Source organism: Pedobacter borealis DSM 19626, from assembly GCF_000708285.2.
In the GTDB taxonomy this organism is placed as follows: Bacteria; Bacteroidota; Bacteroidia; order Sphingobacteriales; family Sphingobacteriaceae; genus Pedobacter; species Pedobacter borealis.
This window is the reverse complement of the sequence record NZ_JAUG01000012.1, coordinates 1-57,671: the sequence shown is the minus strand read 5'-3', so window position 1 is coordinate 57,671 and position 57,671 is coordinate 1. Positions and strand designations below refer to the sequence as shown.

General features: G+C 36.2%; 49 protein-coding genes and 1 tRNA gene (1 of these 50 running past the window's edge). 12 read left to right on the top strand and 38 right to left on the bottom strand.

Annotation, left to right across the window (positions count from 1 at the left end; all coding sequences use genetic code 11):
• The 4 genes from AW17_RS05480 to AW17_RS05450 all read right to left on the bottom strand — a co-directional run.
• On the bottom strand, positions 1-486 hold the 5' portion of the coding sequence (locus AW17_RS05480; RefSeq protein ID WP_029275118.1) for a 6-bladed beta-propeller. It extends 708 nt beyond the left edge of the window; the window shows 486 of its 1,194 coding nt (coding positions 1-486); it begins with the start codon at positions 484-486; its stop codon lies beyond the left edge, outside the window.
• Positions 487-945: 459 nt separating this feature from the next.
• Positions 946-1,482, bottom strand: coding sequence for a hypothetical protein (locus AW17_RS05470; protein ID WP_029275116.1), 537 nt, complete (start codon positions 1,480-1,482; stop codon positions 946-948).
• Positions 1,483-2,730: 1,248 nt separating this feature from the next.
• Positions 2,731-3,414 (bottom strand): SMI1/KNR4 family protein, encoded by a 684-nt coding sequence (locus AW17_RS05455; RefSeq protein ID WP_029275113.1) that lies wholly within the window; start codon positions 3,412-3,414, stop codon positions 2,731-2,733.
• A 28-nt stretch (positions 3,415-3,442) separates the two neighbouring features.
• Positions 3,443-5,491 (bottom strand): hypothetical protein, encoded by a 2,049-nt coding sequence (locus AW17_RS05450; RefSeq protein WP_029275112.1) that lies wholly within the window; start codon positions 5,489-5,491, stop codon positions 3,443-3,445.
• 418 nt (positions 5,492-5,909) lie between these two features.
• Here AW17_RS05450 and AW17_RS05445 point away from each other — a divergent pair, with 418 nt between their 5' ends.
• Positions 5,910-6,146 carry an EVE domain-containing protein gene (locus AW17_RS05445; RefSeq protein WP_425339086.1) on the top strand — a complete coding sequence of 79 codons (237 nt, stop codon included), beginning with the start codon at positions 5,910-5,912 and terminating at the stop codon, positions 6,144-6,146.
• Positions 6,147-6,477: 331 nt separating this feature from the next.
• On the opposite strand, the gene AW17_RS05440 is transcribed toward AW17_RS05445, so the two are convergent.
• From AW17_RS05440 to AW17_RS05410, 7 genes are all read right to left on the bottom strand, one after another.
• Positions 6,478-6,879 carry a hypothetical protein gene (locus AW17_RS05440; RefSeq protein ID WP_029275110.1) on the bottom strand — a complete coding sequence of 134 codons (402 nt, stop codon included), beginning with the start codon at positions 6,877-6,879 and terminating at the stop codon, positions 6,478-6,480.
• A 336-nt stretch (positions 6,880-7,215) separates the two neighbouring features.
• The gene (locus AW17_RS05435; RefSeq protein ID WP_029275109.1) at positions 7,216-7,782 is read right to left on the bottom strand and encodes a hypothetical protein; all 567 of its coding nucleotides are present in this window, start codon (positions 7,780-7,782) and stop codon (positions 7,216-7,218) included.
• Between the two features lie 546 nt (positions 7,783-8,328).
• Positions 8,329-9,708 (bottom strand): toll/interleukin-1 receptor domain-containing protein, encoded by a 1,380-nt coding sequence (locus AW17_RS05430; protein WP_209444202.1) that lies wholly within the window; start codon positions 9,706-9,708, stop codon positions 8,329-8,331.
• Between the two features lie 11 nt (positions 9,709-9,719).
• The gene (locus AW17_RS05425; protein WP_029275107.1) at positions 9,720-10,391 is read right to left on the bottom strand and encodes a hypothetical protein; all 672 of its coding nucleotides are present in this window, start codon (positions 10,389-10,391) and stop codon (positions 9,720-9,722) included.
• Between the two features lie 219 nt (positions 10,392-10,610).
• Positions 10,611-11,618: a DUF4365 domain-containing protein gene (locus AW17_RS05420; protein ID WP_051691650.1), complete on the bottom strand. Its 1,008-nt coding sequence runs from the start codon at positions 11,616-11,618 to the stop codon at positions 10,611-10,613.
• 144 nt (positions 11,619-11,762) lie between these two features.
• Positions 11,763-12,587 (bottom strand): hypothetical protein, encoded by an 825-nt coding sequence (locus tag AW17_RS05415; protein WP_029275105.1) that lies wholly within the window; start codon positions 12,585-12,587, stop codon positions 11,763-11,765.
• 400 nt (positions 12,588-12,987) lie between these two features.
• On the bottom strand, positions 12,988-13,449 hold the full coding sequence (locus AW17_RS05410; RefSeq protein ID WP_029275104.1) for a JAB domain-containing protein: 462 nt from the start codon (positions 13,447-13,449) through the stop codon (positions 12,988-12,990).
• A 729-nt stretch (positions 13,450-14,178) separates the two neighbouring features.
• On the opposite strand from AW17_RS05410, the gene AW17_RS05405 reads away from it, so the two are divergent.
• Positions 14,179-14,490: a helix-turn-helix domain-containing protein gene (locus AW17_RS05405; protein WP_051691649.1), complete on the top strand. Its 312-nt coding sequence runs from the start codon at positions 14,179-14,181 to the stop codon at positions 14,488-14,490.
• A 709-nt stretch (positions 14,491-15,199) separates the two neighbouring features.
• Here AW17_RS05405 and AW17_RS05400 read toward each other — a convergent pair.
• From AW17_RS05400 to AW17_RS05340, 13 genes are all read right to left on the bottom strand, one after another.
• On the bottom strand, positions 15,200-16,636 hold the full coding sequence (locus AW17_RS05400; protein ID WP_029275102.1) for a caspase family protein: 1,437 nt from the start codon (positions 16,634-16,636) through the stop codon (positions 15,200-15,202).
• 80 nt (positions 16,637-16,716) lie between these two features.
• Positions 16,717-17,166: a hypothetical protein gene (locus tag AW17_RS05395; RefSeq protein WP_051691648.1), complete on the bottom strand. Its 450-nt coding sequence runs from the start codon at positions 17,164-17,166 to the stop codon at positions 16,717-16,719.
• 201 nt (positions 17,167-17,367) lie between these two features.
• Positions 17,368-17,883, bottom strand: coding sequence for a hypothetical protein (locus AW17_RS05390; RefSeq protein WP_029275100.1), 516 nt, complete (start codon positions 17,881-17,883; stop codon positions 17,368-17,370).
• 243 nt (positions 17,884-18,126) lie between these two features.
• Positions 18,127-19,926, bottom strand: a complete 1,800-nt coding sequence (locus AW17_RS05385) for an ATP-dependent nuclease (protein ID WP_036669115.1) — start codon at positions 19,924-19,926, stop codon at positions 18,127-18,129.
• A 1,002-nt stretch (positions 19,927-20,928) separates the two neighbouring features.
• Positions 20,929-21,372 carry a hypothetical protein gene (locus AW17_RS05380; RefSeq protein ID WP_029275098.1) on the bottom strand — a complete coding sequence of 148 codons (444 nt, stop codon included), beginning with the start codon at positions 21,370-21,372 and terminating at the stop codon, positions 20,929-20,931.
• 1 nt (position 21,373) lies between these two features.
• Positions 21,374-21,781, bottom strand: a complete 408-nt coding sequence (locus tag AW17_RS05375; protein WP_029275097.1) for a hypothetical protein — start codon at positions 21,779-21,781, stop codon at positions 21,374-21,376.
• 54 nt (positions 21,782-21,835) lie between these two features.
• Positions 21,836-22,054: a hypothetical protein gene (locus AW17_RS05370; RefSeq protein ID WP_029275096.1), complete on the bottom strand. Its 219-nt coding sequence runs from the start codon at positions 22,052-22,054 to the stop codon at positions 21,836-21,838.
• Positions 22,055-22,057: 3 nt separating this feature from the next.
• Entirely contained in the window at positions 22,058-22,540 is a 483-nt protein-coding gene (locus tag AW17_RS05365; protein ID WP_029275095.1) for a hypothetical protein, read from the bottom strand.
• Positions 22,541-22,849: 309 nt separating this feature from the next.
• Positions 22,850-23,350: a hypothetical protein gene (locus AW17_RS05360; RefSeq protein WP_029275094.1), complete on the bottom strand. Its 501-nt coding sequence runs from the start codon at positions 23,348-23,350 to the stop codon at positions 22,850-22,852.
• Positions 23,351-23,858: 508 nt separating this feature from the next.
• Entirely contained in the window at positions 23,859-25,688 is a 1,830-nt protein-coding gene (locus AW17_RS05355) for a DEAD/DEAH box helicase family protein (RefSeq protein WP_029275093.1), read from the bottom strand.
• Positions 25,689-25,803: 115 nt separating this feature from the next.
• Positions 25,804-26,394 (bottom strand): hypothetical protein, encoded by a 591-nt coding sequence (locus AW17_RS05350; protein ID WP_029275092.1) that lies wholly within the window; start codon positions 26,392-26,394, stop codon positions 25,804-25,806.
• A gap of 114 nt (positions 26,395-26,508) precedes the next feature.
• Entirely contained in the window at positions 26,509-27,414 is a 906-nt protein-coding gene (locus AW17_RS05345; protein ID WP_029275091.1) for a hypothetical protein, read from the bottom strand.
• 55 nt (positions 27,415-27,469) lie between these two features.
• A complete protein-coding gene (locus AW17_RS05340) occupies positions 27,470-28,669 on the bottom strand; it encodes a tyrosine-type recombinase/integrase (RefSeq protein ID WP_167343643.1) in 1,200 nt (399 codons plus the stop codon).
• Positions 28,670-28,757: 88 nt separating this feature from the next.
• Here AW17_RS05340 and AW17_RS05335 point away from each other — a divergent pair, with 88 nt between their 5' ends.
• Positions 28,758-29,162 (top strand): EVE domain-containing protein, encoded by a 405-nt coding sequence (locus AW17_RS05335; RefSeq protein ID WP_029275089.1) that lies wholly within the window; start codon positions 28,758-28,760, stop codon positions 29,160-29,162.
• Positions 29,163-29,896: 734 nt separating this feature from the next.
• A complete protein-coding gene (locus tag AW17_RS05330; RefSeq protein ID WP_029275088.1) occupies positions 29,897-30,460 on the top strand; it encodes a hypothetical protein in 564 nt (187 codons plus the stop codon).
• Positions 30,461-30,628: 168 nt separating this feature from the next.
• Here the strand turns inward: AW17_RS05330 and AW17_RS05325 are convergent, their stop codons facing one another.
• Both AW17_RS05325 and AW17_RS05320 read right to left on the bottom strand, forming a co-directional pair.
• Positions 30,629-31,810: a cation:proton antiporter gene (locus tag AW17_RS05325; RefSeq protein WP_029275087.1), complete on the bottom strand. Its 1,182-nt coding sequence runs from the start codon at positions 31,808-31,810 to the stop codon at positions 30,629-30,631.
• 70 nt (positions 31,811-31,880) lie between these two features.
• Positions 31,881-32,402: an acyl-CoA thioesterase gene (locus tag AW17_RS05320; RefSeq protein WP_029275086.1), complete on the bottom strand. Its 522-nt coding sequence runs from the start codon at positions 32,400-32,402 to the stop codon at positions 31,881-31,883.
• 843 nt (positions 32,403-33,245) lie between these two features.
• On the opposite strand from AW17_RS05320, the gene AW17_RS05310 reads away from it, so the two are divergent.
• The gene (locus AW17_RS05310; RefSeq protein WP_029275084.1) at positions 33,246-34,733 is read left to right on the top strand and encodes an alpha-amylase; all 1,488 of its coding nucleotides are present in this window, start codon (positions 33,246-33,248) and stop codon (positions 34,731-34,733) included.
• A 538-nt stretch (positions 34,734-35,271) separates the two neighbouring features.
• Positions 35,272-35,565 (top strand): GIY-YIG nuclease family protein, encoded by a 294-nt coding sequence (locus AW17_RS05305; protein WP_029275083.1) that lies wholly within the window; start codon positions 35,272-35,274, stop codon positions 35,563-35,565.
• Positions 35,566-36,091: 526 nt separating this feature from the next.
• Here AW17_RS05305 and AW17_RS05300 read toward each other — a convergent pair.
• The 7 genes from AW17_RS05300 to AW17_RS05270 all read right to left on the bottom strand — a co-directional run bounded on the left by AW17_RS05300 (position 36,092) and on the right by AW17_RS05270 (position 47,856).
• Positions 36,092-37,018 carry a hydroxypyruvate isomerase family protein gene (locus AW17_RS05300; protein ID WP_029275082.1) on the bottom strand — a complete coding sequence of 309 codons (927 nt, stop codon included), beginning with the start codon at positions 37,016-37,018 and terminating at the stop codon, positions 36,092-36,094.
• Between the two features lie 24 nt (positions 37,019-37,042).
• The gene (locus AW17_RS05295) at positions 37,043-38,038 is read right to left on the bottom strand and encodes an FAD:protein FMN transferase (protein WP_029275081.1); all 996 of its coding nucleotides are present in this window, start codon (positions 38,036-38,038) and stop codon (positions 37,043-37,045) included.
• Positions 38,039-38,048: 10 nt separating this feature from the next.
• Entirely contained in the window at positions 38,049-39,368 is a 1,320-nt protein-coding gene (locus AW17_RS05290; protein ID WP_029275080.1) for a Gfo/Idh/MocA family oxidoreductase, read from the bottom strand.
• Between the two features lie 34 nt (positions 39,369-39,402).
• The gene (locus AW17_RS05285; RefSeq protein ID WP_029275079.1) at positions 39,403-40,368 is read right to left on the bottom strand and encodes a formylglycine-generating enzyme family protein; all 966 of its coding nucleotides are present in this window, start codon (positions 40,366-40,368) and stop codon (positions 39,403-39,405) included.
• A gap of 527 nt (positions 40,369-40,895) precedes the next feature.
• The gene (locus AW17_RS05280) at positions 40,896-42,173 is read right to left on the bottom strand and encodes a type IX secretion system plug protein (RefSeq protein ID WP_029275078.1); all 1,278 of its coding nucleotides are present in this window, start codon (positions 42,171-42,173) and stop codon (positions 40,896-40,898) included.
• A gap of 560 nt (positions 42,174-42,733) precedes the next feature.
• The gene (locus AW17_RS05275; RefSeq protein ID WP_029275077.1) at positions 42,734-44,638 is read right to left on the bottom strand and encodes an ABC-F family ATP-binding cassette domain-containing protein; all 1,905 of its coding nucleotides are present in this window, start codon (positions 44,636-44,638) and stop codon (positions 42,734-42,736) included.
• Between the two features lie 134 nt (positions 44,639-44,772).
• Entirely contained in the window at positions 44,773-47,856 is a 3,084-nt protein-coding gene (locus tag AW17_RS05270) for an AsmA family protein (protein WP_051691647.1), read from the bottom strand.
• 125 nt (positions 47,857-47,981) lie between these two features.
• Here AW17_RS05270 and AW17_RS05265 point away from each other — a divergent pair, with 125 nt between their 5' ends.
• From AW17_RS05265 to AW17_RS05255, 3 genes are all read left to right on the top strand, one after another.
• Entirely contained in the window at positions 47,982-48,392 is a 411-nt protein-coding gene (locus tag AW17_RS05265) for an Rrf2 family transcriptional regulator (RefSeq protein ID WP_029275076.1), read from the top strand.
• 74 nt (positions 48,393-48,466) lie between these two features.
• Entirely contained in the window at positions 48,467-49,117 is a 651-nt protein-coding gene (locus AW17_RS05260) for an NAD(P)-dependent oxidoreductase (protein WP_029275075.1), read from the top strand.
• A 242-nt stretch (positions 49,118-49,359) separates the two neighbouring features.
• Entirely contained in the window at positions 49,360-50,388 is a 1,029-nt protein-coding gene (locus tag AW17_RS05255; protein ID WP_029275074.1) for a quinone-dependent dihydroorotate dehydrogenase, read from the top strand.
• 312 nt (positions 50,389-50,700) lie between these two features.
• Here AW17_RS05255 and AW17_RS05250 read toward each other — a convergent pair whose 3' ends face one another.
• A complete protein-coding gene (locus AW17_RS05250; RefSeq protein WP_029275073.1) occupies positions 50,701-51,366 on the bottom strand; it encodes a DNA alkylation repair protein in 666 nt (221 codons plus the stop codon).
• Between the two features lie 259 nt (positions 51,367-51,625).
• On the opposite strand from AW17_RS05250, the gene AW17_RS05245 reads away from it, so the two are divergent.
• Together AW17_RS05245 and AW17_RS05240 are read left to right on the top strand one after the other, a co-directional pair.
• Positions 51,626-51,907, top strand: coding sequence for a hypothetical protein (locus AW17_RS05245; RefSeq protein WP_029275072.1), 282 nt, complete (start codon positions 51,626-51,628; stop codon positions 51,905-51,907).
• Positions 51,908-51,917: 10 nt separating this feature from the next.
• Positions 51,918-52,910, top strand: coding sequence for a hypothetical protein (locus AW17_RS05240; RefSeq protein WP_029275071.1), 993 nt, complete (start codon positions 51,918-51,920; stop codon positions 52,908-52,910).
• A gap of 132 nt (positions 52,911-53,042) precedes the next feature.
• Here AW17_RS05240 and AW17_RS05235 read toward each other — a convergent pair whose 3' ends face one another.
• The 3 genes from AW17_RS05235 to AW17_RS05225 all read right to left on the bottom strand — a co-directional run bounded on the left by AW17_RS05235 (position 53,043) and on the right by AW17_RS05225 (position 54,127).
• Complete coding sequence (locus AW17_RS05235) at positions 53,043-53,213, bottom strand: hypothetical protein (RefSeq protein ID WP_029275070.1); 171 nt, start codon at positions 53,211-53,213, stop codon at positions 53,043-53,045.
• 34 nt (positions 53,214-53,247) lie between these two features.
• Positions 53,248-53,321 (bottom strand) — tRNA-Cys (locus tag AW17_RS05230).
• Between the two features lie 59 nt (positions 53,322-53,380).
• Positions 53,381-54,127 (bottom strand): TrmH family RNA methyltransferase, encoded by a 747-nt coding sequence (locus AW17_RS05225; protein ID WP_029275069.1) that lies wholly within the window; start codon positions 54,125-54,127, stop codon positions 53,381-53,383.
• Here AW17_RS05225 and tamL point away from each other — a divergent pair.
• The gene (tamL, locus tag AW17_RS05220) at positions 54,118-56,544 is read left to right on the top strand and encodes a translocation and assembly module lipoprotein TamL (RefSeq protein ID WP_029275068.1); all 2,427 of its coding nucleotides are present in this window, start codon (positions 54,118-54,120) and stop codon (positions 56,542-56,544) included. The genes AW17_RS05225 and tamL overlap by 10 nt on opposite strands.
• A gap of 1 nt (position 56,545) precedes the next feature.
• Here the strand turns inward: tamL and AW17_RS05215 are convergent, their stop codons facing one another.
• On the bottom strand, positions 56,546-57,115 hold the full coding sequence (locus tag AW17_RS05215; RefSeq protein ID WP_029275067.1) for a 2'-5' RNA ligase family protein: 570 nt from the start codon (positions 57,113-57,115) through the stop codon (positions 56,546-56,548).
• Positions 57,116-57,671: the final 556 nt, after the last annotated feature.

Genomic DNA, 57,671 nt, shown 5'->3' with positions numbered 1-57,671 from the left:
AAAAAGTGAAGCATTCTTATCAATTTGATGTGCATTTTTATAGCTCAGTTTTATCTTTTCTGGAGCTACTTTACTAGTAGAAATGGAATATCTATTGATAACTGTATGCGAACTTAGATCTCGAAAACTTATCACGTCATCATATACCCAAAATTCTGATGCATTCACGCTATCAATTTTTTTAAAAAACTTTCCATTTTTCAAGTAGATTGAAATAGATTTTGAATCGTGGTCTAATATGATAAAATATTTATCGGTTACTTCCAGCTGGTCAATCTTGGCAATTAAATTATGCTGGGTAGTTTGTAAGGGGACATACACTACGGAGTCATACAAATTTTTAGAATCGACGAAGGTGGTGCCGTTTACTACCGTATTTGTTTTGATTTCGTTTATGTTCTTTTTTAAAGAAGATTTGGGCTTTTGTTTACACGAGGCTATAACGAGAATTAGCAATAGCCCAGAAGTAATTCTGGTTAATTTCATAAGTGCGTTCAAGTAGATATTAGATTATCGAATATATATATTCTATTTTAATAATAAAATAGTTCGAATAACTATAATGCCAGCACGAAAGAGCTTTTTTATAGCAGATATTATTGCAGTGACATCTACAGGGACGAAGCCAGTGGACTGCAATTGGCCTATAAGATTATCTTTCCATATGCAAACAGTTTGCCGACAGATTTTATTTCCAGCCCCATCTACAAAAACAAACGGTTCGAATATTTCCAGAACCATAACACACCGGTTTATGGTGTAGGCAATGTTTAAACTCTAATTAATCTCTGCTAAGCACAAGTCATCCAGCTCGCTAGCGTAGAACCTAAGACTTGCGCTAGTAATGGATTAACCACCCCGCCCTTTGGCCCCCCCCTCCTAAATTAGGAGGGGAGTTTTCCCTCATAGCTGTATAAGTTAAATGGCCAATTAAAATTTGAATGTTTATAGTGTAGCTGCTAAACCAATAGTTTCATTATACTCATAACACTCAACAACATTACACCAGGCATCGCAGTCTGACAGCCAATCATAAATCATTTTATATTTAGCAGTAATTTCGGCAGAAAATTTTAAGGTTGCGCCTTCAAAATCATCCTCCTGAAAGATGTAGGCATTTAATCCAACGTATAATAGTTCGGAAAGATGCTCCACATCAAATTGGCCAACAGCTTGTAGGTTATAATCCAGGTTTATGGCATAACGCTGAAAGGTTTCTTCATTGGATAAAAGTTTTGTTTTGGTAAGCAGGCTGATGATATTGTTTACATCATAAAGGGCGTTGGCAATGGTAATGGGTTTGTGTTTGCCCGAGCGAGGATCAGGCCCGATAGCTGCGCTAAGCATTTCAGTAAGGAATTGATTAACTTCTGACAAACCAATCATATCGAAATAGGCTTCCATCAGTTTCCGGAATTCTGTTACAGCTGCTACCTGATTTGGGAGCTGTGTGTTTGGGTTTTTACAATTGTTAGTCTGCATAACATTGAAAATTAAAGTTCCTGGACGCTGCAGACTAACAAATAACTCTTTTCAGAGAAATTAGAAAATGCGTTTCTAAAACGCTCGTCCAGGAATATTTTTAAAATTTAATTTTGAAAATTGATCTCTCTTAGCTAGGTGAAAAAATATGTTATTTATTAATCTGCACCACTAAGATAAATACAATAAAATCATTCACGAAATCTTTTTGAAGAATAACGCGTAAATGAAGGTAATTCAGAACTTGCAGTTGATAGTTCTTTCAGCGCAGTTAACAACATTATACTTGCAGTTGGTAGGTTTATGCTTGCAGTTGATAGTTCTATACTTGCAGTTAATAGTTCTATCAGCGCAGTTAACAACATTATACTTTCAGTTGGTAGTTCTATACTTGCAGTTGATAGTTCTATACTTGCAGTTAACAACATTATACTTGCAGTTCGTAGGTTTATACTTGCAGTTGATAGTTCTATCAGCGCAGTTAACAACATTATACTTGCAGTTTGCAGGTTTATGCTTGCAGTTAGTAGTTCTATACTTTCAATTCATGGTTGTGAACTTGTAGTATGTTATTCAAAGTTTTAGTAAGTAACTCAAACTAAGTAGAAGGCTGTATAAATATTGCAATAAGTAATATCAGTTTCGGAATAGGTTACCCAGTATTATGAAAATCAATAATGAAAGCACAAGTCATCCAGCCCGTTAGCCTAGGCACAAAGACTTGCGCTAGTAGGGGGCAATTAAATCTCTGCTAAGCGCAAGTCATCCAACCCACTAGCGTAGATGCTAAGACTTGCGCTGGTAGTGCTGACCTAATAAAAATAAGTGATTTGATTACAAATAATTTATTTCGATAAGATGCCTCCAGATTGGCCCAGTAATTAAAGAAAATATTAACGAGGCAACAAAAAAGCTGATCCCGATAATATATTTAGTCTTTCTATCTAACTTATAGAATAGAAGGGATGAACATGTTCCGAGCAAAGATAAAAAATAACCTATCGTATTAACTTTATTCAGCATCTTAAGAATCTTAATATAATTATTGTCGGCATTATAATGAGCACTAATAGAAAATACAGGAGGATTTTTTACTGGCATAAACATGGCATCTTTTATGTAATGAAAGATGCCATGGGAGCCAAACAGAAATTGCAATAACTCAATTGTACAGATTGATAAGGCTATGATATAAAAAACTTTTAAACTTTTCATACCGTGCTGATTAATCTGTGGACAATATTTTTATCAATCACCAAAAAGTTCATCATTTTCCTTTTCCATAGCTACCCAGCTCAACCAATAACCTTTACCAGTTTTTCCTGCGCCAGTTGGGTCAATCTGAAAAAAATCAGGGATAATTTCAAAGTTCTTCCTGGTTTCTACCTCTTGGATATAATGCGTAAAACACTCTAAAAGCTTAGGAAAGGAAGAAAAAACAATTTCACTTAACCCATCCATATCCCCGCCATACTCATGATCATAAACTCTAATTGAATATTCATTATCTTTTACTTCATACCTACCATCAAATACTAATGGACCAGCGTCATTGCCCTCATCACCAAAAGGATATAGTTTAGCCTCAATAAGATCCTTTGCCAACGAATAATCCAAGTTGTCAATAATCTGTTGTAAGGGTTCAGTTGGCGATGAAACAGGAAGACCCATGAGCTGACATGAACAATCCAGAAAAAAATATTGCTTGTGCCACTCAACAAAACTTTTAGGGAATTTTACACCAAATTTCTCCTCAACTTGGCGATAATTACTATTGGTTAATGTTCCCTCAATGGGTTTCCAGGTGTACCACCCTTCTTCATCAACAGGTGTAGCCATCATGTTTTTTGGAGTTTTTTCCTCCCCATATACACTACGTAATCTGCTAAAATTAAAATAAGAAGTAAAAAAAGTATTTATTATTTCATCCATGGCTTATTCTGATAAGTAAAATTCAAGCCTAAAATATCTGTTTTTTTGTTAAGCTATTGGTGCGATGGTTTATGACATCAATATCCTCTACATATGTGGCTATTTTAAAAACACCCATATACCGCCTTTCATCTTCATCCCAAATATAATCTTCAAATGCATCATAAGTAACAATTGCTCTAGTTATAGTACCACTTGAATTTTTGAATATACTTTGCTCTGTAATTTCAAAATAGAAATTTTGTATTGGTTCTTTATACAATTTACCAATTTCATCATGAGATCCAAAACCATTTACAAATGCATCAGGGTTACCTGTTCTTATGTCAGTTACAATTGAAAATAATTCCAAGAACGGCCCTAGAGAATTCAACCTCCCCCCTAAATTTGCTAACCTACCATTTATCCTAGCCCTGTGTAAAATGCTAGTCCATTTTTGATGTACTTTTTGAGGAATAGCAAAAGCCATATTACGTTGTTTATGATGGTGATGAACTAATTGATTGTACAAATATGACTTGTGGGTAGGATTATATTTGATCCATTGATAATCGACTTTAATTGATTTAAAGTCATTATTTTTAATGAATGCTCTATTATCTGCACTAAACATTTCGGGTCTTTTTTTAATCAGTTGATCCCAAAAATATTTTGCATTTCTTGGATTGCCATGGACAGTAGTGCCATTTCTGGGCGTGGCTGGGGTCATATCAATACCCATGTTTTTTATATAATACGCTTCGGGTATAGGGTCATTAGGCACCCCTTGTTGCACCATTTCTATATCAATAATACCCAACTCATTTTCATCATCATACCATTCTTGGCCGTAGATTACATCAAAATTGTCTGGTATATATATCGGTGAGTTTTCATTATAAACCCCATTGAGTAAATCTATAAATGCTTGATTAAAACTAATAGGGTTTCCTATCAAATAACTAATACCCCAAATAGCAAAATTCCTATTCTCTGTAGTTGGCCCATTTGTTGTCAAGTAAGTCACAAATGCATTAGTAGCCTCATTATGGCTTATAATATATTGTTTTCTACTATCATCAGAAATTGATAGAATATTAAATAGATATTGAGCGTTTGATGATATTGATGGGTCTGATCCCTCAGGCATTATAGGATCGCAAGGAGTAGGCGGTAGCACGGCTAACCTTGTGCCTCTTTCAAAGTAAACCGAAACAGGAGGCGTTCCACCATCACAAGGATTATACGTTGGTGGGGGAGTTGGTACGGTACCTCCTCCTCCTCCGCCTCCACCCTCGATTGTTGGTCCCGCCGGAGCACAATCTACACCGGTAGTCCGCTCTAACGAATAGTAAGGAAGGAAACCTCCCGCTTCTGGTATACCACCTACTTCCCATGGACAGCTGCCTGGCCAATCACCTGTAGAACATTGATGGGGAACCACAGTATAAATATCATAAATTTCGCACTCCCCAGGTGCTAAGCTTATAATATTTGGTGCACCAAAAGGACTACTAATACTAGCTATAATTTTTCCCTTTAACCCATTCTCTTGTTTAAAATTTGTTGTATTTATGGTTTTTGTGTCAAGAAGAACATCATTAAGGTTTATTTTATTAAATACAGTGTTATCTTTAAATGCAATTGCATGTCCGGCTCTCCATCTATCTATCCATTCCTTAGATGGATAATAGGTGCTCAAAAATGCAGTAGTTTTTTCCTTTACAACTTGTATAGTTAAGTTTTGAAAGACCGTTGCTCTAGGTGTTTGAGGCCTTATGCTAATCACATAACTCAGCGTATCTCCTAAATGAAGTAATTTTACACTGTCCATTACCAAGCTTAGGTTGCCTGCTAAAGTCTCTGTACTCATAACTTTTTCTTTAGCTCCTGTGAGTACGGTGCTTAAGCTGCCTGTGGCTTTTAGGTTAATTGAATTAATAAATTCCCGATAAGTGATATTCCTTACCTTAGATGAAATTATAGAATTATTATTTTTTTGTAGAAGGATTTCCTTTTTACAACCTTGTACCAGGAATAGGCACATTAGAATCAGACAAGCCATCGCTTTGCCTCTGTAGAGCATTAATTTATTCATCGTTAACTTAAATTTAAAAATTGAGAGGATGCTAGGACAAATGTATAGCAACAGGATTGTTACTTAAAGCAGGGGTGCCTAATTTTACACCAAATCAAACAGGAGGGCCATTTGTGTTTTATAGAAACATATTTCCGCTTGAAAAATTACATAAACACCGATATCGCTAAATAATACTCACCTCCTACGAACTGAGAAAATGTGTGAGAACTAGTAGCTGTGAAACAGCGAGATTCGATCCATGTTTTAACACAAGCGCAGCATTTTCGATTACGCAGGTGAGCTAAAAAGCGGAGACTGACTAGATTTATCAAGGATGAAGTACAGCGCTTAATCTCCTTATATTTCCTCCATTTTTTTCAACCTATTTCCTATTCCATTCCGTTTTGTTAGTTTTGAGCTTTAAATAAAAAATAAGATGAATCATTGGTTAGTAAAATCAGAACCTTTTAAATACAGTTGGGAGAAATTTAATCAGGATGGCCGTACCTTTTGGGATGGTGTGCGTAATTATCAGGCCCGGAATAACCTAAAAGCCATGCAAGAAGGAGATTTGGTGCTTTTTTATCATAGTAATGAGGGTAAAAACGTGGTGGGTATTGCAAAAGTAGTAAGGGAGTTTTATCAAGCAATTACTCAAATATTGCCCTTTTAAAACTAAAAGTAGCATTTTTTACCCTTCATTTGTCGGCTCTTTTGTCGGCTCTTTCCTCGCCAATAACCAAGTAATAATCATTGTAAATTCGCTATTTAAAGAACTTTAAAGCCTGTCGACTTAGGTAACGTAATTAATAATTATGTTTATGCAATAGTACGACAAAACTCAATTAAAATTCAAAATCATTCCTAACAATTTGATTGTCCAATCTCAAAGGAATATCCAAAACTAGATTGTATTTCTTTATTTAAGAGGCAGGTTTAAGTTTTGGATATTTCCTATCCGATGAATATTTATTAAGCAAAGTGAATATACCTTAGGCACTTTCTTATTTCTTGAAATCTACCTTAAAAACATTATATTCTCTGTCTGGATAATAATAAACTGCAACTTGTCTATTAGGATTAATGTATATATAACCAAGTTTTCTTTCGCGAGCACCTTGAGGAGACGTCCATGTTTTATCGTCTTTTAATTTCCACCCAAAATCTTGCCATAACATCACATGATAATATCTTGCGTCTTCATCAATTTTTTTATCGAAAAACACCGAGAAAATAGAGCCATCAGATAGTTTTCCTTCAAAAAAAATTTCGCCGTTTTTGACTATTCTAGAAGGAGGTAATTCGTATTCTAACCATTTATTGGTATTCATCGTTGTATATGTTGCACAACTAGTTAGACTGATTGTTAAAAAAGCAATCAAAATAATGCGAAGAAATTTTTTCATTCTCAAATCGTTTTACGTCCTTTCGGAGGGTGGTGGTTTTTTTCTCAAAGCACCGTTAACTGCTTGCCATTATCTTTTTTATATAATTTCTCTAATATAATATTCTTAACTGAATTAAATATTTAAACTTAAACCAGCAACATTAACAGAATAACTTATGTTCATTTAGATGTTAACTATCTTTTTTATAGCTTATCAATAAATCTAATATCCAAAACTTAATCTTATTTCTTTATTTAAGGGGCAAGTTTGAGTTTTGGATATGTTTGTAAAAATGATTTATTAAAAGTCTACCCTTATAAACTCAGAGTAGTAACTTTCACAAGCTTAAATTAGTTATACGTTATCATTATTCGCTTTTCTCTCTTGAAAATTCAAATAAACTGTCTCTATTATATTCACTGGTATTTGTTGTTTTTGAAAATAATCCTCGTATATATCTTTACACTTAATAGAAATATCATTCCAATCTTTATATTGATCAAGTGATTTTAAGAAAAATAGAATATAAGTAAAGTATAGATTCTCAGGTAAAGAAAGTTGCGATGGCCTATCTCCATTTAAGTAAAAAGTCCTAGATATTCCTTTAGGGTCTTCAATACTAACCTTACAATAACTGCCAAAATAATCGCGTCCTGTTTCTTCCAAATCATTACATTTCCATGAATTCAAGCTGTAATAAATATAGGTTTCCTCTAATTTTTGGTTAAAAAAAAGAAAATTTCTCATGAAATAGGTGTTGCCAGTACTATTGGCAGTGTGAACTAGTAAATTGTTAGTCCGTTTTATCCAAAAAAGGACATCGTCTGAATAAACATAGTCTTTGAAGGTCTTTGATGTAAAGTCATTTTTAAAAACCGCAACCCAAGTTGTGTTTGGAGATTTTGGTGATCTAATGTTCATTTAGTGTAATAGCGTTTAGTAAAGTAGGCTACCAAATAAACGCTTTTAAATATATAAAAGCAAGATTTTGATAAAGAGCATTTTATTTGAATATCCAAAAACCGACTCAATTCCTTTATTTAAGAGGAAGTATTATTTTTTGGATATTGAAAATTGTTAATTATGAATTGGAAGATAGCCCTTATAAAGGCGAAGGATGAAGATATTCAGGTTTTCAGCAAACGGTCACGGTAACCCTCCCTTTAATTAAAGGACAATTAAAAGTTGCATAAAAATTGGTGGAAATTTTGGAGAAATTCGGAGCAAAAATTGAATAAATTTTGAGAAAAATTTTTGGGAGTTGTTCCCTTACCTTTAGGAGGGGAAACATCCAAGTAAAGGATAAGAAGAAGTTTGAAACAAGCAAAAAGACGAGGGATACAGCATGGTTATTGACTCGGAATGCTTCACATGAAGGTACGAAAAATCATTGAGATTTAGTCTTTTTTACTTGCTTTTTGTCGTCATTAATTTGTCTGTTTTCATCTGAAGTTCAAAATCTGGTACTTATAACGAAAAATCTGGTGAGCCATTTGTCTGGATAAAATATTCGAAAGTTATTTCATCATTTTCGCCGTTTTGCGTATCATCTTTAATATCAATAATTTTAATTGCCGAATAAAAACCAGTAGTATTTTGCAAAATTGCCACTTCATTAATTGAAGGTATTCTTATCCTAGACGAACCATCATAAATTCTTGCATCCCTAATTTCATTTATATTTTTTATACCTTTTGCAATTGCAACTATTTTTAAACTAGAGGGATCATTTAGAAGATGGATATTTATACGGCTCGATTTTGAAAATTTTATTTCAAACAGTAATTCCTTTTGTCCTATAAAATAACAGCCATTGTTATTCGAATAATCAAAAGTGACAGTACCACTTGATGCAGGAGATGTATATTTTTCACTATTAGGAATGAATTTTTGTTGTGCAAATTCCTTAATTGTTTGGAATGGATTTTTTCCGATAGGTGGAATTGGTAAAACAGGTTCGTCGAGAAGATCTCTGAGTAACTCCTCATACTTACTTTCATATAAGTGTGCCTCTTCAAAACTTATATACATTCTGCCGCCTAAAAATGTTGGCGTTTTTCTAGGATTTGGATTGCTCTTAATTAAGGGAATTACCCAATTTGTATTTTGATCATTAATAAATTCAGCAGTCATAATTTGCTTTTCATAACCTGCACCACCTTTCCCATCATTGGCTTTTTTAACGTAAACATCAGAGCAAACACTGATGATTCTTTGGGATTTTGAAAGTCCTCGTTCCATGAATGATGCTAGGTCGCTGCCTAATTTTAAGTTCCATCTGTCTAAAATTACATTAACACCATTTGATCGAAGTCTTGTTGCTAATTGTAACACCCAATTTTTATGCTCTTCACTGTCATGAGAGTAAGAAATGAAAACGGCTGGCTCTATTGTGGTTGTCATGAGATATTCTCCATTAAAGTGTTTACTTAGAAGCTCCTGGATTTGGTTTAACGATGTTATGGTTTTTTCGTATTCTGAAATTATTTCAGCATGTTCTTTCTGATTACCTGCTAAAACTATGCGGTTAGCAAGTGATTCAATAGTTTCGGCTCCAAAATTCTCGATGTAAGGCATTAATTCAGATAGTAAGAATTTTTTTTCTTCTGCGCTGAATAAATTATCCTCAAAATATTGTTGAATGGATTGAATGATTTTATTTGAAACTGGTATAGATTCAATTTCATTTCTATAGCCAGCGTATAAATAAGGTAATGAATATGTGTCTTTATCGGAGTTATAGATAAGTTTAAAGATATTTTGGGAAGTTACTTTACTTTTCAAAAGCATGAAAGGTTGATAATACCTTGAGGAAAACCCAATCTTACCTTTTATAATATTCTTCATTTTATGGGTATTTATAAGACAGCTTGTGATTTTTTAATCCTCCTTTTTAACTCCAATTTAGCTCTTTCTACATCCAAATTTAACTCACCTTCGATACTTTTGATCAATTCTCTTCCATAAGTCCAAAGAAATTTATCAATTTTATAATTAGAATATCCTTCCAGGCCAAAAATAGTTTTGAATCTGCAAAAAGTGGCATAAAAATCTTGGTAATCTTTGGGGTTTGTAAACAATATTTTTACTTGATTTTTTTGACCAAGATAAGCTTGAATGATAATCCAAATGTAGCTGTCATAAATTGGAATTTCCCTATTACTTAAAAAGTGAACATATTTTGAGGCGAAAGAAAGATTGTTACGTTTAAAATTGTCATTCTTATTATTTGTCCATTCAACGAGCGAAATTTTATCGACAAGATTGATATAAGAGTCAATCGATCCTAGGTTAGCATTAAGATTTGCTATGTTATTTATTTTATCGACGACAGGTGTGATATTAGTTATTGCTGTTGAATAAATTTTATTTAAAGCCGCTACTTTTATAAGAACATCATATTTGTTCTTATCGTCACTAAACTCGTTAAATAATTTTTGAAGTTTAATATTAAGCTCATCCCCTTCAATGCTTTCATAATTTCTTAGCGTAGCTTGTATAAATGAGTCGGTCGGCTCTTGTAAATTCATGATTTTAAGCTCTGATGTTATTGATTAAAATTCATAGTCAAATATTAGTGGTAGAGTAGTTTAGATCATATCCAGAATTCAATCTTATTTGTTTATTTAACAGGATAGGTTTGAGTTTTGGATATTTTTTTATAAATGCTGTATGTTTTTTGCACTTGTACTAATAGTTGAATAATTCGTAACCCTATTGAATAGCAAAGTCGTGAATTGCACAGATGTTCAATCGCAACTGTTCAGCCCCGCTTTTGGCAATACCTTATTAGCCGTTTGTTTTATTATTATTTCTCTTAATTTTTTTCCTAGATCTAATCTCAAGTAATCGTCGTGAGTTCGAAATTGCATTTCAATAGACCTCTCTCTTACCAAAGTTGTCGATGGCAAGTCTGCTTTAAACTCGTTTTCAATAATTTTAATAAATTCTAGAAGCTCACGTCCTCTTACTGTTAAAGGTGCAATAAATGTTGGTTGCAATTGTCTTTCTTTCCAGTCAATAAGATAGTCTGAATAGTCAATTAATGCAAGATTTTGGCTCATCAAAAACTTTGCATACTCATGTAAAAACTCATGCTCGCTGTAACCCATTCCTAATCCGAATTCTGTTTCGTTGTAATAATCCGCAATAGACAACGCTAAATCCATACTGAAATAAATATGTCTGCACAAGTTAGTCAGTCCCTGTGCAAATAAGTCTAGATAGCTAATATGAAATGTTGGATTTTGGCATATAGTCTTAGCCATTATTGAAAATACTTGGTCAATTGAATAATAGGGGACACTTATATCTCCAGTAGTTTCAAATATATTTTTCGCTGTCACTTTGTTTAAAAAAGAACTCTTGCCTAATGTTATATATGGATGATTTTGCTTTGGATTGTTTAGTTGATATCTAACATCTGTAAAATATATTTTGCCGTCATTCGGATAGAACACAAATAAGATTACAGGCAACGGAAAAACTGACCAATAATTTTTATGTTTCTCGTGAGGGTAAAATGCAAAATGGTTTCCCTTGTCAACTAGATAAGAATTTCCTGATTTTATTTGTGCGCCAACAATTTTACCAGTTGCTTCTCCTCCATCATTTACATGTTCTATTTGTCCGTCAATTCCAATATCACCATTTGAAGTTTCACGAAATACGTAACCATTAGAGTTTAACTCTAATGCTACCTTTAGAACGCCTTCCCGTTCTTTATAATAATTTTCTGATACTTTCGGAGTGTTCATAAAATGACGACTAACGGTTTCGGGCTTTGCGTTCGGGCGGGTTTCGGAACACAAAGTTTCAATTTATTACTAATGTTTACTAGAAGCACAAAAATCCAAGTTTGCATGTCAGCCCGCCTGACACAAAACCCGTGTTAGGCACAGTTACTTCCACTCAAATACGTCATCTAATGTCTTTTTGTTATCTATTTCGGCAATTAACCCTTTACTTTTCGCCTTATCAATAATTAAGTTGGCAAGGTTTTCTATTGTTTCTTGATCAATGCCAGAACGACCAATCAATAAGAATGCAAGAGGTGAGTGATGTCTAACCCCGTAAAGCTCGTCAATAAATTCAATTAGTTCAGATTTTGCAAATTCTTTAGTATCATGTTTGTCTTTAAAATTAGCTAACAATTTGTTTTGAATCCTCTCTGTTTTCAACCTCTTCGCAACTGATTTGTCTTTTTGTTCTTTACGGGAAATTAAAACCCAAAATAGGACAGTGTAAATTAACAAAGCAAACCAGATCACAGTTGATGTTGGATTTTCAAAAGTTATGTACTTCTTTAGTACTGGATGATCTTCAACTGTTTTTGGAAATAACCATAAAAATGTAAGTATTGCAGTAACGACAGAAAGTGAAATTTTAGGAAATAATAAAGCTTCTTTTTTTTCTTTATAAAAGTTGTCAATCACATCATTGAATTGATTCTGTGTGGAATTAATTTGGTTTGTAGTGGTTAGTTCTTTTACAATTTCTATTAAGCTTGTTACTTGTTCATTTACAACTAAATCGGTTGAATGCGAATCAATAAAGCTAAGAGCATCTTGAATTTTCGTAAAATCATCACTATTGAACTTTTCTGTTCCAACTTTGTCGGGATGAGAATTAGCTAATATTATTCTTAATTGACTTCGTAGCTCGTTCTTTTCGATGCCATCAAGTTTAAATTCTTCCTTTATCTGCTTTAGGGATGTGAAATTCATATAGTGTTGTTTAATTGTGCCTAACTCTTAAATATACGCAATCAATTCTTAGCAAATTGTTTGATTGCAGTTCCTCAAGGACTTTTTACTCAGTTTAACAATTGCGTATTTGGAGTAGTTTCTACCCGAATTTAAACGTTTATAAGCATTTAAATTGGGAAGATTGAAGATGAGCATATTTATTAATTTAGTTCAGCAAGATATTGATTTTCTTGGAATTTGAATATCCGAAAAATTAACCAATCTGTATATTTAAGGGGAGGTTTCTGATTTTGGATATTGTTAAATGTTAGCAAGTTAGCCCTCATAAATATGAAACACACAATCCCCTTTACTTTTACGAGGGCCATCTTTCAATAGATTTTTAAAAATTAGCCTGGGTGATTAACCCAAGCTAATTTTACATCATTCCATCATCTGCAAAGCTGTAATAACTATCATTCGAGATTATCAGGTGATCCCAGACTACAATCTCTAATAGTTTACCACCTTCTTTTAACTGATTGGTCAATCTAATATCTGCATGACTAGGTTTTAAATTGCCACTAGGATGGTTATGTGATATTATTAGAGATGAAGTATTCGCTTTTAAAGCTATTGAAAATATAATTTTAGGATCAAGGATTGTCCCACTTACTCCACCTGTAGATATGTCTACAATTCCTAGAACCCTGTTTTCTCTATTCAATAGAATCATTTTGCTTTGTTCTAAGAGCTCTATTTTGCCTAAGTCCCATTGCTGTGTCAACAACTCATAAGCCTGCTTAGATGAGGTGATTTTAGGTCTATCAGATGGTTTATAATCTGGTTTGTAGCTTACTTGTACTTCCGCTACTTTGTAAATCTGTGTTTCTTGTACCATAGTTGTATCTATTTAAATATGGCACATGTACCAAGCTTTCAAACCAATTAAGTAAAGGAGGAACGGAATAAATGGATAGTGTGAAGGCTACATGAGCGTTTATGCCGTAGTTCCTTAATCCGTATTGGGAGGACAAGCTTAAATTTGTGTGTTATTGTATAGATACTACCACCCTTACTTCTCAATATCCAATTTTTAATCTATTTCCTTCTTTTAAGAGGAAGGTTTTATTTTTGGATATTATGATGTTAGCTTATTATCCTTTAACTAAAAAATGAGCTATAGATAGTTCTAAACTTAAATCCTTGTTTCATATATACTTTACATAGAATAAACCTTTTTAAATGCAGTTACAGGCAATAGAAGTGTAAAATCCAAAAATATTAGAAGGGGGTATATATAGAGTAAAAAAAGTTTACCCTAAAATAGCATGTTTGGAAGTGTTTTAATGAACTGAAGTGTATATATGTGGGAATTAGTTGGTGATGGCAGCTTAATACTTCTGTATTTATAAGGCAGATAGTTTCCTTTGATATTTTGCTTACATTTCATAAAAGCTAACGTCAATAAGAAAACAATATCAACTCACTATATTTTTAACGGGATGGATAATGCTTATCTTATATTTTCGTTATAACTTTTTATCCTATTATCCTGAAAATAGGAATTAATATAGTATTCAAAATACTATTTTTTTCACTACAGATATTAAAATTAAAATGTAATAGCATGCCTAAAACAATTATAACAACTAGCTTTGATGAAGATGAGTTTAGGGCTTTAATTCAGTCTTATGTTCAAGAAGCGGTAAAAAATGAAGTAAGCAAATTATTGAATGATGCTCAGGAAAAGCTTCAACCAAATAAGGCATATTTAAACCGTAAGGAATTAGCGGAATTATTAGACATTTCATTAGTAACCCTCGGTAATAGAACAAAAGAAGGTCTGTTTCCTGCCCGACGTATTGGCAGAAAAATACTTTATAAATGGGAAGACATTCAAAACGACTCAAAACGTTTGATGAAAAGTCCCCTAAGCTAAAGACAAGGCTTATATGACGTTTTTATCGTTCCTCTTTCGTCATCTTTATGGTGTCTGTCAAATTTCTGAAACCAATTAAATTATCATTGTCAATTCGCATTGTCGTAGAGTCCATTCGTAAAAGCCATTTGCCATTTTTGTTCTCACATTGTCCGTCTAAAAAGCCCCAGGAGAACTGGGGTTTAAGCTGTAGCTCATGCTAAATTCATTTGTTTCTTTCCACCTTATCAACGAAAATATTGTGTCGGTTTTCTTAAATGTCCAACTTTCTAATCTTTTGTTTTGATCTCGATTAATTCCTTTCACAAATAGGTAAAACATTATAATTGATGCTGTAAAGAGTTCACAAGAAATACTCTCGAGTACTCTTTCTTTTTTTTACAAAGAATAACATGCCCGCTATTATTAGATTAGAAATAAAAACTAAAGGGACTAAATGAATAATTCCAATTGAAACACTTGGGTCTGGGTCCATTTCATAAACCCATAGCTAAATCAATCCAAAGTCAATAATCGCAAGTCCTAATATTTTGTATAGTGTCTTCATTTGGAGTGTCGTCTGTATAATGCCACTAACGTTTTACAGCTACCCGAAGGGCGGGACATTCACCATAAAACTTGATTTGAAAAACTAAAGTTTGATTAACCACAAATCTCTTTTTGGAACACAAAACCCCACCTTTTGGGTAGCTGCTGTTAGCAGTAGTAATTATTCTTTCGATCCTTCTTTATTAGCAAATTTTTCTTCTATTTCTTTTTTTACCTTGTCTGTGAGTTGCGCAAATATTTTATTTAATCCTTCAATGATTTTTTCTTCATCTTTTAAAGGATACTCGGAGGTCAACCACTCTATTTTCGTATTTAGTTTCCTTTCATCCCAATTCTTGGTTTCAAAATTTGTTATAAAATAAAAGAACCGAATCTGCTTTTTAGATAGTAGATAAACTACTCTAGCGGTGTAGCTCTCGATGTTTGGAAATTTTGAGTTCAAGGTAAATATTATTGTTTTAAATGGCACTTCAACCTCGAGTTCAAAACCGTTTCGTACCCATTCATATTCTGTGTCGTCACCTATTCGACTCAAGAAAGATGCTGCCTGTAGACCGCCCAAAATATTTGTGTATCTATCCTTTCTCTCTCTTGTATGACTTGATTTTGCAAAATACTCGTGTAGATTGTCATCAAGCCATTTTCCTATCGCATTCTTGTTTACAATGCCATCATAATTTTCCTGAAATGTTATTGCTATGTCGTAGATCTCATTTAAACCATCAGGTAGTTTGTATTCACTCAATTTCCCTTTTAACTTATTTATGATTGCAATTGCTTGTTCTTTCGTGAAATACTCTGAAGCTTGTCTCTTTATCTTTTCTAATAAAGAAATTTCAACTGCTTTATTTTCTGTTTCCTCAGTTAATGTCGTATCAAGAGTATTTAAATATTCTTTTAAAGCTTTGCTTATGATACAAAATTTCTCAGTGTAGTCGGCTTGAACGACAAAAAATGGGGTTTGTGAGGTGTTCTTTTCAAAAGCATCAGAGATAAAATCCATAATGTCTTTGTATCTAATTTCACTGGTGTCATGCTCCTTTATAGAATTAATAAAGCTTAAGGTGAAATCGCTTATTTCATCTGTTTGAAATGAACTTTGGTCTTTTAGTGAAGAATTTAGAAAATAACACCTATCAAATCTGTCTATTGTCTTTTGAAAGTATTTTGTGATAGCGCCAGCTTCTTTAATATATGCTTTCCCAGATTGACATGCGTCTATAACTTTAATAACAAGCTCAGGATTTAAGGTCCTAAATAGACTATCTACTTCTTCATTTTGTAAAGTTGTTTGATTTTTCTTGTCTTGACTATAGTCCGATAAAAGATAATAAAATTCTTCATTTTGAAATTCACCATGTCCTGTATAGTAAAAAAATAATTCTTCTATTTTTTTACTCTTATGTTCAGAAATAAAAGCAGTAAGTTTTTCCTTAACCTTTCCACTAGAAAGTTTTTCATTTATGAAAAGTATTTCGTCAAACTTACCAGTTTTATTTAAAATACTATTTATGCAGTCTGCATCTTTCCTGCAACCAGGTAAATTATTCCTAGTGTCGATGTATTCACTTACACTTATTACTATTGCTAAATTCATATTGGTTATTTGTCTTAATTATTACTGCTAACGGTTTGCAGCTACAAGAAGTTGGCGATTTCGGAGACGAAAACTGTCTATCAGCGCTGAACTTGATACATTTTACCATGATCATCCTCACCCTCGTCATCAAACTTTTCAACTTCGGTACTTGGTTTCCCATACTTCTCTGTCAGCAACTCTTTCAGACTACTGTAATTTTCGTATAGTGTTGACCATGTTTCTCTGTCTGGAAAGGCAACAGCTATTTGATAGACCAAGTCTTTTTGCTTAAGCGTTGAAACCCCAACTACACAATTCTTATAACCTGCGAAATCTCCTTGGAGGATCGCTGTCCCATCTTTAGTTGCGATGTGGCTGAAACCATTCTGTTTCATCTTAAATACATAATCTATCAAGGTGCCAGTTATCGGTACGCCTTTGAAAATCAAGTGTTGGGAGGTTGGCTTTTGTGCGAATGTTATGACCGAGACTGTCAGCATAATCATAATTGCTAAAGTTGCCTTTAAAGATAAGGTGTGTCGTTTCATTGAGCGTTAACTTTACAAGAGAGATTTAGGAAAGCAAAGATAACAGAATGGGCGATGATTGCAAGTTAATCAACTTATCATGTCAATATCCAAGATTTTTTACTTAACCTATCTTTAAGGGGGAGAGATCAGTTTTGGATATGCTTTAAAAATGTTAACTGCGGATGTTGTGTTTATAAGGTAGGAGTTTATAAAACAAAATCAAGATTTCGTTCGAATTCTCATTCCTTGGTCTTGCAATTCCAATACCGTTCTAATTTTTGACATATCTTTCCCTTTAGACTCACAAAAACCTATCAAATCATACTCTATGGAACGATGAATAATTGCAGCTTTGTCCGCAATAGAGTGGATTTTATCAAGCAACTCATTTTTTATAAGTCCCGTATTAAAATCCTCTTCGTTTCCACAGATAACATTATGAACTAACCAATTTCTTTGTTCTAGAAAAGCGTCTAATTCACTTTGTATTGGTTGACTATACAATTTTTCTTTAACCGCAAGTTTAATAGCCTGCCCTAAAGTATACCGTTGTTTTTGTTGTAAAAATTCATCAGCTCGTTCCTTTGTCTCGTTTGGGTTCATTTTAAGAGTAATTGAATGGCTCAAAGCCTGTTCAACTACCTGAGTTTTCATCAAAGCCTCTCCTAGGGAAGTGTACAAATTTACTTCATCTCGATTAGCTGGCATTCTAACAAAAGTTTCTCCCATTTGCATTTTTTAAAATTGTCATTTCTTGGTTGGCCTGTACTCTATTTAAAATCGTTTGAGTGTTCCAATACTTTAAAGGCAACGTTCATATGACGATTAATAACCTTGTCTTTTCCTAGCTAATTTAATATGGGCAAATATTAAATCTAACTTTAAAAGAGATTTAAACTTGTAAAGATAAGTTTCACAGAGTTTACTTGAATGTAAATTTCATTTTCATACATCTTTCTAAATTAGTATTTGATGATTTTAAGCCTCCAATACAGCTGTTAGTTTTTCTTGGAGCCCTTCTATCGTTCCCCACTCTGCACAGTTAGCCGGAATTGGAGAGGCAAAATCAATAAGAGCTTTTAATAAGGCTTCAATCGTGTTGAACATACCTTCATTATCTTCCAGTGTTTTTAAAGCATTATAAGGTTTTTCTTCCAAAGCAATTTCTCCAAAATAAGCCTCTTCAAAATTAGGGAGAGATGCCAATAATCTTGCTGCTGTTACCATTGGTTTTGAATTAATCGCTGCTAATATATTCGGGTTATTGCCCCAAGCAGGATTAGCCATTTCTTTTCCTTTCTTGGTAGTTATTCTTGGAGTATCGCTATCATGTAGGACTGAATAGTTCGAACCGAAGTGATTCAATATTTTTATAAGCGATACAATAGTGGCTTTTCCTCTCGCTCTTATAATGTTTATGTCCTTATAATCATCAGGCTTTTGTTTCTTGATATAATTGAATGCAGTATACTCAGTATCGCCCTCGACAACTATCACTTTACCTCCAAAAAAGAATTCCGCTACATAAGGGTCGCAGATATTTAACAGCTTTAGATTTCGCTTATCATCCTCATCAAGCTGAACTTTATCTGGGCGAAATACTGTAGTGCCTCTTATTTGTCCATCCGCAACTTTTTCAACCTTAACAATTGTAGTATTATCTTTTGAAAAATCGATAAATATGGGAGAATGAGTTGTAACCATTACTTGCCAATTACCAGCATTAGGTAAATCATACAATACGTTACAAGCTTCCCTTATCGCATTTGGATGAAGGCAAAGTTCAGGTTCATCAATGAGAAGCAAGTGAGGCCTAACCAAAGCTCCATCGTCTTTTCCCTTTTGATTATTTTCGGATATGAATTTTATAGCAGTCCAAAGTAGAGTCCTTCTCGCACCGCTTCCCTGTCTATCAACAGTACTTAAAAATCCATCAGCTGGTCCCATCAACAATTGGGTATCTGCCTTAAATAAATTGATAACACTATCTAAGTCATCTTCTGGTTTCGCATCAAAATCAATTTTATAGTTTGGAAATACTTTTGAAATTAAACCTGTCAGTTCTTTATTAACTGCATCTATTTGTTCTTGAGCTTCCTCTACTATTTTTTTCTGTAACTCTTTAACTTTAGTTATCAGCTTTTTATAATCATTTTCTTCTTCTCCATCAGCATTATTTTGTGCCTTTAAGTTTTTCACTCTATCTGTAAGTGCTTGCATCAACAACTTTTTTATTGCCTTTGCCTGTTCTTCTGGGGAGTCAAAGGCATCAACCCTATGTGGCTCAGGGCGTCTAGCATTTGCTACGTTAGGAGCTCCCCAAGGAACATTTTCGCTCCACGAATTAGTTGCTACTTCCCAACCCTCACGTTTTGGCTTACCTTCGCCATTCCATATCCATCTTTCCTTTACAAGCAGTTCCCCATTTTCTAATATCTGTATCCACCTATCGCCTGGACTGTTATCATATACTATAGTATGTAATTCTATTTCAGGCAGATTATCTTCGTCAACAGCATTATTAGGAAAATCTTCAAGCTTTAAATCTGCTTTTGCAGAGCCTTGAGACATGACTAGTTCGTAAGCTTTTAATATCGAGCTCTTACCAACATTATTAGCTCCAACTAAAACCACAATATCGTCGAGGTCTATTTCTACTGGTGTTGAACCTATACATCGATAGTTTTTTATTATCAATTTGGTCAACCTAGGCTTTTGTACCTCTGGATTTTCAGAAATCAACGAGACTTCTGCATCTGCTTTTTTCGCTTTCGCCATATTTTCATTTGTATAAATAATTGCATATAAAATTAACCTCCAGTTATGAAAGCTTTGCAACTAAATCAATAAGTGTCCGGTAAGTCGTTTGAGAATTCCGAGCTGTTAATTAATACTAAACTAGTACTTCGTGTAGATATTTGCAAATGATAGTGCTCACCAACCGCGAACTGAGAAAATGTGTGAGAATCAGTAGTTGCAAAGCAACGGGATTCGATCTATGTTTTAACACAAGCGAAGCGAAGCATTTTCGATTACGCAGGTGAGCTGAAAAGTGGAATGCGATTAGATTTATCCAGGATGAAGCGAAGCAAAATCCTAGATAAAGATAGAGAAAGCATTCATGAGGCAACCGATTTGCCAAAATTAAAACCATGACAGTGCAAAGCAATGGCGTGTGTTTTAAGTGGCATTAGACTTGTCGAATACCGATCTTCCTACCTTAACCCACTGTCTTTAGCTAAGAATCACTAACAGAAAAGTAGAGCATTGCCCCTCATAAAAATGAAGTACAGAATCCACAGCACCAAACTAATGACTAGGCCGAGGCTTTCCTCTCTTAAGCCACCCCTTTTGAGGAAAGGCTTGGGTAAGGAATTATTTTATTCAGTAAGTTTAATAGCAGTTCATAAATGTAGTGGAGCCCTTACTAATGTTAATATTCTTTGCGACTTTTCAACATTATTACCGCAAATGGAAGTACGCTAATTATTATTACTAAATTTGAAGTAGAAACAAAAACGGAGCATATTTCTATGCTCCGAATGGGATGTTTCCGAGAAATGTTATTCATGCAAGAATAGCAGTATCAGAGTAAATGTTAAATCGCAAGTTTAACAGTAATCAAAACCTCGAGGCTGACACTTCGAGGTTTTTTTGTATAGAACAAATTTATGTGAATAATATTCACATCGCAAATTTGGGGTGAATTATATTAATCCACAGATTATTCTAGTTACTAACATTGATTATTGATTTGTTTTGTGGATCTGGTGGATTGCTTTATAGGAAACCTACCTTGTCAATCAGCGTTCCTACTTCTTCAAAACTCAAATAGCCAATATGGCCATGAGTTGGATGATCTACTCCAATCATTGATTCTGAACTTCCATCTGAAATAATTCTCAAATATTTATTTTCTTGGTTATCCTTTATGTAAACGATTATCTGGCGTTGAATTAATTGTGATTTATGGTTATTAAATATATAATAACCAACTTTTCCTAGATCATCATCTTCAAAATCTAAAACTGTGCCTTTGTAAGATTTGACCAACACGCTCCATTTAAATTTAGGGTTATAAGCTGGCTTAATTGGTTTTGGAATTAAAGGCTCATCGTTTATGAGGGGCGGTTCTTCAATAGCTTTATTTACTCTCTTCTTTCCAAAAATGAAAAACGATATAATAACTGCTACTACAAATAGGGGATAAAATATTAAGCTCATATTAGTTGGTTCTATTTGCCCAGTTAATTACTTCAATGTTTTTACTCCCATCTTCTGAATAGATTTTTACTTGTTCTTCTTCTCGAATGCCAACATAAAGAACATTTTTTGTAAAGTCTACAACTATGGTGAAATTCGTGTTGCTACAATTATGTTGTTGGCATCCCCACGCGATAAAAGTATTCTTCTTCACTTCGATTGGTGTTTCTGGTCCCCAAGTTTTAATAAGGAAATCATATCTACTCTTCAACAGAGTCTTAAGTCGCTTATTAAGAGGATTGTTACTAAGCAACTTTACATTGGCTGGATATTTACCGTTATAGCCTTTTAAGTAGGATAGGTTTGGTTTAGCAGTTATAAGTGATTGTGAGCTAATGAACAGAATTAATAATGTCTTGATGTATATCATTTTAATAAAGCGATTAATGATAAAAGGCCATAGTTTGACTAATGGCCTTAATTGTTAATTATCTGTCGCCCATAATATTAGTAGGGCAGCAATCCAATATAATGTAAGGAATGCAAGAATTTGTAAAACATCGTTTCCTGTTGGAATAATTTTTTCTATGATTAGATCAAATCCCCCAAAGAAGCTCATGTATACCAAGTAAGCTAAGTAGCCAATCCAAATCCATCTTTTGGTTTCTTTGGGTAATGAAGAATAGTTTGAGAATGCAGACATAAGTTAATTACTTAGATTTTTAAGGTCAAATGATAGTTCAACAAATTTTCGATCATTGTCAGTTACCAATGATGTATCTCTAAAATCATTATCATGGCTTCTTCTCATGCGTATTTTTAAATCGGTAGAATTTTCTTTAGTACCTGTGAAAAGTGACACCATATTATGGTAACCTTTAGATACTGATCCAGAACTATAGAGCTGTATATTAGGGTTAATCTTATTATATGCTTGGTCTGCATTAAGAACAATTTTTTTGTTATCAAATCCATCGATTATCACGATTTCATCTTTAAAGGCAATATTAAATTCTTTGCCCATTAATTCATCTTTTATTTTACGAGAAGATTGTTCATCATAATATGGGTTAGAAACATAATTACTGGTTTGCCCCGAGTAAACTAGGTATTTGCCATTTGGTTGGCTTCTTTTGCAAGAAAATAGAAATAAACAGGTCGCAAGAACAATTAAGATTGGAGATTTCATTGAAATAGATTTAATGTTAGTCGTCCCCAAACTAGCCTGTAAACACAATAAGCGCAGGACTGAACTTGAATGCGCTTTAGAGGTTCGGCAAAAAACCCTACACAACAAACAAGACAACCCCACGCTTATCGCGTAGGCGTTGCACTCATCTGTCCCTGTGTTATTTGAATTTTGCCGATTCCTAAAGCAGGACATTTAAGCTAACGCTTATATTTTAGTTAAATTAATTTCTGTTTTTTATATCTTAATTTTGATTGACGTAAAGATATAAAGGAGAATTAAATTAAAGCACATTGCTGTGCCTTAATTTTAAGATTTTAAATGCTCTACAGTAAATAAGCTCACAAAATCTGTTTCTCCCTCAACAATTCTCCTGTAAAAGAAGTTGTGAATGTCCATTGGCATATAATTAACCCTCATTGAATATTCAATACTATGTTTCCCTTCTAAAGATTCAGTAATCTTAAATGCACTTCTCAATAACAAATTAGTTAAGCCACTGCCAAACTTTTCAATTCCACTTTCATCAATCGAGATAAATATGTAAGATTTGCCCTCTTTGCTATTACTCAGTGTAATATTCCAGAAAAAACAGATGTATTCTCTTACCAAGTTTGTGTTTTGTGGATCTTTGCAATGCTCAACCGAAATATGAGTCCTGTACTTAGTCAGTTCAAATTTCTTCAATAAATCAGATGCAACATTGATAATAGCTGTATAAGCTTGTTCAACTAAATCGTTGTTCTGCTGTAGATCAGCGTTTACCAAAACCAATTTCGTTTTAGTTTCTGTACGTGTTTTTGTTTTCATTTTTCTAAATTTTATGGTGTATAATCAATTGTTTTACTTTTTTGAAGCGTGTTTTTTCTATGTATTTCTAAATCTTGGGCATAAAAAAACCACGATTTCTGGTCGTGGTCGTTTATTTTTTGGCAGTTTTAATATTGCCAATATCTCTCAGGCTATACTGTTATAAGAATAAAGTTGATCGAGATTTTTAGCATTATTTTATTAATGCACAATTATTGGTACTTAGATGTAACACTCTCGTTTACTTTACTCAAAATGTTCTAAGGTTCGTGCCCTCGTAAAGATTCAGGATAAAGGTTTTTATCTATTAAAAGGGAGGGGGTGATATTCTATACTCTCTACCTGTGTAAATCCCACTAAAAATTTTTTATATTTTTTTTTGGCGTTACCTTTACTTATATGGGGGGCAACTTCAACAAAAAAGCACCAACTTTCGTTAGTGCTTTTTCATATCCAAAATTTCTCAAATTCCTTTACTTAGGGGGATCTTCAAAATTTTGGATGTTAATTATGAGGCTAAGATCCTTAACCCCTGTATCGTCCAAAACTTCTGGTTTTCTCTTGTACCACTTCTGCTAGCTTTAAAAAAATTATTAATATGACTTGATTTAGCTTTCTGAGATATGCCATGTTTCAAGTAAATCTGCTGTAAAGCTGGCTTAATGGATTGCTCCATTACTATTTCTCCAATTTGGTAATGACTATGAATGTCAGCAAAAAGCAATGAGTTTTTCAGCTCTGTAGTCCTCTTTTGGGCTTCAACAGCCTTTTTCATTTTTGAATGCTCAAAATTTAAACTCTTCATCTTTTTATAACCCAAGTAATCGTAAAACTTAGAAATCTCAGGATATTCCCTTCTAATGATATCTCGGTTATCTCCATTCAGATAAAAATATACTAGGCCGAATTTTTTAGGGTTGTGGTCATCTAGTATTTTAGCTACAGCTTCAGCCAGTGTTACCATATTTTTTTTTGCACGCAAGTTATCAAGCTCGCTATCACCAATGTCAAACCAGTTGTTTTTTACTATTGGGTTGAAATTCGTCGTGTTGAGATAGGCTAAGTTTAGTAGCTCATAATTGCGATAATGGCTTTTTATTGTTTGATCCAAGATAAAATTGTCCACCATTGTAGAATTTAACTTTCCTTCTTCATTAACGAATTTGGTAATGTCCATCCCATCGAGGGCCTGAGATGATGCGACAATTCCACCTTCATTAAAGTGGGAATCTGCTACATCACAAACTCCTTTGTAAAACTCATATTGCTCATCAACAAATTTAATGGCATCACCTCTTTCTCTGTATTTGATTTCTGCGTTGAAATTGGAAATATGACTGATTTTATTAGTACCATTCCTAAATCTTCCTACAATTTGAATAGCATCAGTATATGGATCAAGTTTTGAAAATGGAGCTCTATAGACATCTGTTATCATCAACACATTGGCGGTATAGTCGAGTTTTATATCAACAGCATTGAAGAATCTTGAAGTAAAAAAGTTGTATTGAAGAAACTCGCTTATATCTTCATCTACATTATTAAACTCTCTAGCTCTAAGGCTTCGACAGCCTTCTGGTGAACAAAACACTTTGCTTTGTTTTTCAATGTCTAATGCTTGAATGAGCTCAAAAATAAATTCAATAGAATTTAGAAATATAAATACTTTTTTATCTCTATTATTTGCAATAAATTCCTTAATTGAATCAAATACTCTGTTAGTATTGACTATCGTAATTGGTTTACGATAATCAAATTGGGGTTCAACTTGCAGTATTCTAAACCCATTTTCCTGAAAACGCGGATCAATTGGTTCAATCGCTGTCGCAGAAATCATAGCTTTCTCCTTGAATTTGAAAAAGTCATGCATAGGCAAAATAATGGTATCTCTAAAATCTGCATCTTTTATCATTCTATCACATTCATCGAAAAGCATAAAAAAATCATCATACAATGAATAAGCTGAACTTTCAATAGCTGGTTTAACCTTATTTGCATAGCCCTCTGGAGTAGATAAAATCTTCTTAGGAGTTATATCGCTATTCAAATAAGCAACTACCTGTGCCCGTGTTACACCTTTGTGCACAACGAAAATATTAGGGTACATTTTGGTAATACCGTCAGCTTCCAAAGCATTTTTTTTTCCTTTTAAAACAGGAGTATTCGGTTCTATAATAATAGAATTTCTCCAGTCGTAAAGTTTACATTCTCCATGTGTACCACCGATATTTGGTAGCTTTTTGAAAATGATTGTATTGTTTGGAGTTCCATTTAGGAACTCATCGGTATCACTAAGATACTGACCCTCGTTAATTTTTATTGGTTCTATTGGTAACATGATCTTATAATTTTTGTTGAAGAGCAGATTGTCACTGCTCTTCACTACTTGTGATGATTATCCAGAAGTTATATTGTCTATCCCAGATTTGTATTTGATTTTTTTAACTTCTACGCTAATACTCATTAAGTCTATCAATTGCCTCTAATAGCAGGATATCTTCGTTTTCTTCAAGTAAATCTTGAATCTCTTCCACGTAATCTAATCCATTTGCTAAAAGTGCATTAGCATACTCAATTAATTCATACTCTTCCGATATGGCACATTTGTGGGCATAATATTTCTCTGGGTCGTCATCATCCGAGTTAAAACCACAGCCTCCAAAACAGAAATCTATTTCATCTAAAGTCATCACCACTTTCTCTAGAATCTCAAATGTTAGAATAAACGGTTCGCCAATAGAGTATGAGCCTGCGGTTACAATTATTTCTCGATATAGAATTTCACTAGTTTCCATTAAGGCGACTTGATCACCTTTAGCATTTTGCTTGACAGATTCAAGCTGGATTTCAAAGCGAGTTGTTAATTCATAGCTATCGTCTATGCTAGGTTTCCATAAAGCGATAGCCATTAAGGATGGCTTTCCATAACACTTCCCTTGTTTTACTCTCATGATTTTGTAAACTCCTTTACTAGGACAGTAGAATCCTCTTCCGGAAACTTTGTTTGCCTCATACTGGGCAATAATATAATCTTGTTTTAACATGTTTGCAATGCGTTAATTGTTTAACGCTCTGCAAAGATGTTTCCATTTTAGAGGGGGGAAGGAAATAGAAATTGAGAAGTTTTTTATGTTTTTATTTCCTTGTAGATCAGCCGTTTATTTGTTGTGATTTCTGATCATTGAATTGATATAGTCCTTTGGATCTGACTCAATTTTCTCAAAATTTAAATAATCTAAAACACTAAGAATATCAAAGAAAAAGTTAGCTTGCTCATCACTTACCTTAACATTTGCAGCAGATTTGAGATTGGTATATTCTTCTAAGAAATTTTTAACCTCATAACAGAATTCCACATAACGTTTTCGTCTGTAAACAGAAAAGCTTTTGTTCTTGAGATTTGCACCTCTTTCAAGATTTTCAACTTTGATGGGAGCTTGTGAGTCGTAATAACTTGAACCAAATATATTTTCTGTTGATTGCTCATCCACAAGTCCATATGGTAGGTTGCCAACTTCAATGGCGTCACAAATTACTTGACACATCCATTTAGAGATTTCAGCATTTTTAACGAAATATGTTTTATTTATTGGTATGTTTTCAGTACCCGTGTTTTCTTTAATGCCAATTTGAAAATGAGGATTATCCTGAGAGTTTTTGAACGCTAAAAGGAATTTAGAAACGTCAATTATATTTTCGAGATAATCATATCTTGTTTGGTCATTTCGAATATTGTCGCCTAATACCTCATCCTCTTTAAATATTACATAAAGTAATTCTTCACAAACTTCCTGCAATTTATATTTTTCAATCACCCCTTTTAAGCCATCAGAATATCTTTTGTATTGATCTTTTGATAAAGCTAGTTCAAGTTGAGCATATCTTTGCTTCGTAAATGTCTTAAAATGCCATTCTCCTAAATAGGTTTTTAACTTTTCTAGGTCTGGGTTCAATTTTACTTTAATGATCGACATGGCAATGGTTTGAATTGCCGAATATATTGAAGAATTATTTATCTCACCATTTATGAGGGGCAACTTTTTAGAATATCCAAAAATTAACATATTCCTTTATTTTAAGGAGGTAGTTTTAAATTTGGATATTCCTCAAATATTTTATCTAAAACAGTTCACTAGTTGAAGACTTGATTATATTCTTAAATAGCCTTTCCCTAATGTATAATGTTGTAACTTGTAAATTGGAGTGCCGATTTCTTTGCCTAATCTCTTCATAACTCGCTCCATTCTCAATGTCATAGTAATTTGATGTATGCTTTAAAGCATAGAGTTTAAGGTGTGGTGACAAATTATATTTTTTACGTAATGCTCGCCAGTTTTGACCAAAGAATTCACTGCAAACTTGGGTAGGGGTCGGTTTGTTCCAACCACCAAACACAAAATAATCTCTATTTAGGCCTGTGGTCATCTCACTTAGTAAAGTTTTGGTTCCCTTGTCCAGTTGAAATGTAGCTTCATTTCCGTTCTTTGTTTTATTATTTGGTATAATCAAGAGATCTTTTTCGAAATTAATATCTTTGATTTGTAACCTTGTTATTTCTATTGGTCGGATATTGTATTTGAATAATAATTTGGTTGCCACATTTAAGCCTAAAAAGTGCTTATCTGAATTTAATATTTTTGAAATTTCCAATAGCTCATCCTTTTCAAAGACCTTGAATCTACTGGAATCCCATCTAGTATTTTTCTTTGTAACATTTGAACAGGGATTTTCTTTGATAATCCGCATATCTATGAGGTAATTAAAGAATGTCCCTAAATCCACCAAATAGGTATTGTAAGTCACTTTGCCCCAGTTTCTTTCAAAAGCTTTCTGATCTAGAAATTCTTTTATATGCACTTTTGTAATATTTTGAATCTTCAAAACTGGTTTTTTAGAAGTTTCTAAATATGATTTGTAATGCATAACTAGAATTTTATTATTCTTTAAAGCACTGAATCCTATTGCCTTATTCGCATGTGCCTCTTCTCGTTTTTTTATCCAGAAATCTAAACATTCAATTAAGTTTGAACTATAGTTGATTTCTTTTTCCATTTGAAGGTTAGTGATAGGATTCCATCCACTCTTTAAGAGGGCAAGTAATTCGTCGATAATCTCCTTGGCAGAATGAGCTATTTTCTTTTTGTTACCATCAAATTTTGGAATGTACCTGCGAATTCTTTCAGATTTATTAGTTTTGGGATTCAATTGATAGAAATAAACAAATGGTTTGTTGCTGCCAGTTAATTCTTTTGGGGTGTTTAAATAAAAGTCATAATCACCCCAAGTATGGATTAATTGTGATTGTTTAGGTTGCCTCATTAAGTTGCGATTTGTCGCCACCATTTGTCGCCAATCATTAAATTGGAACTAAAAACACGCTTTAAACTACTTTAAATAAAGAAATATAATGAACCATTGGTTAGTAAAATCAGAGCCTTTTAAATATAGTTGGGAAAAATTTAATCAAGATGGCCGTACCTTTTGGGATGGTGTTCGTAATTATCAGGCCAGAAATAACCTAAAAGCCATGCAAGAAGGAGATTTGGTGCTTTTTTATCACAGTAACGAAGGTAAAAACGTAGTGGGCATTGCAAAAGTAGTACGGGAGTTTTATCAAGATCCAACTACTGATGATGCCAACTGGGTAGTGGTTGATTTATCGCCGGTAGAAAGCCTCAAAAATCCGGTTTCTTTAGAGCAGATCAAAGCTGAGCCGAGTTTGGTTGACATTTCATTGGTTAGACAAGGACGCTTATCGGTAATGCCATTAAAAGCAGAAGAATTTGATAAGATTTTGGAAATGGGGGCTTAGTCTGAAGTCCTGAGTCGGTAGTCTTTAGTCGATTTACGAGTTTGAATTCAGTTAACCAATTTAAACAATTAACCTTTTAATCATTAATCAATGAAGTCGGTTCACGCGAGAAATTGTCATCCTGAGGAGTAATTGTTTCATAAAATCAATATAAAAGACAAATCTTTTTGGCAAAATAGTAGGCTGCGTGAGATCGTCATTCCCTCCAAGGGAGTTCCTTTGGAACAACTCGATTGGGAACCACGGAGTGCTCATGAATGCCTCTGAAAAAAGGAAAACTTATGAATAATCGTAATGCAAGCGCTTTAAGATTCCCGCATGCGCGGGAATGACGACCGTGCTAATGGATTCTGTCTATGGTAGGGTTAATTATTTGTTTAAAATCAACCTTAGCGTCTGTATAATTCTTCCCCGATTTATCCGAGAGACGGGGAGCTATTTGTTCTAGCACTTCGACTCTGTGACCATTAACAGATTACAATAAAAAGAATCGTCATTGCGAGGAGGAACGAGAGCCTGCCCCGACTTTTTCGGGGAAGCAATCTTAATGCGGTCGCTACTAGCGATAGTTGTAAGATTGCTTCGTCGGCTGAAAAAGCCTTCTCGCAATGACGATTCCGCTCAAAAATCACTGCAATAAAAATCATCTGTCATTTGTATTGATTTTTAAGCCCTCACCGTGACAGAAATATTAAAATATTGTATTAAATTTAACTGTCTCTTAATACCTCAATATGAAAACCATCTATTTTACGCTTATCTTTTTCCTCTCCATTACTTTAGCAAAGTCTCAAAGCATAAAACCTTACATGGCCATTCTAAAAACTCAAAATGGTAAATACAAAGGGATTTTATATAAAGTTGATTCGGTAAATGCCATTCTGAATCATGATGGCGAATTTATTAAGGTTCCGATTAGTGAAATTAAAACCGTGCAGATCAGAACGATTAAAAAGGGCTATGAAGGAATGAGTTTTATTAAAATAGGTGAAGATCGGGCGGAAGAATATAAAATGAATACCGCTGGTAAAATGGTTGATAAATGGGGCAAGGAAGAGCCTACTTTTAAGGAAGACGCGGCAGCAACTGTATACTCTGTGGTTTTTACCGCAATAGCAAATGCTGTTGCATTGCCTATCCATGCCATTAATCCGAATCTGGCACGTTTTAACTTTAATAAAATAGATAGAAATAAGTTAAACGAACTCAGTTATTATTCCATTTACTATCAGGCCAATCCAAATGTGCTGGCCGAGCTGCACCAGCTAAAAAGCATTTCATCTTCATTTAAACCTTAGGTGTTTGGCGTTGGGAGTTTGGCGTTTGGCGTCGATTAACCGGTTTAAATAAATGAAGATATATCTGGCTAGATATATCTCTCTCCCGACTTAATGCCGGGACTGCGCTACAGTCGAGATGACGATCATTCTATTAGAATCTATACGATCAACCCAATGAACCAATGACTAATGAACCACACTATTTCTCTTACTTAACGTAATCCCCAACGTCATTACAATACTCGATCCCAGTACAACCAAGAACAGGAATGGCGTACCCACCTCAGGTATTTTTAAGGAAGCTGGCAGGTTAAAATAGAGTAAAATGCTAATTAAGCCGCGGGGTGCAATGTATAAAATCGGACTAAGGTTTTCTTTTTTGAATATTTTGAGAAATACCACTCTGATGATGTAAATCGATATTAAAATGAAAAAGCCGTTGGCGAGTACAATTTTGTTGTTCAAGTCGCCAATATTCATGGTAAAACCAAAAATAACGAAGAAAAAAGTACGCAGAATAAAAGCGCTTTCTGCCGATAACTGATAGAGCTGGGATAAATCGGCTGTTAAATTTTTGTATAAAAAGACACTTCTAAACCAGGCATTCTCAATCGTATCGGCATTGTTCAGAAATAGGCCTGTGCTCAAAATCAACACCAGAGAGGATAGGTGGTAAGACTGACCAATGGCATAAACCAGAATCAGTATCGCTATAATTAAGAAGAATTTAATGTGGTGTATCAATCGGCCCATTACGTACAACAACACCACACAGGCAATGGCCGATAGTAAAAGGATGAGGAAGGTACTTAAACCCAAACCAATAAAAGCAGATGTATTTATCGAATGGTTGGTAATGGCAAAATTGAAGATGATAATGCCTAAAATATCAGAGAAAGAAGATTCATAAATTACAAATTCTTTATCGGTATTGTTTAATGCCGCTGCGGAAGGGATGGCAATGGCAGAGCTGATTACACTAAAGGGAATGGCATTTGCAATACAGGTATATAAATCGTGGTGGGTGATCTGGTAGATAATACTGGTGATTACCACAATAGTTCCCATTAAAATGCTTAGGGCAGAGAAAAAAGCACTGCGTATAACCTTGTTTTTATGCCGGTCGTATTTAAGTTCGAGAGAACCTTCAAAAACAATTAAAATTAAGCCTACGGTGCCCAATGTTGGCAGGATAGAGAGGAAATTGAAGGTTTGTATCTTCAGGTTATCGACCAGTAAACGTAAACCAATACCTAAAAGAAGTAACAATAAAACCGATGGTACTTTGGTTTTACTTGCCACTAAATCAAACAGATAAGAGAAAATAACTAATCCGCTTAAAATAATAAGAATGGTATAAGTTGTCATATTTTTCAGCGCAGGGTAAACCGCTAAAATAAAACAATCATGCTAAGCAAAAAGAAATTTAATGTAAAAATTATGCTTTAAAGAAAAGTGCCTTTAGTTCGCTGGCGTCATCAGGGTTCATTTTTCCACCCAAAACCAAACGCAATTGCCTGCGGCGCAAGGCTCCGTCAAATAAGTCAATTTCTTCGGGTGTTTCTGGTATTAGTTCTGGCACAGGGATGGTGCGGGCACTCTGATCTACGGCAACAAAGGTATAATAAGCCTCGTTACTTTTTTGGCGGGCACCACTTGGAATATTCTCTGCCCAAACATCCAAACGAACTTCTACTGAAGTATTAAAAGCCCTGGTCACTTTGGCCTCAATGGTAATCACATCGCCTAATTTAATGGGTTGTTTAAAAGAAACGTTATCAACCGAAGCGGTTACCACAATACGGTTGCAGTGTTTTTGAGCCGAAATTGCCGCTGCAATATCCATCCAATGGAGTAAGCGCCCGCCCATTAAGTTGTTTAAGGTATTGGTATCGTTTGGTAATACCAATTCGTTCATGATGGTAAAACTTTCTCTGGCAAATTTCTTTTTTAGACTCATTTGATCGCAAAAGTAAGTAAAATGTGGGTAAAATGGTATTGCAAATAGATTCTGGCGGATTTGGAAGTTGTTTCTGTGGTGATCTGCGTAATTAGCGGGAAAGACATAGGCAAGGTTGTGCCCGCAGATTCAGAGATTTTCGCAGATTTATTATTTTGTTTTTCTGCGAAATCAGCGGGAAAGATCCTCTTTTTTGCGCATACCTGAGCATTATGTTTGCCACGGAAGCACGAAAAACACGGAAAAACTTTAATCTCCTCTGTGATTTCTGTGTTTCGGTGGCTAATTAATTTTTGAATAGGCGTTATGTTTTAAAAGCGATTCCTTAAATTCTAGTGGATTGAAAGGATGTTTTTTCTGCGGACATCTGCGTAATCAGCGGGAAAGATCCTCTTTTTTGCGCATACCTGAGCATTATGTTTGCCACGGAAGCACGAAAAACACGGAAAAACTTTAATCTCCTCTGTGATTTCTGTGTTTCGGTGGCTAATTAATTTTTGCATAGGCGTTATTTTTTTAAAGCGGTTCCTTAGATTCTGGCGGATTTGGAAGTTGTTTCTACGATGATATGCGTAATTAGCAGGAAAAGCACGCATAAAATTGTTCCCGCAGATTCAAGAGATTTTCGCAGATTTATTATTTTGTTTTTCTGCGGTGATCTGCGAAATCAGCGGGAAGACATAGGCAAGGTGGTTCCTGCAGATCAAATGGATTTTCGCAGATTTAAGTTGTTTTTCTGCGGGCATCAGCGAAATCAGCGGGAAAAGCTTGTGTAGGGGTGTTCCTGTAAAACCAAAAAACAATTCGTAAAAAATCATGTTATCCTTACAAAAATCGAATTTAATGCAAAACCAGACCCTGATCCAATTTTTCCATTGGTATTATAATGAAGAACAAAATTTGTGGACTAAAGTAGCTGCCGAAGCGAGTCATTTAAAAGAAATTGGCATAACCGCTGTTTGGTTGCCGCCAGCCTATAAATCAAACAATGCGGCTTACGATGTTGGGTATGCGGTTTACGATCTGTTCGATTTGGGCGAGTTCGATCAGAAAGGAAGTGTGAATACCAAACATGGCTCCAAAGATGAATATATCAAAGCTATTGAAGCCCTGCACGATAATGGAATTGGCGCCTTGGCCGATGCGGTTTTTAACCACAAAGCCGGGGGCGACGAACTCGAAAAAATAGCCGTTAGAACTGTAAATCCGGAAGATAGAAACGAATTTACCAGCGATGTTTTCGAAATAGAAGCCTGGACGAAGTTTACTTTTCCTGGGAGACAGGGAAAATATTCTGAATTTATATGGAATCATGAGTGTTTTAGTGGGGTAGACTGGGCCGAAGACCTCCAAAAAACGGCTATTTATTCGATCCAGAATTATTTAGGAGAAGGTTTTGAAGAGGTCCCTTCTACCGAATTGGGCAATTATGATTATCTGATGTTTAACGATATCGATTACCGCAACAGGGCTGTAGTTGAAGAGTTAAAGTACTGGGGCGAATGGATAGTGGAAACCACCAAAGTAGATGGTTTTAGGTTAGATGCGGTTAAACACATCAATCCGGATTTTATTGTAGAGTGGATCGATCACCTGAACCAAAAATTTAACCGCGAATTTTTTATTGTGGCCGAAGATTGGAATGTGGTAGATAGGGAAGGACAATTAAAATATATTGAGATTACAGGTGGCCGGACGCAAATATTTGATTCGCTTTTGCACCATAATTTTTTCCTGGCGAGTAAGGACGAGGAATTTGATATGCGGACGATTTTTGATGGAACCCTGGTTCAGGTAAAGCCTGATCTGGCCGTAACATTTGTTGATAATCATGATTCGCAACCTTTGCAGGCACTAGAATCTTATATCGATTTTTGGTTCAGACCTTTGGCGTATGCCATCATCCTGTTGCGTGTACAGGGTATTCCGTGTTTGTTCTTCCCTGATTTGTATGGAGGGATTTATGATGATAAAGACAAAGAAGGCGATGAGGTGCATGTGGAGCTGGTCGCAATTCCTGCAGTAGAAACCATGAGTAAAATCCGTACAACCTTAGCTTACGGTGAGCAACGCGATTATTTTGACCACGGCATTTGCGTAGGATGGACCCGTGCTGGTGATGAGGAACATGAAAATAGTGGCTTGGCAGTATTGTTAAGCACGGGAGAAGAAGGGTATAAAGAAATGGAAATCGGTAAGCACTTTGCCGGAAAAACCTTTGTTGATGCTTTAGGTTACAGACAACAAGAAGTAACCATTGATGAAAATGGCTGGGCGGAGTTTCACTGCAATGCGGGAAGTGTATCGGTGTGGGTATTGAAAGGGGGGTAGGATTGTCAATTCCATGCCTTGGTTCAATATCTAACCCACGCGTCATTCCCTTGCAGACGGGAATCCTAATACAGCTTACTAACCCATTCAGTGCATTACGATTCCCAATCGAGTTGGGAATGACGCTCGTATCTAATCCATGCGTCATTCCCGTGCAGACGGGAATCTTAATGCAGCTTACGAACCCGGTTTAATGCTTTAAGATTCCCAATCGAGTTGGGAATGACGCTCGCATCTAATCCATGCGTCATTCCCGTGCAGACGGGAATCTTAAAGCAACTTACAAACCCGGTTTAATGCTTTAAGATCCCCAATCGAGTTGGGAATGACGCTCGCATCTAATCCACGCGTCATTCCCGTGCAGAGGGGAATCCTAATACAGCTTACTAACCCATTCAGTGCATTACGATTCCCAATCGAGTTGGGAATGACGCTCGCATCCAAACCACGCGTCATTCCCGTGCAGACGGGAATCTTAATGCAACTTCCTTTCTTATTTAGAGTATAAATCTTACGAGAAATAATGTATTTTTAAGATATGGAACGCGGTGGTTGTGTTTACATTATGACAAATGCCTTTAACACCGTTTATTACATCGGTGTTACCTCTGACTTACACTCAAGAGTAATTGATCATAAATGCAAAAGATATCCAACTTCCTTTACAGCTAAATACAATTGTATAAAGCTGGTATATTTTATGTTCTATCCTGGCATTGAGGAGGCAATTGCTGAAGAGAAGAAATTAAAGAAATGGAATAGGGATTGGAAAATTAAGTTGATTAGCGATCACAATCCTCAATGGCTAGATTTATTTAATGAGGATTTGTGACTTTAAACGTTAACACATTTTTTATGTATTAAAGATGAGAGTCCTAAAACCTGGCGTAATGCATTACGATTCCCAATCGAGTTGGGAATGACGCGTGGATTTAACCTTACGCACTATTCCCGTGCAGACGGGAATCTTAATGCAGCTTACAAACCCGGTTTAATGCTTTAAGATTCCCAATCAAGTTGGGAATGACGCTCGCATCTAATCCATGCGTCATTCCCGTGCAGAAGAGCATCTTAATGCAACTTAAAAAAACGGTCTAACGCATTAAGATTCCCAATCGAGTTGGGAATGACGCGTGGATTTAACCTTACGCACTATTCCCGTGCAGAAGAGCATCTTAATGCAACTTAAAAAAACGGTCTAACGCTTTAAAATTCCCAATCGAGTTGGGAATGACGCGTGGATTTAACCTTACGCGTCATTCCTGTGCAGACGGGAATCTTAATGCCGCTTACAAACCCGGTTTAATGCTTTAAGATTCCCAATCAAGTTGGGGATGACGATCCATCTAATATTACTTCTACAAAAAGTTATCCTCAGCCCTGTAAGCAGAAATAACAGCCAGTTCACCCTCTTTTCCGCCTTTCGAATTGCCATGCTCCATGCCCATCACACCTTTATAACCTTTTTTATGCAGGTGTTTAAATAGATTTTTATAATTGATTTCGCCGGTTGTAGGTTCTTTTCGGCCCGGATTATCACCAATCTGGATATAGGCAATTTCGTCCCAACAGCGGTCGATGGTTTTAATTAAATCGCCTTCTGTACGTTGCATATGGTAAATATCGTAAAGAATTTTACACGAAGGACTTTTAACAGCTTTACAAACCGCATAGGTTTCATTTGTTTTTTGCAGGAAAAGCTCCGGGGTATCGCTCAAGGTTTCCAAAACCATAATCAAACCGTGGGGTTCGAAAATTTCTGCTCCGGCACGCATGGCATCAATTACATTGGCAAATTGATTGCCATAAGGCAGGTTGCGTTCATAAAACCCAGGTACAACGGTAAGCCATTTTGCATTACAACGTTTTGCGGCTTCAACCGATTTTTTGCAGGTTTCTACAAACTTGTCTTTAAATTCCTTTTTGCCAGTGGTTAAAGAGGTTTTCCAGTTATCGCCACCATCTACCACAAAAACGCCCATGCGCATACCCAGTTTCGCCAGCAGGTTTCCAATTTTTTCCTGTTCTTCTACTGGACGGTTTAGGTAGCCATTGTCTTCGATAGAACGGAAACCTTTATCGTACATAAATTGGATCTGATCTAAAAAACTCTTGCCCGCATGGTTTTCGAACATGCCCAGGTGTGGGGCATAATCCATATTGAAAGTTTTGTCACTGAATGCAGTATTTGGCTTTTCAGCTGCAAAAGTATTGTTAATTCCTGCTCCAGTAGCAATTGCACCGGCAGTAAATAAGCTATTTCTTATAAATTCACTTCTTTTCATCGGTTTTTTTAAAACGGATAGGTATTAATGTGTAATTAATTTTTTAAACCCTGTAGTTAAGGTATCAGCCACTTTGCCATCTTTTTGATGGTACACAAAATAAGCTTCGAGGTTTTTTCTGCTTTCTACAAAGGCAATGGCATCTTTAAGGTGCATTGCCATTAAGGCATTGTCGTAGCCATCTGCTGTAATGGCATCATTGGCGTACACTGTTACGCTGATCATTTCATTATCTAGCGGATAACCTGTTTTGGGGTCGATCAGGTGTGAAATCTTTTTCTTTCCGCTCTGGTGAAATTTTCGGTAGTTACCAGAGGTGGTGATTGCTCCTGAATGTATTGCAGCGATATGCCTGATTACCGGCGTTCCATCCTTATCCGGACCTTCAATACCGATTTTCATGGTTTCGCCATTGGGTTTAGGTCCTAAAATCCGAATTTCGCCCCCCAGTTCGGCCACGTACTGCTTAATTCCTTTTTTTTCGAGATAGGCGGCAATTAAATCAACGCTGTAACCCTGGGCAATTCCGTTTAGATCGATCTGCACACAGGGCTTTAGTTTGCTTAATAAACCATTCTTTAATTTTAGGTTTTTCATGCCTACGCAGGCGAGTATCGATTTAATGACTGCTGGATCGGGCTCGTTTTTAGCCTCTTTTGGCCCAAAACCCCAGGCTTGTACCAATGGGGCAACCGTAATATCGAAAACACCTTTTGTATCCTGATTGATCTCGAAACTTCTTTTGAGCACATCGTTTATAAAACGGTCGGTTTTGATTTCTTTTTTAGCCGCATTAAATTGATTTATCAATGATCCCTTTTTGTAAAGCGACATCGATAAATCAATTTCGTTTAATAAACTATCTATACCTGCCTTAGTGGCTAAACTATCAGTGGCATAGTACATTATAGCGTAATCAGTTCCCTGCGCATAACCATTGATTTTGTATTGCCTCACTTCTTTTTTCAAGGAGAAAGCAAAAATCAGTGGTAAAAGGAAAAACAAAAATCTATAACGCATCAGTTTAGTTTTAAATCACCTTTGCTTGTCCAGGCATGGCGATAGGGTATAATCCTTTTTCATCAGGCATTAACCTTGGGTTCGCATCCCATGCAAAACGCTCTGGCATTAAACTGATGTTCGAAGCTAAAGCCTCATCCCACTTAATCGTTTGACCAGAGTAAGTAGCATAACGACCGATAATTGCAGAGAATGTGCTGGTTGCAGCATAGTCTACATTACTGAATTTATATTCTCCCTTAGAAACGGCGTCGAACAGTTCGTCGTGTTCTGTTTGGTAAGGATTTGCGTTTCCTTTGGTATTGTGGTTATATAGTTCTTTGCCACTGTAATCTTTCATAATGGCCTGATTGCTGCCTGAAAGATAAATCTTGCCTTTGGTACCTTGAAAAGATTCATCCACACGGTTACTGATACCCTCGAAATGTCGGCACTGGCTATTAATTACCGCACCATCTGCATACGTTAATTCGATGGAGTGGTTATCGTAAATCTCTCCGTAATCTTTTCCTGTTCTCCAGGCACGGCTACCTGTTCCCTGTACCGAAACTGGATGTCCGTTTTTTATCCAGTTGGCAATATCGATATTGTGTACATGTTGCTCAACGATATGATCGCCGCATAACCAGTTGAAATAATACCAGTTTCTCATTTGGTATTCCATTTCGGTTTGGTTTGCTTTACGCGGACGTACCCAAACGCCACCACTGTTCCAGTATACCTGGCCAGACATGATATCGCCAATGGCACCATCGTTAATGCGTTTCATCGACTCACGATAGTTGGTCTGGTAACGGCGCTGTAAACCTACTACAACATTTAATTTTTTCTTTTTAGCTTCTTCAGCTGCGGCCAATACCTTTCTAATGCCCGGTGCATCTACAGCAACAGGTTTTTCCATGAAAACTTGTTTGTTCTGTTTAATCGCTTCTTCGAAATGGATGGGGCGGAAGCCTGGAGGAGTTGTTAATAGCACTACATCTGCCAATGGGATGGCTTTTAAATAAGCATCGAAACCTACAAACTGGCGTTCTTTTGGAACATCCATCTTTGCTCCAAATTTCGAACTTAACGATTGGTAACTGCTGTCCAGGCGATCCTGAAAAGCATCGGCCATAGCCACCAATTTAATATTGAATTTAGTACTCAAAGCCTGGAAAGCTGCTCCTGTTCCACGGTCGCCACAGCCAATTAAGGCAATTTTAATCGTGTCTGATCCTGAAGCGTAAGCTCCGGCCAATGGGATACTGCTTAACATTGCGCCGCCTGCGAGCATTGCTGTCGCTTTTAAAAAATCGCGACGATCTTGTTGGTTGATTGGTTTTTTCATGTGTTTAGTTTTTATTTTGGTTAGATAGTGTCGGTTAAAAGTCTTTTATAGGTTGCTTATTGTAATAAGCATCAATTTCGGCTTTTGATGGCGTTTTAGCTGGTCGTACTAAACGCATGCCTACAAATGGCGCTTCGGGGAACCACCAATTGCTTTTCGGAATCTGTGGATCTAATTGTTTCCATGATGGATCAGACGCTAACCTAACTGTTGATGTCAGGTTGTTCGGTGTTTCATCATAAGAGCCACCGCGAACTACATTTGGGTAGAGTTTTTCGGGTACTGCCACAGGGTTTTCTGCAGTTTTATCCTTGCTTTGACTATAGAAATCAGCGATATATTGGTCGTAAGTCCATTCGCTAACGTTTCCGTACATGTCAAATAATCCCCACGCATTTGGTTTTTTTTGCCCTACCTGATGAGTTTTATTGTCGCTATTGTCTTTATACCAGGCATAATCTCCTAATTTGGTTGCATCATTACCAAAAGAATAATTGGTTTCTGTACCTGCTTTACAGGCATATTCCCATTCGGCTTCTGTTGGTAAACGGTAGAAAATACCTGTACGCACATAAAGCCATTTGCAAAACTGGATGGCATTATATTGTGTCATTGCTACCGCTGGCTGATGCTCTTTACCCATGCCAAAAGTCATATCAAGATAGGGTTTTGTAGGTCTGGTTACCGCATCTACCTCGGCTGGAATAGCACTTATGCTGGCTTGTTTTTCGTAATCGCGATAAAGAAAAGGTTCGAAAATATCCCAGGTTACTTCATGTTTTCCAATCCAGAAAGCATCGAGTTTAACCTCGTGAACAGGTTGTTCATCAGGTTTCCCTGTTTTACTTCCCATCTTAAATTTGCCTGCTGGTATAGCCTGCATGTCGAATTTTAATTTTGTTCCATTAATGGATTGTGTGTACGAGTCACTAGAAGTTTGTGCTGAAATCTGTGCACAAGGATAGGTAATTAATGCTACGGCAATTAACTTTTTAAACATAATTTTTGGTTAGACACACTTATTCTCTAGGTGTTTATCTGGTTGCTTTCTGAAACACTAAAGTAAATAACCACATTTAAAACAAAGAAAACTTATGTAACAATAAAGGTAAGAAATGTAACATTAAAAGTCAAACTGACAATTAAAGCTATCGTCATCCTGAGGGATAATTTATTTTGTAAAAATCAATAAAGATGACAGAGGATCTTTTTTGGAGTAATAGGCTACGAGGAATCGTCATTGCGAGAAGGCTTTTTCAGCCGACGAAGCAATCTTACAACGATCGCTACTAGCGTGCGCTTTAAGATTGCTTCGTTCCTCGCAATGACGACCTTTCTATAGATTCTGTCAATGGTACTTGTTTCAGGATCTAATTGGCGAAGATCTTTTAAGTCAATCTTAGTTATAATTAATTGTCTAAGAGTAGGTAAAAGGTTTTTTGCCACATAAGGAATATAAGGTCATTTAAGCTTATATACCTTATACCGTTTGTTTTACATTTTGACACATCATTATTGCAAGCTGACTTACCTTCTATCGGTAACTTTATTGCTCAAATTGGTATAACCAATCAATGTATCCCAGCGCGCACCGGGGCGGCGATAATAAACAAAGATCTGATAGCTGTTTTCGGTCTGAAAGAATGCACCTTCGAAAGGTTTGGTTTCCATTACCTTGGTGTCTTTATTAAACCAGGCAAACTCATAATCGTATAGGCCTTGTTTAAGTATAACATTACCGTAAAACTGTTTCCTGTTGGCATCATATAACAGTTTATTTTCATTGCTCACGGTATAATTATTAAACTGGCCAACAACATAAGCATCGCCATTCGGGCTGGGTGCCGGAGCATTTAATGTAAATAAAACACTCATGTACTCTGCTTCTGTTTTATCGTCACGCCCGTCGGTATTGCGGATAAAAAAGTTTCCGTTTTCATCGTATTGGTTAGCAAATGCACCAACAGTTCTGGGGGCATCCTGAAAAAGCATCACGTTTACGGATTGATTATCGCGATAAATATCTTTAACATTATCAGCCTTGTAACGCAAACTCCTCGTATCAAATTTTCTAAATTCGTTATCTCCCCAAAAATCATTCGTATTGAGGTCGTTATAAACCAATTGGTTTGGTCTTACAAAAGATGGTTTAGTATTAACCTGGATAGTATTGGCATTGAAGTTTTGCATCACTACTGCTTTTATATCCTGGTAGGGGTTCGGGATGGGAAAAGCATGGTTAATGGTGAAATTGATTTTTTGTTTGTAGTTCCTGTTTTCAACCTGCATGGAATTGTTTACTTCTGCCGCTATGGCAACCTGACTATCGAGGATGTAGAAGCGTTGCGAAATAACAGGTTGGTTTTTATCGCCATCTAAATAAACTTTTAACACATAATTACCTCCAATTTTCGGCTGTATTTGGGTATTGGGTAAACTGATTTCGTAATGGGTGTATTTTCTTGTGGTGTTAGAAGAGTAGCGATAGTTGATGATGCGGTCGTCGTTAAAACTTCCCAAATAATCGATGCTCGAAATTTTCGAAGTCTCCCATTCTGCGGTGCAATGCTCAATGGTATACCAGTAGTTTTTGGTGCCTGCAAGTAAATCGTCGAACGAAAAAGTTATCGTTTCTGAAGAATTGAGCATAATTACAGGTAGGCTCTGCTCTTTATTGCTGTTATAGCAAAGTACAGTTTTAATATTTGGAAGATAAATTTTATTCCCGTTGGTAAACGTTTTGTCGTTTTGCGCAAAGGCCAGGGTAGAAATGAAAAATAAAATCGGAATTAATATTTTCTGCATGGCTAAAAGTAAAGTTTTATTGGGAAGTGGCAAAATGGAGTAATTTATTCGTGGTGTCAGGTATTTCTATCTGACACTGATCTGATTAATTTGCATATAAATTCTATTTTTTGGATTTCCTAATGATCACTTAACAGTCAGATGGTAACATCTGACTGCACATTGGATGGTTGCCACGGAAGCACGGATGGACACGGAAGATTTCCAGCGTGCCGTCATTTCGAGCGGAGTGTAACGCAGTCGAGAACCCGAAGATTCTGCGAAGCAAAATCTTCGGAATAGATCTCTCCGTTCCGCTGCGCTTCAGGAGATGACGCAACGAAGCGTTTAACCAAATCAATGCCTCTATCCGAGGTGTCAGATATTGCTATCTGACACTAAATGATGAATTCATAAACAAAGCCAGATGATAACATCCGTTAGCACACTTAGGTTGCAGATGCTTCGTGCCTCAGCATGACATAGTCTTAAATGTTGTTTCCGTGTTTCTGCGCTTCCGTGGCAACAAAAAAAGCCACAGAATTTCTGTGGCCTTAATATGCTTTAATGGGGGGCTAAAACTATCCTTCCAGCTCCATAATCTCAGCAGCTAAACTTTCCCATTTATTTTGGTTGGAGTCTAACTCCTGTTTAGTTGCTAAATAACGTTTGTTGGCTTCGGCTAATTTATCGGCTTTGGCGTAAACATGCTCATCAGCCAATTCTGCTTCAATATTTTTAACATTCTGCTCCAGTTCGGTAATCAGCTTTTCTGTTTTTTGCAGTTCGTCGTTCAGCTTTTTTAATTGGTTGGCTGTATTTGGCGTAACAACTTTTGGCTGTTCCTTTTTCTCAGGCATTTTAACCGGAATAGGTTTAGCCACAGGAATTACCCTTTTGCTATTCCATTCTTCATATTCGGCATAAGTACCAGGGTATTGTTTAATCTTTTCGCCTTCGATGAACCAGATTTTGTTGGCTACATTATCCAGGAAGTACCTATCGTGAGATACCGCAATAAAAGTACCTTCAAACTGGTGTAATGCTTGAATCAGAATATTAACCGATTGGATATCCAAGTGGTTGGTAGGCTCATCCAGAATCAGGAAATTCGAATCCGTTGTTAATGATTTGGCCAGGGCCACACGCGATTTTTCCCCTCCCGAAAGCACTTTGATTTTTTTGAAAACATCATCGCCGGTAAAAAGGAAACAACCTAAAATACTACGTAATTCGGTATCGCTATGTTTTGGGGCAAATGCCTGTAATTCTTCTAAAATCGAATTTTCTAAATGCAGTGATTCTAATTGATGCTGCGCAAAGAAAGTGGTGGTAACATTATGACCGGTTTCGCAGAAACCTTCAAATTTTTCGGTTCCGGCAATCATTCTCAATAAAGTAGATTTACCCTTACCGTTTGCACCGATCAAGGCAATTTTATCACCTTTTTCAATTACACCCTCAGCATCATCTAAAATGTGCACATTTGGATAGCTCTTATTGGCGTGTTCTATACGCACCACGTGCCTGCCTGATGGTTTAGAAAATTTGAAAGCGAAATTTACGGTCGGATTATCATCATCTACATCATCAATACGCTCCATCTTATCTAAAGCTTTCATCCGCGATTGTGCCATTTTAGCCTTACTCGCCTTTGCTTTAAAACGCTCAATTAAACGCTCTTCCTGTTTTATTTTAGCCTGTTGGTTTTTAAATTCACCCTTTTGGATTTCGCCACGTAAGGCTTTTTCTTCAACATAGAAGCTGTAGTTACCCGCATATACGGTTAATTTTCCTTTGCGCGATTCGACCGTACGGTTTACAATCTTATCTAAGAAATACCTATCGTGAGACACAATTACAATGGCACCTTCAAAGCCCATTAAATAGTTTTCCAACCATTTAATAGAAGGTAAATCCATGTGGTTGGTAGGCTCATCCAGTAATAGGATATCAGGAGTTTGCAGTAATATTTTAGCCAGCATTACACGCATACGCCAACCTCCCGAGAAGGTATTTAACGGGCGCAATTGGTCTGCTGTACTAAAACCTAAACCAGCTAAAATTTCGTTTGCCCTGTATTCGATGTTATAGCCATCTAAAGCTTCAAACTCTTGCTGTTTATCGCTTAATTTAAATAAAACCTCTTCGCTATAATCCGTTTCGATTTTTTTAAGCAGTTCCTCAATCTCATCATGCAATTGGTTTTGGCGCTCAAAAGCTTCCATGGCCACATGCAAAATGCTATGGTGCGAATCGTAAGAAAGTAAATCCTGGTTTAGGTAGCCAATTTTCAGGTCTTTAGACATGGAAACAGTACCCGAACTCGGTGCATATTCGCCTACAATTATTTTTAAAAGTGTTGATTTTCCTGTTCCATTGGCGCCGATTAAGCCAGCTCTGTCGCCAGGTTTAATGTGCCAGTTCGCGTCATCGTACAAGGCCCTTGAGCCAATCAGGAAGGTTAAATTATTTATTGAAATCATTTCGGCTGCAAAAGTACGAAATTTAAAGGCTTTTTTCAGGGTCGAAAATCAAATAGGATAAGCCAGTGGTTTTGCTTTAGCTTTTTGGAAAAGCAATACAACAACCGTTTAAGGCTTGTCCTTCGTTAATAGCGCTATTTATTTTCTCCTGTTTCTTCCAGCTTGCCTTCTTTATTTCTTTTCAGTTTCACAATCGGTTTTTCCTGCGTGCCTGTTATGCTCAAGGGGATGCCAAATAAACCAAAAGGAGGGAGGCCTAAGCGGCCGCTCAAGTTTAACCTGCCATCGAAGCTCACCTGACCTTCGAAACGTGGCCTGAAACCAGCCACCTTCATTTTGGTCTGTTCGATGGTGATAATATTGTTTTTGATGGTCGATTTTATCTGAACATCAGATAAATCAGGATTAGTTAAACTGTCTCTTTTTGTTTCTTTACTCACGGCATTCATCATTTTGAAGCCCATTAAACTTACTTTTTTTAAGCTCAGTATACCTCCGCCTTTCAACGATGGATATACCGGAAACATTTCTGCATTCAGTTTTCCTGAGAGTTGATAATCTAAGCCAACGACACCTTTTACTTTCGATGCCGAGCTGGCCATTTCTCTAAACAGCTTAATTTCTTTGTAGGCCCTTGCGATATCAAATTCTTTAGCGGTAAGGTGGAAATCGAATAAGCCTGTTTTTGTACTTGTGCTCTTGTAATTCGCATCCATATCAACCTGTGCCCCCGCAATATTGAAACCCGCTTGTTTTAGGGCAAGTGTTCCATTATTTAAAGACATTGTTCCTTTTGCATTCTTAATCTTTAGGCCGTTATAAATAACATCAGCAACATTTGCAGCAAAATTAACATTCAAATTATCGGGGATAATGATCACACCGTTTGCTGTAGTCGAAGCTGTTTTAGGTGTATTGTCTGCATAAACCATAAATTCATCCGCATATATTTTTTTACTGATCAATTTAAAATCGCCGGTAAGCTTGGCTTTTTCATTTAAAACGTAATTAATTACATTGCTTAAGCTTCCATTCAGTTGAAAATCAGACTGCCCATAGGTAGCATTGAATTTATCAAAATTCATTTTATCCTGATGAAAAGAAAATATACCGTCTTTGATTAAAAAGCTTTTGGGGAATAAATCTGATTGGAGATTTAAGTCTTTAATGCCTAAACTGCCACTATTTTGTAATTTATTGTATCTGCCTGCCACTGCATCGCTTTGTGAACCTTTAAATAAAACATCCGCGAAAATTAAACCGTTAACCTGATAACCTTTTACCCCGAACAGCTTATATATTTTGCCAATGTCTATTGTTCCTTTTGATGAAACACTATAAGCAATATTTTCGAAATTATGCACATTGGCTTTCAGTGTAAAAGGCTGCCCGCCCATTCGAAAGGAAATGGGTTTAATGTTTAATTTGGTGTTTTTTAAAGTGCCATCGTTGTTGGTTAAATCGGCATCAACCTGGATGTTGTCCATGGCATAATTAAAATTTCCTGTCACTATTCTACCATTGTTAAGTTTAATGGTTGCTGTGGTAACAGGGAAAAGCTTTTTCGCTTTATTAAAAGGGCCATTGCTTTGCAGATCAATATTTAATAAACCATCCAGCTCGTAACCTTTTATAGGGTAAATATTCTTCAGGTCGGCAAAATTGATTACCGATTTCAACTGAACAGTCAAAGGCGTATTTTCTGTGGTCTGCAATTTTGCATAACCTTTAATATAATTGCTTAAAGCCTGGATATCGATGTTCTCGATGGATAATTTTGTGCTTTTATAATTTCCATCGGTATTTGAGCCGAGTACATCAAAATTGATTTTATTGATTGCAATGGGTAAAGCCGAATATTTAAAATAACCATTGTTTAAGGCTACTTTTAATGAAAACTTGGGTACGGTTGCAATTACAGTATCAACCTGCCTTATGCCAGAGTGGACAACTTTTTTGCTGTATTTTCCATCTGCCTTAATGTTCATATTCAATCTGCCTTTTAGTTGTAGGGCATCCAGGTTAACAACTTTTGCCCATTTTTCTAAGTCGATATTCGAGCGGGTATCTGTGTAGATTTCGGGTTCTTTAAAACCTTTTATTTTTGTAACCGAGGCCACGTAATCTTTCCCGATATTGAAGTAAAGACTGTCCATATTAATCAATAGGCTATCTGTATTCAAGCCAGGAAGTTTTGTTTTTAAGTTTAAAAATAGGTTACTGATCGGCTCTGGCGCATTTGGATTAGAAATTGAACCATCTCTTACTTTCATATTAAACGAAAGCGTAGGCATGCTGTGCGTGGCAGCAATGTATTTCCCGATTAAAGAAGCATCAATCTCTGCATAACCTTTAACTTTTGTTTTTTGTAGTTTATCGGCAATTTCTAAAGGTAGTGCAGTGAAAATGTTCTGTAAATCTGTTTCTTTCGCCCTGGTTCTGAAATCGATATCGTAACCATCTTTTAAGAATGAAAAATGTCCCACAAAACGGATTGGAAGCGAATTGATCATTAAATTGTTCTCATCGAAAATCAAATTAAGGGAGTTGGTATTCACCTTTGTGATCAGATTGGCATTTATTTTTTTCTTGATTAAATAAGGGGTATTGGCATAATAAACATCCATTTCATTGATAGAAAGATTGCTTTTTAAGTCAAATATCGCATTGCTGAGGTCGCCTTTTCCTGTGTAATTAAGCCCTTTGGTTCTGATGAGCATAGGAATTGAACGGTCGCTGTAAGTAAGGTTGCTGTTGTTGATGAAAATCCCTTCAATCTTTATAGCTGTGTTGCCTTCGCTGGTACTTGGAGTGTTTTCCTTTTTGCTCTCATAAACATTATAATTTGCATGACCTTTTTCATCGCTGAGGATATTAATGCGGGCATCGTCTAAATAGAACTGATCAATTTTAACCTGCTTAGAGAATAACGAAAGCAGGTTTATACCTAAAGCTAACTTTTTGGTGTAAATGAGCGTATCCTGTTGGAACGGAGCAGAGCCTTTTAATAAGAAGTTATTCAGGTTTAAAGTTAAAGAGGGAAAATGATTGAAAAAGGAAATGTTGGTGCTTTCAAACTTTACCTCGCCTTTTATGTTTTTATTAATAACCTGTGTAATTTCTTTGGTAATCGTCTGCGGAATTACATAGGGGATAACAATTAGAAGGGCTATTAAGGAAACGATCGTAATCGCGAATATTTTTAGGAACTTTTTCAAGATTTTAATTTAAGGGCACGTTCAGCGACAAAGATAGTCTTTAGATGAATTAGGAATAAAGATTTAACATTTTTGTATTATACAATATATTTATACCTTTGTTCTGTAATAAAAATAGTTACAGTATGAATAGCAGTCATTTCTCCATATCGCTCCACATTCTTACGCTGCTCGATCAGGTAAAGGGGCAGCTATTGAATTCAGAATACATTGCGGGAAGCATTAACTGTAATCCTGTTTTGGTAAGGAAGGAATTGGCCAACCTACATAAATATGGTTTTGTGCAGAGCAAAGAAGGGAAGGGCGGAGGCTCTACATTGGCGAAAAATCCTGCCGATATTAATCTGGGCGATGTATACCGGGCTGTTAAACAAAAAAGTTTGCTAGGCGAAAGCAAAAATGAACCAAATCCCGATTGTCCGGTAGGGAGGCAGATTACCCTACACTTAAACGATTTATATGATGATGCCGAAACCGCTTTGGTTAAAAATCTTTCATCTAAAACATTAAAAGATTTTAGTGCAAGCTTTAAATAAAAAAATTTGAACATAACTGTAACAAAAAATGTTACAATTTAAATTAGATTAATAATTTTTAAAAATTAAATAACATGAAAGTAGCATTAATAGGAGCCTCTGGATTTGTAGGCAAAGCCATTTTGAACGAACTGGTAAGTCGTGGAAATGAAGTGATCGCCATTGCACGCGATACCGCTAAAATTGAAAATAACAATGATCAGGTAAGTAAAATCGCAGTTGATGTTTTGGATACTGAAAAATTAACAGCGGTTTTAAAAGGTGCCGACGCAGTGGTAAGTGCTTTTAACGCAGGTTGGACCAATCCGAATTTATATAATGATACGGTACAGGGAGCAGAGGCCATTCAGGCTGCAGTAAAGATATCGGGCGTTAAACGATACATTTTTATCGGCGGAGCGGGTACTTTGCAGATTGATGGTCACCAAATTGTAGACGGACCGAACTTCCCTACAGAATACAAGCCAGGTGCAACAGCAGTAAGAGATTATTTTAATACGCTAAAACAGGAGAAAGAATTAGATTGGTTATTTTTTAGTCCGGCTATTGAAATGCACCAGGGCATCACCACCGGTCGTACGGGGAAATACCGCTTGGGTAAAACAAGCCCTGTTTTTAATGAAGAAGGCCGTTCTATTTTATCAGTAGAAGATTTAGCAATCGTTATTGCCGATGAGCTGGAAAATAAGGCACACCACCAGGAGCAGTTTACGGCAGCATATTAGAGAAGTTGGTTCATTAGTCATTAGTTCATTGGTCATTGGTGGGCGGCAGATTGCCTAGGGTTGATGGTTCATGGTCAACAAGCTTGCTAGGTTATCGATCATGGCCATAAAACCATTGACCATGAACCAACATTAGGATCAGGGTTGGATTTGGACACTTAGACTAATGAACGAATGGCTATTGAACTAATGAACCAATTAACCTTTTTTCATAATTAGTATTAAGTTCTTATCTTCGTGCCATGTATCGCCTTATTAAACCAATATTCTTCAAATTTGACCCTGAAAACGTACATTATTTTGTAGTGAAGCGGTTAAAATGGTTTAATGATAAATTTCCGCTTGGTAAAACCATTATCCGTAGCAGCTTTGATGTTCACATTAAAGGTTTAGAACGTGAGGTTTTTGGCATAAAATTCAGAAATCCTGTTGGTTTGGCCGCCGGATTTGATAAAAATGGAGAATATGTCGAGCCGCTTAGCAATTTAGGCTTCGGATTTATCGAAGTGGGTACGGTAACGCCAATGCCACAGCCCGGAAATGATAAACCCCGTATGTTCCGTTTACCTAGTGATGAAGCTCTAATTAACCGGATGGGCTTTAACAATAAGGGCGTAGATGTAATGGCTGAGCGTTTGCGCTTGCTCAAAGATAAACATCCTGATATTGTGGTTGGTGGAAACATCGGTAAAAACAAGGCTACCCCAAATGAAGATGCAGTAAACGACTATATTAAATGTTTCGATCGTCTTTTTGATGTGGTCGATTATTTTGTGGTGAATGTAAGTTCGCCCAATACCCCGGGTTTACGCGAGCTACAGGAAAAAGAACCGTTAAAAAAAATCCTCAATACCTTACAGCAGCGCAACCGTAGAAACGATATTTCACGTCCGATTTTATTGAAGATTGCACCCGATTTAACTGACGCGCAACTGGACGATATTATTGAGATTGTTGCAGAAACCAAAATTGCTGGTATTATTGCCACCAATACAACCATTAGCAGGGAAAATCTGGCTACAGAAAAAGACTTGACTACGCAAACCGGTGGTTTAAGCGGTAAACCTGTTAAAGAACGCGCTACAGAAGTAATCCGTTATCTTTCGGAGAAATCGAACAAAGCATTTCCAATTATTGGGGTAGGTGGTATTCATTCGGCAAAAGATGCAAAAGAGAAATTAGATGCCGGCGCATGTTTGGTTCAATTGTATACTGGTTTTATATATGAGGGACCAGGGTTGATCAAAAGTATCTGTAAAGAGCTGGTTTAAATAGAGTCGTCACCCTGAACCGAGCCTTAGCGAGCTCACCGAAGGTAATTTATTTCAGGGTCTATCTTGCAGGAAAGATGCTGACCACGTAGTACTACAAGACAATTGAAAACACTATTTATACTTGTAAAACAAGTTCAGCATGACGACCGCCCTAATGAACGTGCACTAAAAACAAATATAGAATTAACAAAAGATGTGTCCATACGATACGCCTGCGCGGGAAAGACGGCCAATCTATTAGAATCTGTCATTGATAGCCTCTCGAAGACCTTTACTAATTAAAAACATATTGCGTTACGGGCTAAATAACTATTTCTGCCGGCTTACCATTTCATTAATCCAGATTGGTGCAAATGGAGAAGTACAGCCTTTAGAAACGGGGTAATTGCGATATATGCCCAGTCTTTCGCCGATGGCTAAGGCTCTTTCTCTATAATCAGGATGGTTAATGCCAATTTGGGCCAATGCCGTATTCATCGTCCATTGGATTTCTGGTGCTACTTTTGGCATTTCTTTTTCAATCCGATCGAGAATTGCTGGGATGTCTATCCCTTCAGGTGCTCTGGTTATACGTCCGCTGGTTAAACTCCAGCCTGCACGGGCCAGCATAATATTTTCTGAATTCATCCACTTTTCCCTAAATTGTTCCTTATCAGGGTATTCTTTAACAATGTAATTGTAAAACCAATCAGCTGCCCAGGTAAAAGTTTCTGAAGCTACCATTTGCTCAATCTGTTCTGCAGATAGCAATTTTGGTTTAAGGATTAAGATGGCCAGCAATCGGGCATCGATGTTTTCAGTTTCCCAGAGTTGAAGTGCAAGTTCATGATCGGTTTTGATCTTTTTGGCTATTGCCCTGATGTCGCCCATTTTAACGCCAAAAATATTTTCTCTGGCGCCGTTCTTAATATGCATGGCGCGGACTTTCACATCTGCAAGTGATTTAAGCTGATCTAAAGTATTTTTAAGATTCATGTACTTTCAATATAAATGAACAATAATATAAAATTAAGTTTTTTTAATCGTACAAAAAGATGGTTGCACTTGGAAAATATCCAGATGATTTCTTTTAGAAGCACTATTCCGTCCATCTGATTTCTGTAATTAATGATAACTAAAATCGCGCCTCCATTAAATATCTTTCAAAAATACTTAATACTAGGTATTGTGCAGGCCCTGCTTTAAGCATAGATTTAATACAGTTATTAATTAAATATCTTAAAATAAGCTAGTTATGTTGTATGCCAATGTTCTTGTGGTAACGGGAGCTTCTGAAGCCCAACTCAATAACATCAAGACGTTTATCGCTCAGTCTGGTGCGATAGTAGAACGGATTGATGCAACTTTTTTTCTGGAAATAACTTCCATTGATCTCAGGAAATCATTGATTGCTGAGTTGAATCAACAAGGGTTTACCTATTTATGGTATTTTAATAAAATAGCATCGGGCTCCCGTATATATACAGGAAAGATAGACCCGACTCTGTTTGATAAAATTGAAAATATTATGCTTTAATACCCAAAATATGAAAAAAAATATTTTAACGCTGTTGTTCGCTTGTGTAGTATTTTCAGTAAAAGCTCAGAAGGGCTTTAATGATTTCCACGAGTATTATCCGATTGGTGAAGATGCAAATCTAGGTTATAAAACCAGTGTGCTTTCTTCCGAAAAACTTGTTTTCGAAGCAAACCCAAATGTACGTTACAGCTTTTTTAATAATATTGAGAAAGGTTTAATGGAAAAACCTTTGAAAAGAAACGTATTCGCTGCATATGTAGCTTTTAGATCGCAGCTTAGAATGTATGATAGTGAGTCTTTGCCTGTGATTATGCCCTCGTATAGGGTACAGCTTGGTGGCCAAATGATGCGCAGGTTAAATGACAATAATTTTATTGCCATTTCCTTAGAAAGTGGTCATTATTCGAATGGGCAGTCTGGAAGTGCCTTTTCTGAGACCCTAGTTGATGGATCACCGGAAAGTGAGGCGCTTTATAATAAAATTACGCCTGAAACCAATCTTTCGGCAATCCTGAACCGTAGAAGTGCAAATTTTTCCACTAATCTCACCGAACTGCTGATTAATTACCGGAATAATAAAAATAGTTCTGAAAATTTACCTTCAAGAACGCATTCTGTTACAGGCGGGCTTTTGTTGTACCATAACCGGTTTTTGGGTATAGGTAATTTCGGTGGTTTTACCGAAAACGATATTCGGATCTACGGGCGATACCGGTGGCAGCTCCGATATGAATATATTAAGCAATTGAAAAATGTTCGTGCTTCTGTTGCGGAGCGGATGGAGCTTATTCAAGGTGCGCATCCTTTTGTGGATCCTTTTAGAAGTGAAACCATACTTGCCATTTATCCATTTCCAAAAACGAAAGCGTTTGGTTTTTTTGCCAATTATACTTTTGGGCATGATAATTACAATTATCGCTTTGTTGATTCGGGTAGGACATTAAGTTTTGGTATAACCTGGACAATATTTCCGCCCTTCCAGATGAATGTGGATGAATGATGATTGGCAGGTTATCGGGATTTATTTTATTTATTCTTTTATCTCCTGGTGCATTAAAAATATCCGTGCATAAAAAAAGCATCCTTTGATCAGAAGGATGCTTTAAATTCTTTAAGAAGAAATTTCTAAAAACTATTTTGCCAAAGCAGCTAAAACAGCATTGTTTTTAGCTAATTGATCGTTTTTAGGTTGTGCAGAGCGGCTTCCCAACTCGATATTGGTTGCTCTCTTTAAAAATGCTACCTCTTGGTGAGCTGTATTTTTATTTCTTCTGTCTTTTCTTTTTAATCTGGTAACTGCCATGGTAATAACCTTTTAATTATTTTATTTGTACAAATGGAGGTCGAGAGCGGATTCGAACCGCTGTAGAAGGTTTTGCAGACCTCTGCCTAGCCACTCGGCCACTCGACCCTTAAATTCAAGGCTGCAAAAATAGCAATTATTAGTTAGCCCGCAAATAATATCGCAATTTAATTTCGAACTCGCACTAACTCAGCACAAAAGATTGCCGCACTTACTGCCACGTTTAACGATTCGGCCTCCCCAATTCTCGGAATGGTTACTGGTTTATTTATTTTTTTGATCACTTCTGCCGATATTCCTTTTCCTTCATTGCCCAAAATCACCAATCCTTCTGCTCCCCATTGCGTTTTGTAAATCGATTCGCCATCTAACAACGCCCCAAATACAGGGATGGTATTTTTCTCTAACAAGGCTGGCAGATCTGCTTCATAAATATTTATCCGCGCCAAAGAACCCATTGTGGCCTGTACGGTCTTTGGATTGAATACTTCTACACAATCAGCAGAGCAGATGATGTTTTTAAAGCCAAACCAATCTGCCGTTCTGATAATGGTACCCATATTACCTGGATCCTGAACGCCATCTAAAACCAAAGTGAACTGATTTTTTAGCGCTGTTAACGCTAATTCTCTGTTTTTTGGGATATGAATGAGTGCTAAAAAGCCTTGTGGCGTTTGCAGTGTACTAATCTTATCTAATTCGGCGTTCTTTACTTCAAATAAGTTTATATTTGCAGGCAATTTGGGTAACAAATTGTATTGATCGCTGTTGTAAAATATAGTATGGATCTGGTAGCTTGATTGAAAAAATTCTTTTATGGATTTTATACCTTCAACAATAAATAAACCATGTTCTTTACGGTATTTTTTTTGATGTAACGACTTTATAAAACTAATCTGTGATTTTGAAAGCATACCAAAACTCAATAAATATTAAACTGAAAAGCACTGCAATATTACTATTTATTATTGTTTTAATTCAGGCCTGCTCATCAACTAAATACATTGCCGACTATCAATCGATAGTGAAAAAGGTAACTATTGATAGTGTTGATGCTAAATTTGAAGAACAGGCTTACAATTATGTTCAGAAAGATATCAGGCCGGCATCTAAGTTGAGTATCAATGTGCCTTTGTACAATTTGTTCAATACAAAAGATGGTCGGTATAAAACCAGCGATATCAAACCATTTGGTACACCACCTGCTATTTTAGATAGTACATTGGTCGAAATTTCCAGAACACAGATACAGAAGTTTTTAAAAAGTAAGGGCTACCGCCAGGCCGAAGTAACTTCTGCCATCAAGATTGCGGATAAAAAGGCCGAAATTGTATTCAGTGCCAAACCTGGTCCTGCTTATTTTATTGAGAAACTTTCTGATTCGATACCAAATGCAAATATTAGGAACCTTTACGAATCGAATAAGGCTAAAATATCCCATTTACACAAGGGAATGCAGTACGATGAAGACTCTTTAACTTACGAAAGGGAGCAGATTTATCGCATTATGAAAGAAAATGGATATTTCTATTTCTTAAGACCTTATGTAAATTTCGATGTATATGGTGCTGAACCCAGCTCTAAGACTAACAAAATAGATTTAAATCTTAATGTAACAGATCCTGCAAATGGCCCGCATAAGCAGTTTAATATTGGTTACACGCATTTGTTAATTGCGCCAAATCCTGATGGTTTGCCCGATTCGGCAAGATATAAATTAAGCAAAGATACTTTGAACGGGATTATTTATACCGATTTCTCTAAGCGGTACAGGCGTAATCCGATCGTTCGTTACGATTTTCTGAAGCAAGGTGACCTTTATGACATCCGGAATGAAAATCTTACTTACGATCGCTTATATGAGCTAAATGTTTTCAAAAACGTAAAGATCGATTATTTCAGAAGGGACAGTACCTCAAATAAAATCAATGCGATCATTTTGCTCACTCCCCAAAAGGTAATGAGTAACCGTGTGGAGGGCGAGGTTCCGTTTAATGGTGGTACCGTTGGGTTTACCCTCGGAAATACCTATACTAACAACAATATTTTTAGAGGTGCAGAACGATTTGAACTCCAGGTAAAAGGTGGTTTGCAATCGCGTATAGGTAACGGTGCCAAGGTTTTTAGTGATATTTATCAGCGCGATTTTTCAATCAGTGCGAGTATTTCGGTACCGAGATTGATGATCCCTTTCTATAACCCTGTTTTAGGTGGAAACGGAATGCCGCACACTACTTTTGCAACCAGTTACATTTATGCCTTACAAAAAGATGTTTCGGTAAGAAGGATTTTTATCAACTCCATTACTTACGATTGGTTTGAAACCAAATCTAAGCTGCACTCTTTTACCCCATTAAATTTTGAGTACCGTTTTGGTAACCTCGATACATCAAAAGTGGATGCAATTACCCGCTTTAACAACCTTTATTATTCTTCTCTGCTCGATCGTAAAGATTTAACACTGGGTATGAAATATACCTACACCTTGAATGCGGATAAGTTAAACCAACTGAGAACTTTTGTTTATTTAAGGGCAGGGATGGATATTGCAGGCAATATGTTGCAAGGCATATCTAAGCTAACAGGTTCAAAGCATGATCCGGCAAACAACGACCCAGCAAAGATATTAGGCTTGCCTTTTAACCAGTACACCAGACCAGAGGTAGATATTAGGTGGTATAAACATTTGGGTGGCGAAAGGCAATTTATTGCCCGTTTAAACACCGGATTAGCCTACGCTTATGGTAATTCAATTTTAACGGGTATTCCTTTCGAAAAGCAATTTTTCGCCGGTGGATCTAACGGCTTAAGGGCTTGGCAGGCCAGAACCATCGGTCCAGGTAATTATAATAGACAGGTACTTGCCAGCGATGAAGTGCGGAAGGCTGTTTTTGGGCTAGATCAATTGGGTACTTTACGGATAGAAACTAATTTTGAATATCGGTTTACGCTTGCCCGGAAATTTTTCGGGGCTACTTTGAAAGGAGCCGCGTTTGTTGATGCCGGAAATATCTGGAATATCCGCAGAGGAGAGTCTATTACACTTGAAAACCCTGAATTGGATGAATTGACTGTGTTTAAGCTGAGTAAATTGGCTAAGCAAATTGCTATTGGTACAGGTGTTGGTTTAAGGTACGATGTTCAGTATTTTGTTTTCAGGTTTGATGTGGGACTAAAACTTAAAGATCCTCAGTTTATCGGATCAGACCAGTGGGTAATCAGCAAATTTTTATCTGGGGCCAGAGATTTTAAAAATAGCTATAACGCCACACACGGGCCTGATACCTATCGTTTTCTACAGTACAACTTTGGTATTGGTATGCCATTCTAAATTAACCGAAAAGGCTTAATGCTTTAGGTTTGGTATTCGGATCTTTAAATGAAAATTCTTTAAAAGGTTGCCATCTTTTATCCATGTGTTTGTAAACAGAAAAGGATGAAACTGGGAACTCGCGTTTAAATTTCCGGTCTTTAAATTCGGCAGAAATCTGTTTGAAAATGGGTGGTTTTACATCTCTAAAGGCTAAAGTTAAATGCGGATTGAATTTTTCTTTTTTCGCTATCAGTTTTAAAGGTTGTAATGCTTTAGTAATCTGTTTTTCCAGGCTCATTAAGCCCTCATTTTGTTCAACATCAAGATAAAAGGTATGCTCTAGAAATGAATTGAAGTTTCGGAGTACCTGTATAAATGGCTGACAGAAAGCGGCATCTGCTAAAGCTTTAAAAAATCTTTTTTCTGCATCGTAAGCTGATAGTTTTACCGGAGGGTATAAGGTGATGTGGGCAGGCCGTTTTAATGATTCATACACATTAAATTTCTCTGAAATGTATGTTCTAATTTCATCGATGTCTTCTACAACAGAAACGGAAGGCACTAAACACACTAAAAATAGGTTTTCCATAAATCAAATTTACTAAAAATTTTAGTAAAAAAGTAATAGTGAATCGTTAAAAACGATTTGTTATTTTCACACTCGTTAGAAACGCGCGTGAGCGCGAATTGTTAATTTTCTATCGTGATAAACAATTTTTCTTTTATTGGAAGGCAATTGCAGAAGCTATTGGTTCTTTGTAGTCCCGCTCCCGCTTCTGCCGATTGAAATAATCGGCATCTCGCTTCGATCGGGCTTAGGGGGCTACAACAGTACTGCTATCTATGGTAAAATAAACCCGACCGACAGCGTTATCCCGATTTAAGTGATTTTTTTTATCGTTATAATTTTATCGGGATTAAGCAAAGGGCGGGACTGGTATAACCGAAGCACCACAGGCCTTGTTTTTCTAAAAAAAAACAATCGCATTAGACCTTTGTGCTAAACGATAATTTAATCGTTAAAACGATTGGTTATTTTCACACTCGTTAGAAACGAGCGTGAGCATGAAGCTTGTTCTGCCTCGCAATAACGATTTCATCATTTAGAGGCTAAAAACATATCTTAACTTCAGATTCTTTTATAA

Bases quoted from the DNA above. Each gene is read 5' to 3' on its own strand.
- AW17_RS05350 (WP_029275092.1), bottom strand. From the start codon at position 26,394: ATGTTAAAACAAGATTATATTATTGCCCAGTATGAGGCAAACAAAGTT.
- AW17_RS05440 (WP_029275110.1), bottom strand. From the start codon at position 6,879: ATGAAAAAATTTCTTCGCATTATTTTGATTGCTTTTTTAACAATCAGT.
- AW17_RS05305 (WP_029275083.1), top strand. From the start codon at position 35,272: ATGGAACGCGGTGGTTGTGTTTACATTATGACAAATGCCTTTAACACC.
- AW17_RS05355 (WP_029275093.1), bottom strand. From the start codon at position 25,688: ATGTTACCAATAGAACCAATAAAAATTAACGAGGGTCAGTATCTTAGT.
- AW17_RS05290 (WP_029275080.1), bottom strand. From the start codon at position 39,368: ATGAAAAAACCAATCAACCAACAAGATCGTCGCGATTTTTTAAAAGCG.
- AW17_RS05295 (WP_029275081.1), bottom strand. From the start codon at position 38,038: ATGCGTTATAGATTTTTGTTTTTCCTTTTACCACTGATTTTTGCTTTC.
- AW17_RS05250 (WP_029275073.1), bottom strand. From the start codon at position 51,366: ATGAATCTTAAAAATACTTTAGATCAGCTTAAATCACTTGCAGATGTG.
- AW17_RS05340 (WP_167343643.1), bottom strand. From the start codon at position 28,669: ATGAGGCAACCTAAACAATCACAATTAATCCATACTTGGGGTGATTAT.
- AW17_RS05380 (WP_029275098.1), bottom strand. From the start codon at position 21,372: ATGAGCTTAATATTTTATCCCCTATTTGTAGTAGCAGTTATTATATCG.
- AW17_RS05300 (WP_029275082.1), bottom strand. From the start codon at position 37,018: ATGAAAAGAAGTGAATTTATAAGAAATAGCTTATTTACTGCCGGTGCA.
- AW17_RS05420 (WP_051691650.1), bottom strand. From the start codon at position 11,618: ATGAACACTCCGAAAGTATCAGAAAATTATTATAAAGAACGGGAAGGC.
- AW17_RS05235 (WP_029275070.1), bottom strand. From the start codon at position 53,213: ATGGCAGTTACCAGATTAAAAAGAAAAGACAGAAGAAATAAAAATACA.
- AW17_RS05470 (WP_029275116.1), bottom strand. From the start codon at position 1,482: ATGCAGACTAACAATTGTAAAAACCCAAACACACAGCTCCCAAATCAG.
- AW17_RS05455 (WP_029275113.1), bottom strand. From the start codon at position 3,414: ATGGATGAAATAATAAATACTTTTTTTACTTCTTATTTTAATTTTAGC.
- AW17_RS05345 (WP_029275091.1), bottom strand. From the start codon at position 27,414: ATGTTAATTTTTGGATATTCTAAAAAGTTGCCCCTCATAAATGGTGAG.
- AW17_RS05260 (WP_029275075.1), top strand. From the start codon at position 48,467: ATGAAAGTAGCATTAATAGGAGCCTCTGGATTTGTAGGCAAAGCCATT.
- AW17_RS05275 (WP_029275077.1), bottom strand. From the start codon at position 44,638: ATGATTTCAATAAATAATTTAACCTTCCTGATTGGCTCAAGGGCCTTG.
- AW17_RS05410 (WP_029275104.1), bottom strand. From the start codon at position 13,449: ATGGTACAAGAAACACAGATTTACAAAGTAGCGGAAGTACAAGTAAGC.
- AW17_RS05390 (WP_029275100.1), bottom strand. From the start codon at position 17,883: ATGCAAATGGGAGAAACTTTTGTTAGAATGCCAGCTAATCGAGATGAA.
- AW17_RS05365 (WP_029275095.1), bottom strand. From the start codon at position 22,540: ATGAAATCTCCAATCTTAATTGTTCTTGCGACCTGTTTATTTCTATTT.
- AW17_RS05335 (WP_029275089.1), top strand. From the start codon at position 28,758: ATGAACCATTGGTTAGTAAAATCAGAGCCTTTTAAATATAGTTGGGAA.
- AW17_RS05245 (WP_029275072.1), top strand. From the start codon at position 51,626: ATGTTGTATGCCAATGTTCTTGTGGTAACGGGAGCTTCTGAAGCCCAA.
- AW17_RS05400 (WP_029275102.1), bottom strand. From the start codon at position 16,636: ATGAATTTAGCAATAGTAATAAGTGTAAGTGAATACATCGACACTAGG.
- AW17_RS05405 (WP_051691649.1), top strand. From the start codon at position 14,179: ATGCCTAAAACAATTATAACAACTAGCTTTGATGAAGATGAGTTTAGG.
- AW17_RS05425 (WP_029275107.1), bottom strand. From the start codon at position 10,391: ATGAATTTACAAGAGCCGACCGACTCATTTATACAAGCTACGCTAAGA.
- AW17_RS05375 (WP_029275097.1), bottom strand. From the start codon at position 21,781: ATGATATACATCAAGACATTATTAATTCTGTTCATTAGCTCACAATCA.
- AW17_RS05435 (WP_029275109.1), bottom strand. From the start codon at position 7,782: ATGAACATTAGATCACCAAAATCTCCAAACACAACTTGGGTTGCGGTT.
- AW17_RS05320 (WP_029275086.1), bottom strand. From the start codon at position 32,402: ATGAGTCTAAAAAAGAAATTTGCCAGAGAAAGTTTTACCATCATGAAC.
- AW17_RS05395 (WP_051691648.1), bottom strand. From the start codon at position 17,166: ATGAAACGACACACCTTATCTTTAAAGGCAACTTTAGCAATTATGATT.
- AW17_RS05225 (WP_029275069.1), bottom strand. From the start codon at position 54,127: ATGCTTTCAAAATCACAGATTAGTTTTATAAAGTCGTTACATCAAAAA.
- AW17_RS05450 (WP_029275112.1), bottom strand. From the start codon at position 5,491: ATGAATAAATTAATGCTCTACAGAGGCAAAGCGATGGCTTGTCTGATT.
- AW17_RS05370 (WP_029275096.1), bottom strand. From the start codon at position 22,054: ATGTCTGCATTCTCAAACTATTCTTCATTACCCAAAGAAACCAAAAGA.
- AW17_RS05415 (WP_029275105.1), bottom strand. From the start codon at position 12,587: ATGAATTTCACATCCCTAAAGCAGATAAAGGAAGAATTTAAACTTGAT.
- AW17_RS05215 (WP_029275067.1), bottom strand. From the start codon at position 57,115: ATGGAAAACCTATTTTTAGTGTGTTTAGTGCCTTCCGTTTCTGTTGTA.
- AW17_RS05385 (WP_036669115.1), bottom strand. From the start codon at position 19,926: ATGGCGAAAGCGAAAAAAGCAGATGCAGAAGTCTCGTTGATTTCTGAA.
- AW17_RS05285 (WP_029275079.1), bottom strand. From the start codon at position 40,368: ATGTTTAAAAAGTTAATTGCCGTAGCATTAATTACCTATCCTTGTGCA.
- AW17_RS05430 (WP_209444202.1), bottom strand. From the start codon at position 9,708: ATGAAGAATATTATAAAAGGTAAGATTGGGTTTTCCTCAAGGTATTAT.
- AW17_RS05240 (WP_029275071.1), top strand. From the start codon at position 51,918: ATGAAAAAAAATATTTTAACGCTGTTGTTCGCTTGTGTAGTATTTTCA.
- AW17_RS05360 (WP_029275094.1), bottom strand. From the start codon at position 23,350: ATGAAAACAAAAACACGTACAGAAACTAAAACGAAATTGGTTTTGGTA.
- AW17_RS05310 (WP_029275084.1), top strand. From the start codon at position 33,246: ATGCAAAACCAGACCCTGATCCAATTTTTCCATTGGTATTATAATGAA.
- AW17_RS05255 (WP_029275074.1), top strand. From the start codon at position 49,360: ATGTATCGCCTTATTAAACCAATATTCTTCAAATTTGACCCTGAAAAC.
- AW17_RS05280 (WP_029275078.1), bottom strand. From the start codon at position 42,173: ATGCAGAAAATATTAATTCCGATTTTATTTTTCATTTCTACCCTGGCC.
- AW17_RS05265 (WP_029275076.1), top strand. From the start codon at position 47,982: ATGAATAGCAGTCATTTCTCCATATCGCTCCACATTCTTACGCTGCTC.
- AW17_RS05445 (WP_425339086.1), top strand. From the start codon at position 5,910: ATGAATCATTGGTTAGTAAAATCAGAACCTTTTAAATACAGTTGGGAG.
- AW17_RS05325 (WP_029275087.1), bottom strand. From the start codon at position 31,810: ATGACAACTTATACCATTCTTATTATTTTAAGCGGATTAGTTATTTTC.
- AW17_RS05330 (WP_029275088.1), top strand. From the start codon at position 29,897: ATGAAAACCATCTATTTTACGCTTATCTTTTTCCTCTCCATTACTTTA.